The organism is Streptomyces sp. NPDC090022, assembly GCF_044748145.1.
In the GTDB taxonomy this organism is placed as follows: Bacteria; Actinomycetota; Actinomycetes; order Streptomycetales; family Streptomycetaceae; genus Streptomyces.
This window is the reverse complement of the sequence record NZ_JBIVFN010000001.1, coordinates 284,670-341,418: the sequence shown is the minus strand read 5'-3', so window position 1 is coordinate 341,418 and position 56,749 is coordinate 284,670. Positions and strand designations below refer to the sequence as shown.

Annotated in this window: 47 protein-coding genes and 3 pseudogenes (1 of these 50 running past the window's edge); 21 read left to right on the top strand and 29 right to left on the bottom strand. The window is 71.2% G+C overall.

The window, feature by feature from the left end:
• The first annotated feature begins 111 nt into the window (after positions 1–111).
• Positions 112–1,125, top strand: a complete 1,014-nt coding sequence (locus ACIPXB_RS01525) for a GAF domain-containing protein (RefSeq protein ID WP_401443063.1) — start codon at positions 112–114, stop codon at positions 1,123–1,125.
• Between the two features lie 39 nt (positions 1,126–1,164).
• Here the strand turns inward: ACIPXB_RS01525 and ACIPXB_RS01520 are convergent, their stop codons facing one another.
• Positions 1,165–1,413 (bottom strand): hypothetical protein, encoded by a 249-nt coding sequence (locus ACIPXB_RS01520; RefSeq protein WP_401443061.1) that lies wholly within the window; start codon positions 1,411–1,413, stop codon positions 1,165–1,167.
• Positions 1,414–1,855: 442 nt separating this feature from the next.
• On the opposite strand from ACIPXB_RS01520, the gene ACIPXB_RS01515 reads away from it, so the two are divergent.
• Positions 1,856–2,056, top strand: a complete 201-nt coding sequence (locus ACIPXB_RS01515) for a DUF5988 family protein (protein ID WP_401443058.1) — start codon at positions 1,856–1,858, stop codon at positions 2,054–2,056.
• A gap of 135 nt (positions 2,057–2,191) precedes the next feature.
• Positions 2,192–3,307 carry a CapA family protein gene (locus tag ACIPXB_RS01510; RefSeq protein ID WP_401444377.1) on the top strand — a complete coding sequence of 372 codons (1,116 nt, stop codon included), beginning with the start codon at positions 2,192–2,194 and terminating at the stop codon, positions 3,305–3,307.
• 447 nt (positions 3,308–3,754) lie between these two features.
• On the opposite strand, the gene ACIPXB_RS01505 is transcribed toward ACIPXB_RS01510, so the two are convergent.
• Together ACIPXB_RS01505 and ACIPXB_RS01500 are read right to left on the bottom strand one after the other, a co-directional pair.
• Positions 3,755–4,222 carry an Hsp20/alpha crystallin family protein gene (locus ACIPXB_RS01505; protein ID WP_401443055.1) on the bottom strand — a complete coding sequence of 156 codons (468 nt, stop codon included), beginning with the start codon at positions 4,220–4,222 and terminating at the stop codon, positions 3,755–3,757.
• Positions 4,223–4,321: 99 nt separating this feature from the next.
• Positions 4,322–5,073, bottom strand: a pseudogene (locus ACIPXB_RS01500) (VOC family protein).
• A 305-nt stretch (positions 5,074–5,378) separates the two neighbouring features.
• Here ACIPXB_RS01500 and ACIPXB_RS01495 point away from each other — a divergent pair.
• Both ACIPXB_RS01495 and ACIPXB_RS01490 read left to right on the top strand, forming a co-directional pair.
• Positions 5,379–6,023 (top strand): annotated as a pseudogene (locus ACIPXB_RS01495) (nicotinate phosphoribosyltransferase); the annotation flags it as partial.
• Between the two features lie 295 nt (positions 6,024–6,318).
• Entirely contained in the window at positions 6,319–7,230 is a 912-nt protein-coding gene (locus tag ACIPXB_RS01490) for a universal stress protein (RefSeq protein WP_401443052.1), read from the top strand.
• Positions 7,231–7,379: 149 nt separating this feature from the next.
• Here the strand turns inward: ACIPXB_RS01490 and ACIPXB_RS01485 are convergent, their stop codons facing one another.
• Positions 7,380–7,628, bottom strand: a complete 249-nt coding sequence (locus ACIPXB_RS01485) for a hypothetical protein (RefSeq protein WP_401443050.1) — start codon at positions 7,626–7,628, stop codon at positions 7,380–7,382.
• Complete coding sequence (locus tag ACIPXB_RS01480; RefSeq protein WP_401443047.1) at positions 7,625–8,530, bottom strand: universal stress protein; 906 nt, start codon at positions 8,528–8,530, stop codon at positions 7,625–7,627. The genes ACIPXB_RS01485 and ACIPXB_RS01480 overlap by 4 nt, the downstream gene beginning before the upstream one ends.
• Before the next feature lie 269 nt (positions 8,531–8,799).
• Between ACIPXB_RS01480 and ACIPXB_RS01475 the strand changes: the two genes are divergently transcribed.
• A complete protein-coding gene (locus ACIPXB_RS01475) occupies positions 8,800–9,360 on the top strand; it encodes a 3-oxoacyl-[acyl-carrier-protein] synthase III C-terminal domain-containing protein (RefSeq protein ID WP_401443045.1) in 561 nt (186 codons plus the stop codon).
• A gap of 74 nt (positions 9,361–9,434) precedes the next feature.
• On the opposite strand, the gene pflA is transcribed toward ACIPXB_RS01475, so the two are convergent.
• From pflA to ACIPXB_RS01455, 4 genes are all read right to left on the bottom strand, one after another.
• The gene (gene pflA / locus ACIPXB_RS01470; RefSeq protein WP_401443042.1) at positions 9,435–10,163 is read right to left on the bottom strand and encodes a pyruvate formate-lyase-activating protein; all 729 of its coding nucleotides are present in this window, start codon (positions 10,161–10,163) and stop codon (positions 9,435–9,437) included.
• Positions 10,160–12,427 carry a formate C-acetyltransferase gene (gene pflB / locus ACIPXB_RS01465; protein ID WP_401443039.1) on the bottom strand — a complete coding sequence of 756 codons (2,268 nt, stop codon included), beginning with the start codon at positions 12,425–12,427 and terminating at the stop codon, positions 10,160–10,162. The genes pflA and pflB overlap by 4 nt, the downstream gene beginning before the upstream one ends.
• Before the next feature lie 276 nt (positions 12,428–12,703).
• Positions 12,704–15,406, bottom strand: coding sequence for a pyruvate, phosphate dikinase (gene ppdK / locus ACIPXB_RS01460; protein WP_401443037.1), 2,703 nt, complete (start codon positions 15,404–15,406; stop codon positions 12,704–12,706).
• A gap of 86 nt (positions 15,407–15,492) precedes the next feature.
• The gene (locus ACIPXB_RS01455; protein ID WP_401443035.1) at positions 15,493–16,365 is read right to left on the bottom strand and encodes a universal stress protein; all 873 of its coding nucleotides are present in this window, start codon (positions 16,363–16,365) and stop codon (positions 15,493–15,495) included.
• A gap of 280 nt (positions 16,366–16,645) precedes the next feature.
• Here ACIPXB_RS01455 and ACIPXB_RS01450 point away from each other — a divergent pair, with 280 nt between their 5' ends.
• Positions 16,646–17,518 (top strand): universal stress protein, encoded by an 873-nt coding sequence (locus tag ACIPXB_RS01450; protein ID WP_401443033.1) that lies wholly within the window; start codon positions 16,646–16,648, stop codon positions 17,516–17,518.
• A 149-nt stretch (positions 17,519–17,667) separates the two neighbouring features.
• On the opposite strand, the gene ACIPXB_RS01445 is transcribed toward ACIPXB_RS01450, so the two are convergent.
• The 3 genes from ACIPXB_RS01445 to gap form a co-directional block, all read right to left on the bottom strand.
• Entirely contained in the window at positions 17,668–18,378 is a 711-nt protein-coding gene (locus ACIPXB_RS01445; RefSeq protein WP_381621141.1) for a response regulator, read from the bottom strand.
• Positions 18,379–18,567: 189 nt separating this feature from the next.
• A complete protein-coding gene (gene adhE, locus ACIPXB_RS01440) occupies positions 18,568–21,225 on the bottom strand; it encodes a bifunctional acetaldehyde-CoA/alcohol dehydrogenase (protein ID WP_401443030.1) in 2,658 nt (885 codons plus the stop codon).
• Between the two features lie 232 nt (positions 21,226–21,457).
• A complete protein-coding gene (gene gap, locus ACIPXB_RS01435) occupies positions 21,458–22,486 on the bottom strand; it encodes a type I glyceraldehyde-3-phosphate dehydrogenase (protein WP_401443027.1) in 1,029 nt (342 codons plus the stop codon).
• A gap of 363 nt (positions 22,487–22,849) precedes the next feature.
• On the opposite strand from gap, the gene ACIPXB_RS01430 reads away from it, so the two are divergent.
• The 3 genes from ACIPXB_RS01430 to ACIPXB_RS01420 all read left to right on the top strand — a co-directional run bounded on the left by ACIPXB_RS01430 (position 22,850) and on the right by ACIPXB_RS01420 (position 25,660).
• A complete protein-coding gene (locus ACIPXB_RS01430) occupies positions 22,850–23,536 on the top strand; it encodes a CBS domain-containing protein (RefSeq protein ID WP_401443025.1) in 687 nt (228 codons plus the stop codon).
• A 307-nt stretch (positions 23,537–23,843) separates the two neighbouring features.
• Positions 23,844–24,641 carry a sigma 54 modulation/S30EA ribosomal C-terminal domain-containing protein gene (locus ACIPXB_RS01425; protein WP_401443023.1) on the top strand — a complete coding sequence of 266 codons (798 nt, stop codon included), beginning with the start codon at positions 23,844–23,846 and terminating at the stop codon, positions 24,639–24,641.
• An 86-nt stretch (positions 24,642–24,727) separates the two neighbouring features.
• Positions 24,728–25,660 carry a universal stress protein gene (locus ACIPXB_RS01420; RefSeq protein WP_401443020.1) on the top strand — a complete coding sequence of 311 codons (933 nt, stop codon included), beginning with the start codon at positions 24,728–24,730 and terminating at the stop codon, positions 25,658–25,660.
• Positions 25,661–26,332: 672 nt separating this feature from the next.
• Here the strand turns inward: ACIPXB_RS01420 and ACIPXB_RS01415 are convergent.
• From ACIPXB_RS01415 to ppk2, 7 genes and pseudogenes are all read right to left on the bottom strand, one after another.
• Positions 26,333–27,865 (bottom strand): YfcC family protein, encoded by a 1,533-nt coding sequence (locus tag ACIPXB_RS01415; RefSeq protein ID WP_401443018.1) that lies wholly within the window; start codon positions 27,863–27,865, stop codon positions 26,333–26,335.
• Positions 27,862–28,815: a carbamate kinase gene (gene arcC, locus ACIPXB_RS01410; RefSeq protein WP_401443016.1), complete on the bottom strand. Its 954-nt coding sequence runs from the start codon at positions 28,813–28,815 to the stop codon at positions 27,862–27,864. The genes ACIPXB_RS01415 and arcC overlap by 4 nt, the downstream gene beginning before the upstream one ends.
• Before the next feature lie 33 nt (positions 28,816–28,848).
• Complete coding sequence (argF, locus tag ACIPXB_RS01405) at positions 28,849–29,850, bottom strand: ornithine carbamoyltransferase (protein WP_401443014.1); 1,002 nt, start codon at positions 29,848–29,850, stop codon at positions 28,849–28,851.
• 71 nt (positions 29,851–29,921) lie between these two features.
• Positions 29,922–31,145, bottom strand: coding sequence for an arginine deiminase (locus tag ACIPXB_RS01400; protein ID WP_401443012.1), 1,224 nt, complete (start codon positions 31,143–31,145; stop codon positions 29,922–29,924).
• A 258-nt stretch (positions 31,146–31,403) separates the two neighbouring features.
• Positions 31,404–31,967, bottom strand: a complete 564-nt coding sequence (locus tag ACIPXB_RS01395) for a universal stress protein (protein ID WP_401444374.1) — start codon at positions 31,965–31,967, stop codon at positions 31,404–31,406.
• A 122-nt stretch (positions 31,968–32,089) separates the two neighbouring features.
• Positions 32,090–33,465: pseudogene (locus ACIPXB_RS01390) on the bottom strand (SulP family inorganic anion transporter).
• Positions 33,466–33,519: 54 nt separating this feature from the next.
• Positions 33,520–34,314 (bottom strand): polyphosphate kinase 2, encoded by a 795-nt coding sequence (ppk2, locus tag ACIPXB_RS01385; protein ID WP_401443010.1) that lies wholly within the window; start codon positions 34,312–34,314, stop codon positions 33,520–33,522.
• Positions 34,315–34,494: 180 nt separating this feature from the next.
• Between ppk2 and ACIPXB_RS01380 the strand changes: the two genes are divergently transcribed.
• Positions 34,495–36,177 carry a GAF domain-containing protein gene (locus ACIPXB_RS01380; RefSeq protein WP_401443008.1) on the top strand — a complete coding sequence of 561 codons (1,683 nt, stop codon included), beginning with the start codon at positions 34,495–34,497 and terminating at the stop codon, positions 36,175–36,177.
• A 16-nt stretch (positions 36,178–36,193) separates the two neighbouring features.
• Here ACIPXB_RS01380 and ACIPXB_RS01375 read toward each other — a convergent pair whose 3' ends face one another.
• Positions 36,194–36,688: a pyridoxamine 5'-phosphate oxidase family protein gene (locus tag ACIPXB_RS01375; RefSeq protein ID WP_401443006.1), complete on the bottom strand. Its 495-nt coding sequence runs from the start codon at positions 36,686–36,688 to the stop codon at positions 36,194–36,196.
• A gap of 554 nt (positions 36,689–37,242) precedes the next feature.
• Between ACIPXB_RS01375 and ACIPXB_RS01370 the strand changes: the two genes are divergently transcribed.
• The gene (locus tag ACIPXB_RS01370) at positions 37,243–37,968 is read left to right on the top strand and encodes a response regulator (protein ID WP_401443004.1); all 726 of its coding nucleotides are present in this window, start codon (positions 37,243–37,245) and stop codon (positions 37,966–37,968) included.
• Positions 37,969–38,017: 49 nt separating this feature from the next.
• On the opposite strand, the gene ACIPXB_RS01365 is transcribed toward ACIPXB_RS01370, so the two are convergent.
• The 3 genes from ACIPXB_RS01365 to ACIPXB_RS01355 all read right to left on the bottom strand — a co-directional run bounded on the left by ACIPXB_RS01365 (position 38,018) and on the right by ACIPXB_RS01355 (position 41,149).
• A complete protein-coding gene (locus ACIPXB_RS01365) occupies positions 38,018–38,344 on the bottom strand; it encodes a transposase (protein WP_401444373.1) in 327 nt (108 codons plus the stop codon).
• A 623-nt stretch (positions 38,345–38,967) separates the two neighbouring features.
• Entirely contained in the window at positions 38,968–40,086 is a 1,119-nt protein-coding gene (locus ACIPXB_RS01360) for a fatty acid desaturase family protein (RefSeq protein ID WP_401443001.1), read from the bottom strand.
• 7 nt (positions 40,087–40,093) lie between these two features.
• Positions 40,094–41,149 carry a ferredoxin reductase gene (locus ACIPXB_RS01355; protein WP_401442999.1) on the bottom strand — a complete coding sequence of 352 codons (1,056 nt, stop codon included), beginning with the start codon at positions 41,147–41,149 and terminating at the stop codon, positions 40,094–40,096.
• Between the two features lie 86 nt (positions 41,150–41,235).
• Here ACIPXB_RS01355 and ACIPXB_RS01350 point away from each other — a divergent pair, with 86 nt between their 5' ends.
• The gene (locus ACIPXB_RS01350; protein WP_401442997.1) at positions 41,236–42,375 is read left to right on the top strand and encodes a PucR family transcriptional regulator; all 1,140 of its coding nucleotides are present in this window, start codon (positions 41,236–41,238) and stop codon (positions 42,373–42,375) included.
• A gap of 256 nt (positions 42,376–42,631) precedes the next feature.
• Positions 42,632–43,570, top strand: coding sequence for an IS5 family transposase (locus tag ACIPXB_RS01345; RefSeq protein ID WP_401444371.1), 939 nt, complete (start codon positions 42,632–42,634; stop codon positions 43,568–43,570).
• On the opposite strand, the gene ACIPXB_RS01340 is transcribed toward ACIPXB_RS01345, so the two are convergent.
• Together ACIPXB_RS01340 and ACIPXB_RS01335 are read right to left on the bottom strand one after the other, a co-directional pair.
• A complete protein-coding gene (locus ACIPXB_RS01340) occupies positions 43,560–43,940 on the bottom strand; it encodes a hypothetical protein (protein ID WP_401442994.1) in 381 nt (126 codons plus the stop codon). The genes ACIPXB_RS01345 and ACIPXB_RS01340 overlap by 11 nt on opposite strands.
• Before the next feature lie 380 nt (positions 43,941–44,320).
• Positions 44,321–45,286, bottom strand: a complete 966-nt coding sequence (locus ACIPXB_RS01335; RefSeq protein ID WP_401442992.1) for a pirin family protein — start codon at positions 45,284–45,286, stop codon at positions 44,321–44,323.
• A 74-nt stretch (positions 45,287–45,360) separates the two neighbouring features.
• On the opposite strand from ACIPXB_RS01335, the gene ACIPXB_RS01330 reads away from it, so the two are divergent.
• Positions 45,361–45,714, top strand: coding sequence for a tetratricopeptide repeat protein (locus tag ACIPXB_RS01330; RefSeq protein WP_401442989.1), 354 nt, complete (start codon positions 45,361–45,363; stop codon positions 45,712–45,714).
• A gap of 66 nt (positions 45,715–45,780) precedes the next feature.
• The gene (locus tag ACIPXB_RS01325) at positions 45,781–47,043 is read left to right on the top strand and encodes a methyltransferase (RefSeq protein WP_401442986.1); all 1,263 of its coding nucleotides are present in this window, start codon (positions 45,781–45,783) and stop codon (positions 47,041–47,043) included.
• Here ACIPXB_RS01325 and ACIPXB_RS01320 read toward each other — a convergent pair.
• Genes ACIPXB_RS01320 through ACIPXB_RS01310 form a run of 3 tightly spaced genes read right to left on the bottom strand, consistent with a single transcriptional unit; the run spans position 46,992 to position 52,696 of the window.
• Complete coding sequence (locus ACIPXB_RS01320) at positions 46,992–49,520, bottom strand: bifunctional serine/threonine-protein kinase/ABC transporter substrate-binding protein (RefSeq protein WP_401442983.1); 2,529 nt, start codon at positions 49,518–49,520, stop codon at positions 46,992–46,994. The two genes, ACIPXB_RS01325 and ACIPXB_RS01320, sit on opposite strands and share 52 nt — an antisense overlap.
• A gap of 3 nt (positions 49,521–49,523) precedes the next feature.
• Positions 49,524–51,851 carry a bifunctional serine/threonine-protein kinase/ABC transporter substrate-binding protein gene (locus ACIPXB_RS01315; RefSeq protein ID WP_401442980.1) on the bottom strand — a complete coding sequence of 776 codons (2,328 nt, stop codon included), beginning with the start codon at positions 51,849–51,851 and terminating at the stop codon, positions 49,524–49,526.
• A complete protein-coding gene (locus tag ACIPXB_RS01310) occupies positions 51,851–52,696 on the bottom strand; it encodes a hypothetical protein (protein WP_401442977.1) in 846 nt (281 codons plus the stop codon). Before ACIPXB_RS01310 ends, ACIPXB_RS01315 begins: the two co-directional genes overlap by 1 nt.
• Before the next feature lie 133 nt (positions 52,697–52,829).
• Here ACIPXB_RS01310 and ACIPXB_RS01305 point away from each other — a divergent pair, with 133 nt between their 5' ends.
• From ACIPXB_RS01305 to ACIPXB_RS01290, 4 genes are all read left to right on the top strand, one after another.
• Positions 52,830–53,642 carry a MerR family transcriptional regulator gene (locus ACIPXB_RS01305; protein ID WP_401442975.1) on the top strand — a complete coding sequence of 271 codons (813 nt, stop codon included), beginning with the start codon at positions 52,830–52,832 and terminating at the stop codon, positions 53,640–53,642.
• Positions 53,643–53,772: 130 nt separating this feature from the next.
• Entirely contained in the window at positions 53,773–54,384 is a 612-nt protein-coding gene (locus ACIPXB_RS01300) for a DUF6230 family protein (RefSeq protein WP_401442972.1), read from the top strand.
• Entirely contained in the window at positions 54,375–54,902 is a 528-nt protein-coding gene (locus ACIPXB_RS01295; RefSeq protein ID WP_401442970.1) for a DUF6114 domain-containing protein, read from the top strand. The genes ACIPXB_RS01300 and ACIPXB_RS01295 overlap by 10 nt, the downstream gene beginning before the upstream one ends.
• The gene (locus tag ACIPXB_RS01290; RefSeq protein ID WP_401442967.1) at positions 54,899–55,579 is read left to right on the top strand and encodes a hypothetical protein; all 681 of its coding nucleotides are present in this window, start codon (positions 54,899–54,901) and stop codon (positions 55,577–55,579) included. The genes ACIPXB_RS01295 and ACIPXB_RS01290 overlap by 4 nt, the downstream gene beginning before the upstream one ends.
• 111 nt (positions 55,580–55,690) lie before the next feature.
• Here ACIPXB_RS01290 and ACIPXB_RS01285 read toward each other — a convergent pair whose 3' ends face one another.
• On the bottom strand, positions 55,691–56,467 hold the full coding sequence (locus ACIPXB_RS01285; RefSeq protein ID WP_401442964.1) for a metallophosphoesterase: 777 nt from the start codon (positions 56,465–56,467) through the stop codon (positions 55,691–55,693).
• A 104-nt stretch (positions 56,468–56,571) separates the two neighbouring features.
• Between ACIPXB_RS01285 and ACIPXB_RS01280 the strand changes: the two genes are divergently transcribed.
• On the top strand, positions 56,572–56,749 hold the beginning of the coding sequence (locus ACIPXB_RS01280) for a TetR/AcrR family transcriptional regulator (RefSeq protein ID WP_401442962.1). It continues 410 nt past the right edge of the window; the window shows 178 of its 588 coding nt (coding positions 1–178); its start codon is at positions 56,572–56,574; its stop codon lies beyond the right edge, outside the window.

Genomic DNA, 56,749 nt, shown 5'->3' with positions numbered 1-56,749 from the left:
TCACAAGTGGAGCGGGTTGCCGCAGCTCGCCTGGCCACTCTGCGGCGTGGCCCTGCCCCGATCACTCACCGCGCCGACGCGGCGCGGGTTGGGGTCTGTGGTGTCAGGCAGGTGAGCGTAGGCTGGTGGGGCAACTCCCCGGCGAAGGGGGCGGTCTTGATGCCAGTTCGTCTCTCCCAGAACCTCTCGGGGGCGCTGGAGCACGTTGCGGCGGCGTATCGCGCTGGGGAGCCGCCCCCTGCAGCGGCGGCTCCTCGGCAAGCGGTTCTGCTCTCCTCGCTCGTCGGTCTCGTCCTGGACGAACCCTCGGCGGTGGAGGACCTGCGGGAGGCATCGGCGCGGCTGATCGACCCCCCGGACCTGGAGGCCATGCTTCCCCGGATCACGGAACAAGCAATACAGCTGGTCGGCGCCGAATTCGGAAACGCCCAGCTCGTCGACCCCCGTGACAGCTCGCTGGTCCTGGTGACCGCGTCCGGCTTCGACGACGACTTCGTCGACTACTTCTCGGTCGTGCACGGGGGCGGTTCCGTCTGTGGCCGAGCGGGCCGACAGGGCTTCCAAGCGGTCGTGGACGATGTACGAGACGATGCGGCCCTCGCCCGGCACCAGGGCGTCTTCCGCGCCTCCGGCGTCCGCGCGGTCCAGTCCACACCGCTGGTCGACCACTCGGGGCGGATGGTCGGCATGGTCTCGACTCACATGTCCCAGCCCGGTCGGCCTGCCGCTCATGACCTGCGGATGCTGGAGCTCTACGCTCAGATCGCCGCAGAGGTCATAGCCAGGCGCCTGGGACCAGCCAGAGCCACGGGGGCAGCTTTTCTCCCGTCCGGTGTCGAGCTCGCCGATCGGGCTGACTACGACCCGCAGGCCGCTTCCCTCGCCGATCACCTCATGTCCGACACCGTTTACCGGATCTTCTCCGCAGGGCTGCGCCTGACCGGCGCCTTGCAGCTCATGGGCAACACGTCCGCCGCACAGCACGTGCAGGCCGGCATCGACGAACTCGACGAGACGATCCGCGCAATCCAGCGGGCGGCGTTGGCCACGGCCCGCAGCGGCCGGGATCCTCGGCGCCCACAGGCGTCGCGGGACCAGGCGCATCGCCCGCGCCGGACCGTATGAGCAGCTCCGGCCGAATCAGCGGCACCCCGCCGGGTGTGGTCACAGTTCCGGACCGGGTTCGATACGCCCGCGGTGGGTCCACAGGGGTTCGACGAGGGCCCATTCGCGCTCCCAGTCGCCCAGGGTGCGGGTCTCGGTACGCCGCAGGCGCAGACGAACCGCACCGGCGGCGGCCAGGGAGAGCGTCCCGGCGACGAGGGTGCCGCCGGCCACGGCGGCGAACTGCCCTTCGGCCGTACTGCGCGGGGCGCGGGTGGCCGCCCCGGCGTCATCGACCCAGATCCTCACCGTGGCGCCTTCTGCTGTACGGGGCTCGACGGCGACCTTGCCGGTGCGCGGTGTGCCGTCAGGGCCCGCCAGGAGGCATCGGCGAGCGCCGAGGTCGTGCCGGGGGTTTGGGCGGCTCACGCGGCGGACCGGGCTTCGCCGACCGCGACGCGTGCCGACCCGGGAGGCGGACCCGTGTGAGCAATGGAAGGCTCCTCGATCGAACCGAACCCTGCCCCGACGGGGGCCCGGCAGGTCGGGCCCTCACCGTGTCGGTTGCGACGAGGCGGCCGCAGTCGGTCGGGGCGTCGTGGCCGACCACCACGGAGCGCCGGGTTCAACGGTCACCTCCCATGCTCCGCTCCGGTGATCCGGACGGCGAGCCGATACGGATCCGGCCCCGCTGCTCCTGCCTTCGAGCTGTCAGCGGGCCCTCCGCCCCGAGGTGCGGAAGACTGGAACCATGGCGGCCAAAGCAGTGCTCGAGGGCGGCCCGGACGATCTGCCCGAGCGGATCGTTCCGATCTCCGACCCCGGAGCGGACCTGAAGATTCCACACCGCGGCGGGTACGAGCATTTCAAGATCACGTCGAGGCACCAGGACGGCCCGGAAGGGCAGCTGGCGGTCTACGAGTGGTGGGAACGGACAGAGATCGCCGAATGACACGGTCGTTCGACGGCTCCCGGGGGTCGGCCGGGTGACCACGGGAGGGCGCCGGGGTCCTGCTGCGGAGGAGTGTCAGTGAGCGGCAGCCCTGAGAGGAGCAGCGAGGTCACGCTCTGCTTCGCGGGTGACGTGATGCTCGGCCGGGGCATCGACCAGGTGCTGCCGCACCCGGGCGACCCGCGGCTCGCCGAGCCGTGGATCACCGACGCACGTGCCTACGTCGAGATGGCCGAGGCCGTGAACGGACCGGTGTCCAGGCCCACCGGCTACGACGGGCCCTGGGGCGACCTGCTGGAGGAGCTGCGGGCCACCGATCCGGACGCCTGGGTGCTGAACCTGGAAACCAGCGTGACCCGGGCGGCGGGCTTCGCCCCCGGGAAGAGCGTCCACTACCGCATGGATCCAGCGAACCTCCCGTGCCTGACCGCCGTCCGGCCCGACGTGTGCGTGCTGGCGAACAACCACGTCCTCGACTTCGGCCGCGACGGGCTGGCCGAGACCCTCGACAGCCTCCACGCCGCCGGGCTGCGTACCGCCGGTGCGGGCGGCGATGCCGCCGAGGCCTGGCGGCCCGCGCGGGTGGCGCTGCGGTCTCCGCCGTCCTGCGCGGGGTCCTCGTCCCGCCACGTGCCGCGCCTCCTCGTGTTCTCCGTCGGACTCCCCTCGAGTGGCATCCCGCTCGGCTGGGCGGCGACCCGGGACCGCAGCGGCATCGCCCTCGCCCCCGCTCCCAGCCCGGCCGCCGCAGCCGACCTGGTCTCCCGCATGCGGGCTGCCCGCCGGCCCGGCGACCTGGTGGCGGTCTCGATCCACTGGGGTTCCAACTGGGGCTACCGGGTCCCGCCCGAGCACGTCCGCTTCGCCCACGACCTCGTCGACGGCGGCGCCGACCTCGTCCACGGCCACTCTTCGCACCACCCCCGCCCCCTGGAGGTCTATCGCGGCCGGTTGATCCTCTACGGCTGCGGAGACCTGGTCGACGACTACGAAGGGATCACCGGTCACGAGCAGTACCGCGACGACCTCCGCCTCCTGTACACGGCCCGCCTCGACAACGCCACGGGGGCGCTGCGAGGACTGCGCCTGGTCCCCTTCCAGGCCCGGCGCCTCACGCTGCACCGGGCCCGCCTCCGCGACGCGGACTGGCTGCGCGACGCCCTGGCCCGGCACAGCGGCCCCTCCGCCCCGGCCTTCACAGTCGGCCGCGACGGCGCCCTCACCCTCGCCACGGTGGGACACGAGGGGTGAGGTGCTGCCATCGGGTCAGGGGACCGCACGGTCCGCAGAAGCCCGGACGGGGCGCCGCGACCATCAGCAGGGGTTCTCGCCAGGGAGACTTCCTTGAAGCGTGGTGAGGGATCATGCCTGCCGAGGGCGATCGACAGCACCACCTCGGCGGTCGGGGCGCGAAGGTACCGGCCCGGTGTCCACAAGTAGGCGAACCCGTGGCCGGTGGAGGCCATTGGCGCCCCACGAGGCACGCAGGATGGGAACCCGGACGGGGTGTTGCCGTTCGGATCGGCGTCCTTGAGCATGCGCTCCGGGACGCCCTCTCGGAGTTCCAGTTCGCCATCAGGGCTGATGAGGGCGTAGACGCCGGTCATGGCACTGCCGCAAGGTGCGGTTCGAGGCGATGAGAACCTGGGCGGACAGCCTCGAAAACCGTCCGCCCCGAACACGGATGGTGTCCGTATGTCAACTCACGGTGATATCGATGTGCCTCGGCTTGGTGGCCTCGGCCTTGGGAACGGTCACCGTCAGGACTCCGTCGGCCATGGTCGCCGTGACGTCCTCGGCCTTGACGTCGGCGGGCAGCAGCGCCCGGTACTCGAAGCGTCCCGTGCGCCGGGTCGTACGCCGCAGCACACCCTCGCGCTCGCGTTCCTTGTACTCCCCGGTGATGCACAGCTCCCGATCACCGATCTCGACGTCGATGTCCTCGTTCTTGACCCCGGGGATTTCCGCCTCGACCACGTAGGCGTCGTCCGTCTCGTGCATGTCTGCCAGGGGAGCCCAGGCCCCGGCGGGCGCGGCGGACGAGAGCAGCTGGTTCATCCGCTCGAAGAGTTCGTCGAACTCTGTGGCCATCGGTTCGCCCCAGCCCAGCGCGGGAAACGTTCTCTCCAGGAGCCGGCCGGGCCTGTGGAGTACAGGCAGCGTCATGACCGTTCACCTCCGTGGAACGGCAGGTTTGAGGGTCGGTTTCCATGGTGCGGCACCGTGATCCGTACGGAGTCTCCGACCTGAGCGGAGCACGGATCGTCAGGTGGCGGGCGGCGGAGCTGACTGGTCGAGGGTGAACAGGCCGCCGTCCGGGTCGCTCACCGTCACCCGCGGCTTCCCCTCACCCCACGGCGCCGCGTCGGGGACGATGCTGCCGCCGTTCTCGACGACCGCCGCCTGCGCCGCCTTCAGGTCCGGGACCCTGAAGTGGACCAGCCAGCGGGGCCGCAGCTGCGGGCTGGCGGCCGCCGCCTCGACCGGCCCGCTGTTCAGGCGCGCGACAGCCCGGCCGTCGCGCCGCAGGACGACCCGGTCCTCCTCGTAGGAGACCTCGCAGCACCCACTGTCTTCCTGCTCCGCCCACTCCAGGACCTCCCCGTAGAAGACGGCCGCGTCGAAGGCGTTCCCGGTGTGCAGCTCCAGCCACACCGGAGCCTCGCCGTCCCCGACGCGCCACTCGGACAGAACCTGCCCCTCCCAGATACCGAAGCCCGCGCCCTCGGGGTCGGTGGCGAGGGCGGCCCGGCCGCGCGGCGGATAGGAGACCGGACCCACCCCGACCGTGCCACCCGTTCCCGGATCCTGGCCACGATGACATCGGCGTCGTCGACCGAGAAATACACGGTCCACGCGACGGGCACGGCCAGCTGCCCGGCCATCGCCCCGATCCCCGCCACCGGTACACCGTCCAGCTCGGCCACCGAGAAAGCCCGCCCGAAACCACCCTTCCGAAACGTCCAGCCCAGCACCGCACCGTGGAAACGCTCCGCGGCCTGACGGTCGCGGGCCATCAGGCTCAGCCAGCACGGGGAGCCCAGCACATCCGCTGCTACGACCTCCACGACGCCGCCTCCCTTCGTCAGCCGGTCCGCTGCTCCCGGGACGACAGAGGCGGCCGCAGCCGCCCTGGGAGCGCGTACGCGTGGCCTCGCGCCGTTGAGGTTTGCCTCCGCCGCCTCGGCCGTGTACCGGACGGGCATGGGATCACCCGTTCCTGGCGGGCTGCCGGGCGGATTCCCGACTCGGGCGCCGACGGCGAGGCGGTCGTCCCCTGGCCCTTCCACCGTAGCCCGGCGCCTCCCGCGGCACGCAGAAAGCACTGCACCGGCGGCCGGACGAGCTCCAGCCGCTCCTCGGACTGCGGTTCGACGGGGAGGTGCGGGCGATACCGGAGGGACGGCTCGTCCTCGCCGGGGAACCCCTGCTGGAGGTGACCGCGCCATTGCCGCAGGCGCAACTGGCGGAGACGTACCTGCTCACGCTGGTCTGCCACCAGACCGCCGTCGCGTCGAAGGCGGCCCGGTGCGTCCTGGCCGCCGCCGAACACCCCGTGATCGACTTCTCGCTGCGCCGCAGCCACGGCCCCGAGGCAGGAAAGGCGTCGGCCCGGCTCAGCGCGATGGTGGGGTTCGCCGGAACCAGCAACGTCGACGCCGCCGTGCAGTACGGCCTCCCCGCCTCCGGCACGATGGCGCACTCGTACGTCGAGTCCTTCCCCACCGAACTCGACGCGTTCCGGGCCTTCGCCAGGGCCCACCCCGGTCCCGTCACCCTGCTCGTCGACACCTACGACACCGAGCACGGGGTCAAGGCCGCCGCGCAGGTCTTCCACGAACTGGACGACCCGGCCGGCTGCGCAGTCAGGCTCGACAGCGGGCATCTCGACGCCCTCGTCCGGGCCGGGGCACCGATCGACGTCCACGCGGTCGGTACGAAGATGGGCGTGTCCGCCGACGCCCCGGTACACCACTTCCCAGGACGCAACCGCCGCCGCAACCGGGAATCCCGGCTCGGTCCCCACACCGGAGGTGTGACCCGTGCGGTCCTGCACCACTGCCGGACGCCGGTGGCCGTCATCCCCCACGACTGACCATTCACAGCGCTCCCCATCGCCGTTGCCCGCGTTCCCGCTGTGAGGGACGTTCGGCCCGTTCCCCGGGTCTCCTGGACCATCCCTCCCCCACGGTACGGAAGGGAAGGGGGGGACACACACCGCCGACGACGGTATTCGCCCCATAGGCTCCGGAGGAGACACCATGTCACGTACGGTCATTGCGGGAATCGACGGATCCCCTGCATCTCTTGCCGCCGCCGAGTGGGCCGCCCGGGAGGCCCGGCGGCGCCGGCTCCCCCTCAAGCTGTTGCACGCCATGGAGGAGTGGATCCCGTCCTACGGATACGCGTCGCAGACCGAGGCCACCCCGTCACCCCAGTATTGGGGTGAGCGCATCCCCCGGGAGGTCGCGCTGCAGTTGACCGAGCGGCACCCCGGCCTGGAGATCACCACGGAGCAGGTGGACGGGCGGCCGCTGACCGTCCTGGTCGCTGCCGCGCAGGAGGCCGAGGTACTGGTACTCGGCTCGCGCGGGCTTGGGGCGATGACCGGATTCCTCGTCGGATCCGTCTCCCAGGCCGTGCTCGCCCACGCCGAGTGCCCGGTCGTGGTCGTGCGGCCGGGCGCCTGGCTGGACGCCGACTGCCTGCCCGTATCCGGCAGTGACAGGGCACGGAGAGAGGTCGACCGGTCGGTCGTGCTCGGGCTGGACCTCTCCCATCCGTCTGCCGAGCTCCTCGACCACGCCTTCGACGCGGCGGCCGTACGCCGGGCCCCACTGCGCGTGATCCACTGCTGGAGCATGCCGCCCGCCTTCGCGTTCGACCCGGCGCTGCTCGCGCCCGAGGTGCGGGACGGCATGGCGACCTCCACGGCGACGGCGCTCGCCGACGAACTGCGGCCCTGGCGCGACAAGTACCCCGAAGTCCGTGTCGAAGTGGACTGCTCGGTGGGGCAACCCGCCAACCAGCTCGTCGAAGCCTCGGCAGACGCCTCACTGGTCGTCGTCGGCCGGCGGATACGCCGCTCCGCCATCGGCACCCATCTCGGCCCGGTCGTCCACGCTGTCCTCCACCACGCCACAGCCCCGGTCGCGGTCGTACCGCACGCTTGAAGCGATCACGTGTGTTGGGTTGCCCTGACCGTCCGCGGCTGACCGCAGACCTGGGAGCAATCCATGCGCGCCGAGCCCGGCCGGGTGATGACCACCGGCCGGGCTCGGCGTGTGCCTGGCGCTACCGCGTTCCGCCTGTGTCTCGTTCTTCACGGCGGACGTCTTCCTCGCCCCCCCCGTTCCGCCTCTGAGGGGCACTGGCCGATAGTGGCACTTCGGCTCTCGGCGGCAGGGGGCAGATCTTGTTGAGGGGCTGTGGTGAGGACGAGGCGAAGCCCCAGCCCGCGCTTCTCGGCCTCGGCTGCTGCCCGGGCCAAGCTCACGTACCAGTTCTCCGCCGGGTCGATGCGGACGAGAATCTCGCCGGCTTCGGTGGTAGCCATCTCGGTGGTCGTCATGACGCCTCGCTCCTGTGCTCGTCGGCGTGCCGCGGGATCAGTTCGACGGGGCAGTGCGCATGGTGCAGCAGGCTGTGCGTCACGCGCCCCAGGGTGCGCCCGAGGTGGCCGGGCGAACGGCGCCCACCCATGACCAGCAGATCGGCATGGCGGGAGGCCTCCACCAGCACCCCGGCGACGGACACACTCCTCTCCGCGTCCGCCTGGACCGTCAGCGAGGGGCACTCGGCCCGGATCTGCTCGGCTACCGCCTTCAAGCTCTGCCCGTGGTGGCCGCCGGCCCTGTTCGGGCCATCGACGGCTCCGGCCGCAGAGCCGACGGACTGCAGGACGCCCTGTACGTACAGCAGCCGCAGCGAGGCCTTGCGCAGCTCTGCTTCGCGCGCGGCGTGACGGACGCAATCGAGATCGCGCTCGTCGCGCGCGGCGGCCAACACGACACCGTGCGCGGCCTCGTCCTCGCTCCCCCGCACGACGATCACGGGTGTACGAGCGTCCGCCGCGACCTTGAGGCCGACCGAGCCCAGGGTCAAGGAGCTGAATCCGCCCGGTCCCCGGTTGCCCACGACGAGGGTGCCACGGTCGCTCGCGGCCCGGCGCAGGCTCATCGCAGGCCCGCTACGGCTGAACTCCGTCGTGACCGAGAGCGCGGGATGCCGGGCCCGGACGGCCTCGGCCGTAACGTCCAGCAGTTCACGCCCTGCGACACGGACCCTCTCCATGTCGTCGTCCGAAAGCTCGAGGACCCGGCCGTCGACATCGGACCCGTACACAATGTGCAGGGGGCGACGGCGCCGCGCAGCCTCGTCCGACGCCCAGAGCGCCGCCCACCGGGCAGGCTCGGACCCATCGACACCGACGATGACCGATCCGAGGTCCGGACCTCTGCTGTTGCTTTCCATAGCTCCTCCTGGCCGACCGCTATTGGGGGCAGCTCCACGCTGACACCCCAGCGCCGGACAGAAGAGGGGCCCTCGGGTACCTCGACGGGGCCGAAGGTCCCCGCCCAGGTTTCTCGGTCAGCCCATTCGGAGGCGGTCTCGGTTGTTCAGGATCGAGGGTGGGGGTGCGGGAGCCGGTCAGAACGGTCCGTAGAGCCAGTTGCCCGGGGCGTTCGGGTCCTCGCTGGTGAAGAACTCCACGACGGCGGCGTCAATCTCGGCCGGATCCAGTGTCCCGTCCCCGCGACCGCGCCCAGCAGCGCCGGCTGCTGGGACGCCGCGTGGGCGTCATCGGTCTTTCGGTCGGCGGCAACGCCGCCCTGACCTTCGCGATGGAGGGCATCGGCGGATCGTTCAAGCTGGCCGACTTCGACCCCCTCAGCGTCTCGAACCTCAACCGGTTGCGTGCGGGTGTCCACCATCTTGGTCTGAACAAGTGCGTGCTCGCAGCCCGGCAGATGCTGGAGATCGACCCCTGGCTGGACATCGAGCTATACCAGGGTGGTCTGACCGATGCCGGACTGTCCGGTCTGCCCCTGAACGAGATCGACCTCGTCATTCCGCATCAAGCGAATCCCCGTAGGCTACGTGCCCTGAGTCTTGAACCGGGCATCTCCGCCGCACAACTCGCCTTCACTGCAGACACGTTCGGCAACACGGGCGCGGCCTCGATCCCCATGGCACTCCACGTGGCACGGGACCACGGCCGCCTCCACCCGGAGAGCACCGTTCTGCACGCCGCTGTCGGCGCCGGAATGAGCTGGGCCGGAACCGTACAACGCTGGTTGTGATACGTCCCAAGGCGGAACAGAAGCCCGCCCGCGGACAGGCCGACACTGTCTTGTGTGACGCGCATTCGGCTGGTTCACCGTGCCCGCAAGCCGTGTGACCGGAACTGGTCGCGAACGCGCTCGACCAGTGCGGCGTCCGGAACCGGATTGTCGCGGAGCGGGAAGGGGATGCCGAGCGAGTCGTACTTGTGGGTACCGAGTTTGTGGAAAGGCAGGACGTCGACGCGGTCGACGTTGTCCAGTTCCGCGAGGAAGCGGCCCAGACCGTCGATGGCAGCCGGATCGTCGGTCCAGCCGGGGACCAGGACGTAGCGGATCCAGGTTCGGACGCCGAGCCTGTTCAGCCGGGCGGCGAAGCTGAGGGTGGGTGTGAGGTTGCCGCCGGTCAGGCGCCGGTAGACGCCGGCGTCGAAGGACTTGATGTCGAGCAGGACCAGGTCGGTATCGGTCAGGAGCGCGTCGTCGGCGCGAGTGCCGAGGGCGCCGGAGGTGTCCAGTGCGGTGTGCAGGCCGAGCTCCTTGCAGCGTCGGAACACCTCGGCGGTGAAGGCGGACTGGAGCAGAGGCTCGCCTCCGGTCAGCGTCACGCCTCCACCGGCCAGGGTGGTGAACTGCCGGTACCGCTCGATGCGCCCCACCACTTCGTCCACGGTGACCTGCTGCCCCTCGCGCATGTGCCAGGTGTCGGGGTTGGCGCAGTACAGGCAGCGCAGCTGACAGCCACTGAGGAAGAGAACGAACCGGGTGCCGGGCCCGTCCACCCCGGTGGACAGGTCCCAGGAGTGGATGCGGCCCGTGGTCATCGCGCACCGTGGAACGTGCGGGTGATGACGTCGAGTTGCTGTTCGCGCGTGAGGCGGACGAAGTTGACGGCGTAGCCGGAGACGCGGATGGTCAGGTCGGGGTAGTTGTCCGGGTGTTCCATGGCGTCCTCGAGCGTGGCGCGGTCGAGGACGTTGACGTTCATGTGGAAACCGCCTGCGGCGGTGTAGGCGTCGAGGATCCCGACGAGGTGCCCCGCACGTTCGGCCGGATCGTGCCCCAGGCCCTCCGGGGTGATGGTGGACGTCAGGGAGATGCCGTCGCGGGCCTGGTCATACGGGATCTTCGCGACCGACAGCGCCGATGCCGCCATCCCGTGTCGGTCACGTCCGTTCATCGGGTTGGCGCCCGGGGCGAACGGCGTACCCGCACGGCGGCCGTCGGGGGTGTTGCCGGTGTGCTTGCCGTAGACGACGTTGGAGGTGATGGTGAGCACCGACTGTGTGTGCTCGGCACCCCGGTAGGCCGGGTGGCGGCGCACCTTGGCCATGAAGGAGCGGACCAGGTCGACCGCGATGCGGTCGGCGCGGTCGTCGTCGTTGCCGTAGGCCGGGTAGTCGCCTTCGACGTGGTAGTCGACGGCGAGCCCGGTGGCATCCCGAATGACCCTGACACGGGCGTGCTTGATGGCCGAGAGGCTGTCGGCCGCCACGGACAGCCCAGCGATGCCACAGGCCATCGTCCGATGCACCGGGTGGTCGTGCAGGGCCATCTCGATGCGCTCGTAGGCGTACTTGTCGTGCATGTAGTGGATCACGTTGAGCGCGTTGACGTAGGTCGCGGCGAGCCAGTCCAGCGTGCGGTCGTACGCGTCGGCCACATCGGCGTAGTCGAGCTGCTCGCCGGTCAGCGGGGCCGTCGCCGGGGCGACCTGCTCGCCGTTCATCTCATCGCGGCCGCCGTTGATGGCGTACAGCAGCGCCTTGGCCAGATTCACACGGGCACCGAAGAACTGCATCTGCTTGCCCACCGCCATCGCGGAGACGCAGCAGGCGATCGCGGTGTCGTCGCCGGTGCGGGGGCGAAGGAGGTCGTCGGACTCGTACTGGATGGAGCTGGTGTCGATGGATGTCTGGGCGCAGAACTGCTTGAAGCCCGCAGGCAGTCGGGGGGACCACAGCACGGTCAGGTTGGGCTCGGGGGCGGGGCCGAGGTTGTACAGGGTCTGGAGAAGGCGGAAGGACGTGCGGGTGACCAGGGAGCGGCTGTCCTCTCCGATGCCGCCGATGGACTCGGTGACCCAGGTGGGGTCGCCGGAGAACAGCGCGTCGTACTCCGGTGTGCGCAGGAACCGCACGATCCGCAGCTTGATCACGAAGTCGTCGATGAGTTCCTGGGCGCGGCTCTCGTCGATTTTTCCTTCGTCGAGGTCACGCTGAAGGTAGACGTCCAGGAAGGTGGAGGTGCGGCCCAGTGACATCGCCGCGCCGTTCTGCTCCTTCACGGCGGCGAGGAAGCCGAAGTAGAGCCATTGGATGGCCTCGTGCGCGGTGGCTGCGGGACGGGACACGTCGCAGCCGTAGGAGACGGCCATCCGTTCCAGCTCGCCCAGTGCCCTGATCTGCTCGGCCAGTTCCTCGCGGTCGCGGATCACGTCGGCCGTGGACGGTGTCTCGTCCAGCCGGGTCCGCTCGGCTCGCTTGGCCTCGATCAGCCGGGCGGTTCCGTACAGTGCGACGCGGCGGTAGTCGCCGATGATGCGGCCTCGCCCGTAGGCGTCCGGCAGGCCGGTGATGATGCCGGCCCTGCGGGCGCCCAGCATTTCGGGGGTGTAGGCGTCGAAGACACCGTCGTTGTGGGTCTTGCGGTACGTGCCGAAGACCTTGGTGACGAACGGATCCGGGTCGAAGCCGTATGCCCGCAGCGCGTTGTCCACCATCCGCAGCCCGCCGTTGGGCATGATCGCCCGCTTCAGCGGACCATCGGTCTGCAACCCGACGATCAGCTCCCGGTCGCGGTCGATGTAGCCGGGCGCGTGGGAGGTGATGGTGGACGGCGTGGCGGTGTCCACATCGAGCACACCCTTGCGGCGCTCCTCCGGGAAGAGCGCGGTGACGGTCTTCCACACGGTGCGGGTGCGCTCCGTGGGACCGGCGAGGAATGCGGCATCGCCCTCGTAGGGCGTGTAGTTGGCCTGGATGAAGGAACGGACGTCGATGCGTCGCCTCCACTCCTCGCCGATGAAGCCGCGCCACGGGGTGATGACGGGGCTGGCGTCGGCAGGGTGCTGGACGGTCACGGTCATGTCGTCATCTCCTGGGCCGGTACGGAGGCGAGGTGGGCGATCGCCCTTTCTCACTGCTGATGGTTCCCGTCGGCTGTGTCGCCGGCCAGGGTCGAAGAGGCGAGGCGGAGCCCGCTGACCGGCCCCGATGAGCCGGGCGGAGAGGGCCTGTGGTCCCGTCGAGGTGAGGGACCATGGGACCTCCCGCAGAGCGTCACGAGCCCTACCCGGCAGCCGCGGCGGGTACGGGTCCATGACGACGTGGCTTTCCACGCCCCCGGGCGGCACGGCGCGGGGCTATGCGCTCGCGTCGGTGCCGTTCGCTTCCAGGGCTGCCCGGCCGGCCTCGAGGCGGGCGACCGGGACGCGGAAGGGCGAGCAGGAGACGTAGTCCAGGCCGGCCTGGTGGAAGAAGTGGACCGAAGCGGGGTCCCCTCCGTGCTCCCCGCACACGCCGGTCTTCAGGTCCGGGTGGGCTGCCCGGCCCTCCTCGACCGCGATCCGCACCAGTCGGCCGACGCCTTCACGGTCGATCGTCTCGAACGGGGAGACGGGGAAGACGCCCTTGTCGAGGTACGCGGAGAAGAACGCGGCTTCGACGTCGTCGCGGGAGAAGCCCCAGGTGGTCTGTGTCAGGTCGTTCGTGCCGAAGGAGAAGAACGCCGCCTCCTTCGCGATCCGGCCGGCGGTGAGAGCCGCCCTGGGCAGTTCGATCATGGTTCCGACCGGGCAGGCGACGTCGACGCCGGTCTCTTGCGAAACCTGTGCCAGGACCCGGTCCACTTCCTCCCGTACGAGGTGGAGCTCCTCGACCGCGTCCAGCAGCGGGACCATGATCTCCGCCCGAGGGTCGCCGCCCGCACGCCTGCGCGCGACGACGGCCTCGGCGAGAGCCCGTACCTGCATGGCCACCAGCCCCGGCACCACCAGCCCCAGGCGCACGCCACGCAGGCCGAGCATCGGGTTCTCCTCGTGCATGCGCGTGACGGCCGCCAGGAGTTCGCTGTCGTGCGGATCGGCCGGTGTGCCGAGCGCTTCGCCGCGTGCGAGACGGACGGCGAGTTCCGTGCGGTCCGGCAGGAACTCGTGCAGCGGCGGGTCGAGCAGCCGGACGGTGACCGGCAGTCCGTCCATCGCTTCGAGGATGCCGGTGAAGTCCTGCCTCTGGAGCGGCAGCAGCGCCGCGAGTGCCGCCTCTCGTTCGGTGTCGCCGTGCGCGAGGATCATCGCCTCGACCAGGGGGCGCCGGTCGCCGAGGAACATGTGCTCGGTGCGGCACAGGCCGATTCCCTGGGCACCGAAGCGGCGGGCGCGGGCCGCGTCCTCGGGGGTGTCGGCGTTCGCCCGGACCTCCAGGCGCCGCACGGCGTCCGCCTGCCGCATGAGCCGGTGCACATCACGCACCGGCTGTCGGGCCGTGCCGTCGGCCGGCAGCACTCCGCCCTCCTCGAAGTACCGCATGACGTCGGAGTCGACCAGGGGTACGGAGCCGAGGCGCACCACGCCTTCCGCCCCGTCGACGGAGACGACCGTGCCTTCGGGGACCGTCACGCCACCGGCGCTGAAGCGCCGTTCCCGGGTGTCCACGACGATGTCCTCGGCCCCGCACACGCACACCTTGCCCATGCCGCGCGCGACGACCGCGGCGTGGCTGGTCTTCCCTCCCCGGCTGGTGAGCACCGCCTGGGCGGCGACCATGCCCGGCAGGTCGTCGGGCGTCGTCTCCTGACGTACGAGTACGACCTTCTCGCCGGCGGCCGCCCTGCGGACCGCTTCCGCGGAGTCGAACACGACGGCTCCCACGGCTGCTCCCGGTGAGGCGGGCACGCCCCGCGCGATGACCTCGCTCGAGTCCGTGGTGGCGAAGCGGGGGAACGTCAGCCGTGCGAGCGCCTCGCCGCCGACCCGGCCCAGCGCCTCCCGCTCGCTGAGCAGTCCTTCGTCGGCGAGCTGGGAGGCGATGGCGAACGCGGCCTGGGCCGTGCGCTTGCCGACGCGGGTCTGGAGCATCCACAGGGTGCCGCGTTCGATGGTGAATTCGATGTCGCACAGGTCTCGGTAGTGGGCCTCCAGCCGGTCCATGGAGCCGCGCAGCCGCGCGAACGACGCAGGGTCGAGACCGGCCAGGTCCTGGAGGGGCACGGTGTTGCGGATGCCGGCGACGACGTCTTCCCCCTGGGCGTTGGGCAGGTAGTCGCCGTAGACGCCCGGTCGGCCGGTTGCCGGATCCCGGGTGAAGGCGACGCCGCTGCCTGAGTCCGGGCCGAGATTGCCGAAGACCATGGTCTGAATGGTGACCGCGGTGCCCAGATCGTCCGGAATGTGCTCGCGCCGGCGGTACAGGCGTGCGCGCTCACCGTTCCAAGAGGTGAAGACGGCAAGGACCGCCCGCCGGAGTTGCTCGGCCGGATCCTGCGGGAATTCCTCCCCGGTCAGCTCGTGGATCAGGTCCTTGAAGGTCTCGACGATCCGAGTGAGGTCGCAGGTGTCCAACTGCGTGTCGTCGCCCCGGCTGTGTTGCTGCTTGACGGCGGCGAGCACCGCCTCGAAGTGGGAGCCGTCGACGCCCATGACCGTACTGCCGAACATCTGCACGAGGCGCCTATAGGAGTCCCAGGCGAAGCGTTCGCGCTCGGGGGTCTTGGCCAGGCCCAGGACCGAGAGATCGTTCAGCCCGATGTCGAGGATGGTCTCCATCATGCCCGGCATCGAGAACCTCGCCCCCGAGCGGACGGAGAGCAGGAGCGGGTCGTCCACCTGGCCGAGCCGCTTCCCGGCGGCTCGTTCCAGCGCCGCGAGATGCTCGGCGATCTGCCGGTCGAGGCCGTCCGGAGCCCGCCCCGTGGCGAGGAAGATCCGGCAGGCTTCGGTGGTGACGGTGAAGCCGGGCGGCACGGGCAGGCCCATGCGCGCCATCTCCGCGAGGTTCGCCCCCTTGCCTCCCAGGAGACCGGCCATGTCCCGGCCGCCCTCGGAGAAGTCGTACACATAGGTGGTCATGGCTGCTCGCCTGTCTCTTCGGTGGATGTCGGGTCCCGGGAAGCGGGGCGGCATGCCGCATTTTTGGTAGCGGCCGGTCCGGTCGGTCAGTCGTGCGGCACGACCGTGACGGGAGCCAGGGAGTGGTGGATGACGGCGTGGGTGACGGCCCCGATGTGCGTGCCGATCCGCGCACGCCGGTTCCGGCGACCCACCACGACCAGCCGGGCCCCTCGCGAGGCTTCCGCGAGGTCCTGCGCCGGCCGGCCCTGGCGGCATTCACGAACGACGGACACACGGGGGTACTTCTCCGTCCACGGGGCCAGCGCCTCGTCGAGCGCCCGGCGCGCGTCCTGCGCGACCTCCGCCCACATCAGGTGCAGGGCGGCGCCCATGTCGGCTCCGCAGAGCGCCGGAACGGCCCAGGTGTGCAGTACCCGCAGACCGCAGCCGTACCGGTCGGCCGCCGCGAAGCCGAAGGCGAGCACCTCGTCGCCGGGTGCGGACACGTCCAGGCCCACCACGACCTGTCCGGCCGGTCCGTCCTCCCCGGCAGCCGGGCGGTTGTGCGGGCGGACCAAGGCGAGGGGGCGCCGGATGCGGGCGAGCACGGCCAGCGACACGGACCCGGCGAGGAAGCCGGCCAGCCCGCCCAGGCCACGGGAGCCGAGCACCAACAGCTCCGCCTCATCCGCGGCGGCACACAGCTCCTCCACCGGGTCACCGCAGACCCATTGCGTCTCGGTCCGCAGACCCGGGTGGCGTCGGCGCAGCCGCCTCTCCGCCGTACCGAGCGCCCGCTCACCCCACCCCTGGGCGGTCGCCGGGGCCACCAGGCGCGTACGCGGATCGTCGTCCTTGTTCCAGACCTGGACAATCCGCAGCGGCGCCGCGCGGCGCACTGCCTCGCCGGCAGCCCAGTCCACGGCGGCGAGGCCTTCACGGGATCCGTCGAAGCCGACGGTGACGGTGCGGGACATGAACGGCTCCTCGGGAGAACGGGGAAGGGCCTTGCATCTCCACAGTGGCCTGCCCACGACCCGCCCGCCGAGGGGCCACAGGTCCCTGCTGCGGGTCCTGTAGGCCCCACAGGACCGCACACGGTCGGGCGGCGGACGGACATCGCGGCCGACCGGCGGGGAGGCAGGGCCGAGTGGCCCTCTGCCGGTGGTGCGCGCCTCGTCGACGCTGGGGAGGCGAAGAAGGGGGCGGCCTGGACGGCCCGGCCGTGCCCACCGAACCATAGGAAGGTAGTCCCCCATGACCCGCGCCATCACTGTCGGAGTGGACGGATCAGAGGCGAGCCTGGCAGCGGCCGACTGGGCGGCACGCGAGGCCGAGATCCGTGAGGTCCCGCTTCGCATCGTGCACGCCTGGCTGTGGCATCCGCTGGACGCACCCGTCGTCCAGGACGAGGAGACCCAGGCCGAGGTCGCCGACACGATGCTGCGTCAAGCCGAGACGCGGGTGGCCGGGCGGTACCCGGACCTGACCGTCACTGCTGAAGTGGTGCACGACACTACGGTCGCCGCACTGCTCGGTGAGGCGGAACGATCCGACATCCTGGTGCTCGGTTCGCGCGGGCACGGCGCCCTGATGGGCTTCCTGCTGGGCTCGTACGGACAGCAGGTGATCGCCTCCTCGACCCGGCCGGTGGTGTCCGTCCGGACTCGGGACGAGAGGTCGCTTCCCGCGGAAGGCGGCGAGATCGTCGTGGGCCAGCAGGGCACGCCCGAGGAGTGCGACGCGGTACTCGGGTTCGCCTTCGAGGCCGCAGCCGCACGCGGCGCCGCCGTGCGAGCGGTACGGGCCTGGAGTTTGCCACCCTTCTACGCCTACGGGGCGGGCTCGATGCGCCTGGTCGACGAAGCCGGAGGACTGGAGCCGTTCGCGAGGAAGGCTCTGGCGCAGGCGCTCGCTCCATGGCGCGCACGGTACCCCGATGTGCCGGTCGTCGAGCACGTCGAGATCGGCAGCGGCGGACAGGTGCTGTTGTCGGCCGCGTCGAACGCTCAGTTGCTCGTGGTCGGCCGCCGGGCACGCCACACGCCTGTCGGTACCCGCATCGGGTCGGTCGCCCACGCCGCGCTGCACCACGCCCGCTGCCCCGTAGCTGTCGTGCCGCACGCCTGACGGCCCGCCCCGCTTCGGGGACGGCCCCGGCCGGCCTCTCCGGCAGACGTGCGGAAGCGGCCCGGTCCGACGTCCGAGAAGGACGCCGGGCCGGGCCGCTCAGCCGTTTCGCGGGCGCGTGAACCTGCATTCGGGTCCTGGGACAGCCGTCACACCTTGCCGAGCCGCCCGCTCTGGTCTCCCTGGGCGGCCAGGGCCTGGGTGGCGATGACGGCGGCCTGCACTCGCCGTTCGACGCCCAGTTTGGCGAGCAGCCGGGAGATGTTGTTCTTGACCGTCTTCTCCGCCAGGTAGAGCCGCTGACCGATCTCACGGTTGGTCAGCCCTTCCCCGACCAGGGCGAGGATCTCCCGCTCGCGCTCCGTCAGGCCGGGCAGACCCTGTGGAAGCTCCTCCTGCGGAGGTCCGCCGCGCAGCCGGGCCATCACCCGCGCCGTGGCGCCGGGGTCCAGCATGGACTGGCCGGAGGCGACCGTCCGCACGGCGTTCACCAGGTCGGTTCCGGTGATCTGCTTGAGCACGTATCCGGACGCGCCGGCCATGATCGCGTCGAGCAGCGCCTCCTCGTCGTCGAATGACGTCAGCATCAGGCAGGCGAGGTCGGGCATGCGGGAGCGCAGCTCCCGGCAGACGCTCACGCCGTCCCCGTCCGGCAGGCGCACATCCAGGACGGCGACCTGCGGGCGTAGCGCGGGCACCCGGATGAGCGCCTGCTCGACCGTACCCGCCTCCCCGACCACAGTCAGGTCCGGCTCGGCGTCCAGCAGATCGTGCACACCACGGCGCACGACCTCGTGATCGTCGAGGAGAAAGACCCTGACCGGTTCCTTCCCGGTGAGGCCGCCGCTGCTGTCCGTCATCGCACACTCCGAGTTCGCCGATTCTTCCGCCCGCCGGCGGATCCACTGCATCGTGCCGTGCGAGCGGGACCTTCAGCCAGGGCCGGATGGCCCTCATACGCGGCCGCGTCCCAGATGGCTGCCCTGGACCACCGGGTCCCACACGGGCGCGGTGGCCCGGCCGCAGGGCGGCCGCCGCCCTACGCGCGGTCAGAAGGAGGGAAGGGGCCGGGGCCCGGCGTAGTAGGCCGTGCGCATGATGTCCTCCATGTCGTCCAGCACCGGCATGCGCGGGTTGGCCGGGGCGCACTGGTCCTCATAGGCGTTCAGTGCCTGCTGCGGCAGCGCGCCGATGAAGGCGGCCTCGTCAAGTCCCAGGGCGCGGAAGGACGGTTCGATGCCCACGGCGTCCCGCAGGCGTTCCACCGCGGCGGCGTACGAGGCCACGCCCTCGGCGGGGGTGGATGCGGGGAGCCCGAGGGCACGGGCGATGTCCTGGAACCTCTCGGGCGCGCGGTAGCTCTCGTACTTGGGCCATCCCGTCAGCTTGCCGGGAACGGAGCCGTTGTAGCGGATCACGTGCGGCAGGAGGATGGCGTTGGTCCGCCCGTGGGCGATGTGGAAGGTGGCGCCCAGGGTGTGGGACATGGCGTGGACGATGCCGAGGAAGGCGTTGCCGAAGGCCATGCCGGCGATGGTGCCCGCGTTGTGCATCTTCTCCCGTGCCACGCTCCGCCGTGCCGACTCGCCGGTGACCGCCGCCTCGAGGTGGTCGAATACCAGCCTGATGGCGTGCAGCGCCAGACCGTCGGTGAAGTCGTTGGCGTAGACGGAGACGTACGCCTCCGTGGCGTGGGTGAGGGCGTCGAAGCCGCTGTCGGCGGCGAGCGACGCCGGCAGGTCGTTGGTCAGGACGGGATCGATGATCGCGACGCTGGGGGTCAGGGCATAGTCGGCCAGCGGGTACTTCTTGCCGGTCACCGGGTCGGAGATCACGGCGAAGGGGGTGACCTCGGCACCGGTTCCCGAGGTGGTCGGGACGCAGACGAGGCGGGCCTGCTTGCCGAGCACGGGGAAGCGGAAGGCACGCTTACGGATGTCGGAGAACTTCTGCCGCATGTCGGCGAAGTCGACGTCCGGCTGTTCGTACAGCAGCCACATCACCTTCGCCGCGTCCATGGGGGATCCGCCACCCAGGGCGATGATGGTGTCCGGCCGGAAGTCGCGCATGAGGGCGGCGCCACGCTGTACGGAGTCGATGCTCGGCTCCGGTTCGACGTCGTCGATGACCTGGATGGTCACGGGCTGCTGCCGCTGTTGCAGGACACGGCTGACGCGCTCCACGTAACCGAGGCGGGTCATGGTCGCGTCGGTGACCACGGTGACGCGGTGGACCTCGGGCATCGCGGCGAGGTAGCGGATGGCCTGGGGCTCGAAGTAGATCTTCGGCGGCACCTTGAACCACTGCATGTTGTTCTGCCGGGTGGTGACGCGCTTGATGTTGAGCAGCTGAGCGGCCGAGACGTTGTCCGAGACCGAGGTACTGCCCCAGGAACCGCAGCCCAGGGTCAGGGACGGAACCAGACGGTTGTAGATGCCGCCGATCGCTCCCTGCGAGGAAGGCGAGTTGACGATGATCCGTACGGTCTTCATACGGCGGCCGTAGCGCTCGGCCAGGGCCGGATCACCGGTGTGGATCACCGCACTGTGTCCTTGCCCGTGGAAGTCGACCATGTCGGCCGCGAGGTCGAAGCCCTCCTCGGTGGATGCTGCCCGCAGCACGGTGAGGACGGGGCAGAGCTTCTCCCGCGTCAGCGGCTCGTCGGGCCCGACGTGGCTGGCCTCGGCCAGGATGAGCGAGGTGTCCGCGGGTACGGTGAAGCCAGCCTGCTCGGCGATCCGGTCGGGGCTCTGTCCGACGGCTGCCGGGTTGACGCGGCCCTGTCGGCCGGCCGGGTCGGGCGGAAAGAGGTAGGTCTCCAGCTTCCGCTTCTCCTCGGCCGTCGCGAGGTACGCGTGCAGGCGCCGGAATTCGGCGAGCGCCTCGTCGTACACGTCGGTGTCCAGGATGACCGCCTGCTCGGACGCGCAGATCATGCCGTTGTCGAAGGACTTGGACAAAACGAGGTCGTTGACCGCCCGGCGCACGTCCGCGCTGTGGTGCACGTAGGCGGGCACGTTGCCTGCGCCGACGCCGACGGCGGGCTTGCCGGCCGAGTAGGCGGCCTTGACCATGGCGTTGCCGCCCGTCGCCAGGATCAACGCGACGCCCGGGTGTCGCATGAGCAGGCTCGTCGCCTCGACCGAGGGAGCCTCGATCCACTGCACGCAGTGCTCGGGCGCTCCGGCGGCGACGGCGGCGTCCCGCACGATGCGCGCGGCCTCGGTGCTGCACACCTGCGCCGAGGGGTGGAAGGCGAATACGACGGGGTTGCGTGTCTTCAGCGCCAGCAGCGCCTTGAAGATGGTGGTGGACGTCGGGTTGGTGACGGGCGTGACCGCGCAGAGCACGCCGACGGGTTCGGCGATCTCGATGATGCCCTCGATGTCGTCGCGGCTTATGACGCCGACCGTCCTCGCCCGGGACATGCTGTGGGTGACGTGCTCGCAGGCGAACATGTTCTTCGCCGCCTTGTCCTCGAAGACACCCCGCCCGGTCTCCTCCACCGCCGAGCGCGCCAGGGCGGTGTGCTGATCCAGGGCGGCCACCGACGCCTTGGCGACGATGTGGTCGACCTGCTCCTGCGTGAAGGACTCGAAGTCGGCGAGCGCCTTGGAGGCGTTGTCGACCAAGAGGTTCACGGCGATGAGCGTGTCCGACGGGGTGCCGTCGATGGTGGTGCGGGGGTCGCTGGTCGCCTGTGTCATGGAAAGCTCCCTGGGTGTGGGTGGCACTGTGGCCACACGTGGCCGGCCACCGGGGTGGCCACCCGTTCCGTCCTGTCACCTACAGCCTTGCCCGGGACGCGTCCTCGGCTGAGGTCCCGAAGGTCCCTCGACGGGGCCCGATGGTCTCCGGCCGCTGTGGCAGCGCAGAGGCTTGCGCCACCATCCGGCCTTCCGTGCCTCTACGGCGTCCGCTGCCCGGGCTGCCGCCGGCTCACCGGGCGTCGAGCAGCGTGGCGACGTACTGGGTCAGGTCGACGAGACGGTTGGTGTAGCCCCACTCGTTGTCGTACCAGCCGAAGACCTTGACCAGGTCGCCGTTGGCCTGCGTCAGTGGGGCGTCCACGATGCACGAGGCGGGGTCGCCGACGATGTCGCGCGAGACGATAGGGGCATCGCTCACCCTCAGGACGCCCTTCAGCGGTCCCTCGGCAGCCTCCCGGAAAGCGTCGTTGACGTCCTGTGCGGACACCTGCCGTGCCAGCACCAGGCCGAGGTCGGTCAGCGAGCCGTCCTCGACCGGCACGCGCACGGCGATGCCGTCCAGGGTGCCCGCGAGTTCCGGGAGCACCAGGCCGACGGCGCGGGCGGCGCCGGTGCTGGTCGGGATGATGTTCACTGCGGCCGTGCGGCCGCGGCGCAGGTCCTTGTGCGGGCCGTCGAGCACGACTTGGTCGTTGGTGTAGCCGTGGATGGTGGTCATCAGTCCCTTGACGATGCCGAAGCGCTCGTTGAGTACCTTCACCATGGGGGCCACGCAGTTGGTGGTGCAGGACGCGTTGGAGATCACGTGGTCGACGTGCGGGTCGTACGCGGACTCGTTGACGCCCATGACGATGGTGGCGTCGACGCCCTTGCCGGGGACGGACAGCAGCACCTTGCGTGCTCCTGCCGTCAGGTGCCGGCCGGCTTCCTCCTTGGTGCGGAAGCGGCCGGTGGCCTCGATGACGACGTCCACGCCGAGCGCGTCCCACCGGAGGTCTGCGGGGTCGCGCCGGGACGTGACCGCGATGCGGTGACCGTCCACCGTAATGGATTCGCCGTCGTGCTCAACGGTGCGGTGGAGTCGGCCGTAGGTGGAGTCGTAGGTGAGCAGATGGGCCAGCGCAGCCGGGGAGGTGAGGTCGTTGACGGCCACCACCTCGATGGGGGTGCCGTTGCTCGTCTCCGCGCGTTCCATGACGCAGCGCAGGTAGTTCCGGCCGATGCGTCCGAAGCCGTTGATTCCGATGCGTACGGTCATCTCCGCCGCCCTTCCCTCAGGTGCCGATGCGAGTGGTGCCAGCCTCGGGGGCCTGTCGCTCCGGGGGCAGGGGTCGAACGGGGTGCACCCCAGGGCCGTTGGGCCCTCTCCCCCGGCGGGCCCCGCCCGGCACGGCCTGTCACGGCCTGTCACTTTCTGTCGCGGGCCGAACGGCCCGGCGTGCGGGTCCTGACCGGTTCTGTCCCCCGGCCGTCCTCCGCCCCACTCTGGAAGCAACGGCAAGCATGAGGAGCAGACGACCCCGGGGCTTCCCGGCCCCCCGGCGCGTTGAGCACAGCGGTCGGCGCAGTCAGAGGTCGGGGCGCCATCGGCGGTATCCGGAAACCTGCGAAACGAGTGGAGATGAGCACCGTGGTCGAAAAACGGACGGTGGGCCAAGTCATGACCAGCGAGGTGGTCCAGGCCCGCCCGGACACCTCCTTCGAAGAACTGGCTCGCATGCTCATCGCCCATCGGATCAGCGGGCTGCCGGTGGTGGATGACGACGACAAGGTCATGGGCGTCGTCTCCCGGAAAGACCTCGCCAGGCAACAGGGCTGTCTCGGCCGGCACGAATCCGGGAGGCAGCGGATGGCGCACACACTACGGCGACCGGCCGACGCCCACTCCGTCGCGGGACCCGCCCTGGCGGCAGGCGATCTGATGACCAGCCCGGCAGTAACCGTGCATCCCGAACAGCGCGTCGCCGACGCCGCGCGCATCATGGAACGCCGCCACGTCGACCGGTTGCCGGTGGTGGACGAGGAGGACCGTCTGATCGGCATCACCACGCGACGTGATCTGCTGCGCGTCTTCCTGAGGACGGACGAGGAGATCCTCGCGGACGTCGCCGATGCCGTCTCCGGCCGGGCGCCGGCCGCCCACCGCATCGACGGGCTCCGCATCGACGTTCGCGACGGGATGGTCACCATGGTGGGATCATCCGAACCTGCCCTCGATACAGCGGCGTTGATCAGGGTCACGTGGCGCGTGGACGGTGTGGTGGGTGTGGTGAACCGGCTGACAACCGGCCGCGAGAGCGATCACTGACAACAGGGCGGGACACCACGGGCTCTTCCGTCGGCCGAGCGGCGGCGGTCACCGCGCGGCCGGTCGCGGCGACCTGGAGCCGCCGACCCGAGCCGTGCTGTCCGTCCGGCACGTCACGCGATATCGGGCCGGGGCTCGTCGGCTTACCCGTCCCCGGGTCTGTAGGCCGAAGGGCCTTGCCCGGCCGACCGGAAGTCCCGGGTTCTCGGGTGGTGTCGATACCAGTGGCGCCGTGGCGGGGTCCGGACGGATCTGCCCGGGAGCGGCCGCCGGCAGACAGGCTGGAAGGGATCGAGGAGGAGTTCTCATGAGCGGTCTCAAGACCAGCCGGACAGCCGACGTTCAGGTCCGCAACCAAGGGCAGGTGCCCGATGGCGCCGACGTGTACGCCCGGGCAAAGATGCTCGCGGTGATCGGCCACGTGCGCGGACCCGTGCCGACCGTGCGGGTGAAGCTCACGCAAGCCGTCAACACTTCGGCAAACCGCCCGGCCACGGCTCAGGCCGTGGTGGACGTCAACGGCCGAATGGTACGCGCCCACGTGGCCGCGAACAGCATGTTCGAAGCGGTCGACGTCCTGCAGGAGCGCCTGGCTGCCCGGCTCACCCGGCCACGGCGGTATGCGGCGGGCGGCCCCCACCCGGGCGGCACGCACAGCCGGACATCGCGGTACGGCGCAGGGCACGACCACCGTCCGCACCGGCATCACGTTCCGGCCGAAGAGCGCCGGATCGTGCGGCACAAGTCCTTCAGCCTGGTCCACCAGACGCCTGAGGACGCCGTGATCGACCTGGAAGCCATGGACCACGACTTCTGGCTCTTCACGGACCTGGCCTCCGGGCGCGACAGCGTCGTCTACCGCGACGTCCGTACCGGGCGGCATCGCATGGCTTCGCTGGGACCTCTGGGTCAGGAACGGGAGGTCGACGGTCTGCTCGGCATGAGCACGGTTCCCGTGCCGACGAGCAGTGTGACCGAGGCCGTTTCACGGTTGCACCTCACCGGGCTGCCCTTCGTCTTCTTCAACGACACGGCCACCGACCGGGGCTGCGTCCTCTACCACCGCTACGACGGCCACTACGGGCTGATCACTCCGTCCCGGTAACACGTTCCGGGCGACGCCGCGCGCCCGGCCGCTGGTCCCCGGACCAGTGCCGCACACCACCTGAAGACCCCTCACCCGGAGGAATCATGTCACGTACCGTCATCGCCGCCGTGGACGGCTCGGCCGAGTCGCTGGCCGCCGCGGACTGGGCCGCCCACGAGGCACAGATGCGCCATCTGCCCCTGCACCTCCTGCACGTCTGGCAGGACTGGTCACGGGCCTTCGCCCACGCCCCGTTCACCGGCATGGACACCACGCCCTGTGAGGGGGCGACCGCCACACAGCACTACGCCGAGCAGGTCACCCACGACGCGTCCGACCGGCTGCGGGCGGCGCACCCCGGCCTGGAGATCACCGTCGAGCAGGTGCACGGCCGCCCCACGGAGGTGTTGCTCTGCGCCGCCGCGAAGGCGGAAGTCCTGGTCGTGGGTTCACGAGGGCTGGGTAGCGTGGCCGGATTCCTGACCGGATCGGTGTCCTTGCCCGTCATCGCGCACGCCGAGCGCCCGGTCGTCGCCGTACGGGCCGGGGAACGGGCCGGGTCTGAACCGCTCCCCGGGACGGGCGACCACGGGGACCGCAAGGGGCAGTGCCTCGACGTGGTGCTCGGCCTCGACCTCTCCAGGCCGTGCGACGAGCTGCTCGCATACGCATTCGAAGCCGCCGCTGCCCGAGCGGCCACCCTGCGGGTCGTGCACGGCTGGAGCGTACCGGTGGTCGAAGGGTACGACCCTGCGGCGGCCGACCCCGGCCACGGCGTCGCGCTGGGACTGCGCGAGGCAAGCGCACTGACCGATGTACTGCGGTCGTGGCGCGGCAAGTTCCCCCAGGTCGAGGTCAAGGAGCAGTGCATGGTGGGCCGCCCCGCGGGCCATCTTGTGGAAGCGTCGAAGGAGGCCTCGCTGATGGTCGTGGGACGGCGCATACGCCGGGCGGCGGTCGGAACACACATCGGCCCGGTCACCCACGCAGTGCTGCACCACTCCACGGCGCCCGTGGCGGTCGTCCCTCATCTCTGATCGTCGCGGGCCGCACCGAGGACGGATACGCCCCGGCTGCGGTCCCCCGACGGACGCCGTCGCCCCTTGACACCAGGAGCCCTCGTCGCGCAGCTGCGCGACGAGGGCTCCTGGTGTGCTGCGACCGCTGTGGTCGGTGCGCTGCTTGTCGTACCGGGTGGAAAAGACGGAAGCCACCGCGGCGAGGGACGCGATGGGGCGGTCGGTCCCGGTCCACAGGCCGGCCGGGAAGGACCGTTGCGGCAGTCCCCGCCCGTCCCCACCACCTCGACCACAGCGTCCGTGCAGGCCTTGCCCGCCCGCCTGCGCCGACGCAACTCTCAGGCCTGCCAACCCCGATGGGTGGCCGCCCGACGCCGCGAGCGTATCCGCATGGGCGAGCGCCCCACCAGTGGCCCGTCGGCGCTGTCGCACTGCCAGTCCACAGCGAGGACGGGAATCGCGCCCGTGCAGTCGCTCCGATGGCCAGCAGTCCGGGCATGAGGTCCCACCTCCTTGAGCGGCCACGGACACCGTGCCCCGCCGGAGCTCACGGTCGCGGCTCAGAGGAGCGCCCAGGGCCCTGTTGGCGCCGTCCGGCGGAGCCCACAGGTCCGCCTCGTGCTGGGCACACGACGGTGGCCGGCTGGTCGGTGTCCCGACCAGTCGGCCAGTTGCCTGCCCCGTAGCGATTCAGCGCACTGCCGCACCGAGTGCGAGGAATCCGGCGACGGCCACCAGCAGGGCGCCCATCAGTGGTGCCATGAAGCGCAGGTACCGGTCGTAGCGGATCTCGGCAAGGGCGAGACCTCCCATGACGACGGCCGAGGTGGGCGTAACGAGGTTCACCCATCCGGAAGCCGACTGGTACGCGGTCACCACCAAGGCCCGCCTCACTCCGGCGAAGTCGGCCAGGGGGGCGAGGATGGGCATGGCGAGTGCCGCGTGGCCGGACGAGGAGGGGACGAAGAAGGCCAGCGGGAGATTCACCAGGAACATCAGGACGGCGAACACTCCGGAGGACGTGTCGGCCACCGCACTCTGCAGGACGTCGAGGATGGTGTCGGTGACACTGGCGTTGTTCATGATCACCGTGACTCCGCGGGCCAGCATGACGATCAACGCCGCTCCGATGAAGTCCCCTGCGCCGGCGGTGACGGCGTTCACCGTGCCCTTCTCGCCCAAGCCGCCGACCAGCCCCACGGCGACCGCCGCGACGATGAACAGGGCAGCGAGTTCGGGGAAGTACCAGCCGAGGGTGGGCAGGAAGGTGACGTGCAGATCGGACCAGGGGACGACGGCGAAGATCATGAAGAGGAACGTGGCCGCGAAGAGGCACAGGACCGTGCGCTGGCGACTCGTGAGCTTCGCCGCTTCGCCGCCCTCGGCCTTGATGCGGAGGTCGTCCTCGGTGAGGGGTGTCAGCGACCGGGAGGGGTCCTCGGTGACGCGGCGGGCGTAGCGCACGACGTAAGCGGCGGCCAGCGCGGTCAGACAGGCCCACATCACCAGGCGCAGGACGATGCCGTCTCCCGTGCCGATGCCGGCACTGTCGGAGGCCACCCCGGTGGCAAAGGGGTTGACGGTCGAGGCGAGGGTGCCGACCCCGGCTCCCACCATGACGACCGTCGCGGCGACCATGCGGTCGTAGCCCAGGCCGAGCATCAGGGGGATCATCAGCCCGTAGAAGCCGAGGGTTTCCTCGGCCATGCCGTACGTGGTCCCGCCGAGGGAGAACACCGTCAGCAGGACCACGAGCAGCAGGGTCCTGCGGTGGTGCAGTCGCTGCGCGAGGCGCGCCACTCCCGCCGTGAGTGCCCCGGTGCGCATCGCGACGGTGATGAACGCGCCCACGGCCAGGATGAAGAGGAACACGCCGGCCGCGCCCGCGAAGGAGCCGGTCCCGCCGGGTGCGGTGAGGCCGGTCCCGGTATCGGTGACGCCGTACAGACCGTTGACCGGGGCGAGGAACAGGTCCTTGAGCCGCTCCCAGAATCCGGTGGTCAGTTCTACGGAGTGGTAGGTGCCCGGTACGGAGCTGCCGTCCTTGGTGTCGTAGCGGCCGGCGGGGATGACGAACGTCAGGGCCCAGACTGCGACAGTGACGGCGATCAGGACGGTGAACGCGGACGGGAACCGAAGCCGCCGCCGTGGGGCGTCGGTCGCGCCGGAGTCCGTTCTAGCTCTGGCCGGCTGTGGGGATGCGGGTGCGCTCTGCAGAGTCATGTCAGGTCCTGTGTTCCGTCGTAGCGGGCTTCGCGGTAGCTGCCGCTGGGTGTGACGACGGTGCCGGCAGCTCCGTCGAGGATGGCTCGGGCGTCTTCGAGAGCGCCGATGGCCGCCATACCGCCGGTGAGCTCGACGAACCGGCACACGGCGTCGACCTTGGGGCCCATGGATCCGGCGGGGAACTGCTGGGCTCTCAGGGCCGCGGGCGTGGTCCGTCCGATGGGCTCGGCAGCAGGAGTGCCGTAGCCGAGCGACACATGGGGAACGTCCGTGAGCAGCAGGAGCGCGTCGGCGTCGAGCGCCTTGGCCAGGAGGGCGGCGGTGAGGTCCTTGTCCACCACGGCTTCGACGCCGGTCAGCTGCCCCTGTTCGTCACGGATCACCGGTACGCCGCCGCCTCCGGCGCAGACGGCCACCGCTCCCGAGTTGAGCAGCAGCCGGATGAGCCGGGTCTCCACGACGCGTTGTGGACGGGGGGACGGTACGACGCGTCGCCAGTGGGCGCCGTCCTGCTTGACCGTCCAGCCGCGTTCGGCGGCCAGTCGCTCCGCTTCGGTCCGGTCGTAGACCGGGCCCACGAATTTGGCCGGGTCGGTGAAGGCGGGGTCGGCCGCGGAGACAAGGGTCTGGTTGAGCAGGGCGCAGACCTGCCGTTCGGGCAGGGCGTTCTGCAGGGACTGGAGCAGCCAGTAGCCGATCATGCCCTGGGTCTCCGCGCCGAGGACGTCGAAGGGGTAGGGGCTGCTCAGGGAGCGGTCGGCGGCGCTCTGGAGAGCGAGCACGCCGACCTGCGGTCCGTTGCCGTGGGTGATGACGAGTTCGTGCTCGTGCGCGAGGGGGGCGAGCGCGGACACAGCAGCGCGGATGTTGGCGAGCTGCACGGCGGCGTCCGGCCGCTCCTCGCGGCGGAGCAGGGCGTTGCCGCCCAATGCGACGACTACACGCATGACGTGTTCTCCGGAGGTCGAGGGGATGCCGGTTCAGTCGCCGAGGGTGGCGACGAGGACGGCCTTGATGGTGTGGAGCCGGTTCTCGGCCTGGTCGAACACGATGGAGTGCGAGGACTCGAACACCTCGTCGGTGACCTCCAGTGCGGTCATGCCGGTCCGTGCAGCGATCTCGGCGCCGACGGTGGTGTCGCTGTTGTGGAAGGCCGGAAGGCAGTGCATGAACTTGACCGCCGGGTTGCCCGTCGCCTCCAGGGTCTTCGCTGTCACCTGGTACGGCTTGAGCAGGGCTATGCGCTCGTCCCACATCGCCGGCGGCTCTCCCATGGAGAGCCATACGTCGGTGTAGACGAAGTCGACGCCGGCCACGCCTTCGGTCACGTCCTCGGTCAGGGTGATCCGCGCGCCGCTGACGGCCGCCGCCCGCCGCGCCTGGTCGACGACGTCGGAGGCGTTGTGCAGGGATCGCGGGCCGACCATGCGTACGTCCATGCCGAGCATCGCCGCGACGATCAGCAGGGAATTGCCGACGTTGTTCCTGGCGTCGCCCAGGTAGGCGAAGGACACCTGGTTCAGCGGTTTGTCGGTGTGCTCCCACATGGTGAGCACGTCGGCGAGCGACTGGGTGGGGTGCCACTGGTCCGTCAGGCCGTTCCAGACCGGAACACCGGCGTGCTGGGCCAGCTCCTCCACCAGTCGCTGGTCGCTGCCCCGGTATTCGATCCCGTCGTAATAGCGGCCGAGGACGCGTGCGGTGTCCTTGACGGACTCCTTGTGTCCGAGCTGGGAGCCGGCCGGATCGAGGTACGTCACGTGCGCGCCCTGCTGGTGCGCGGCCACTTCGAAGGCGCATCGGGTCCTCGTCGACGTCTTCTCGAAGATGACGGCGATGTTCTTTCCGCGCAGCCGCTGCTCCTCGCGTCCCTCGCGGCGGGCCGTCTTCATGGAGGCGGAGAGTTCCAGCAGGTGGCGGAACTCCTCCGGAGTGAAGTCGAGTTCCTTCACGAACGGGCGCTGGTGCAGGTCGTCGTGCATGGTGGGCTCCTTGACGTGTACGGGTGTGTGCGGCGGGCGGATGAGGGGATGCGCGGGCGCGGGCGGGGAGGTCAGACGGCCTCGCGCTCGATGGGACAGGTCATGCACCGCGGGCCACCACGGCCCCGGCCGAGTTCGCTGCCTCGCACGGTGATCACCTCGATCCCGCTCTTGCGCAGGTGGGTATTGGTGGTCACGTTGCGCTCGTATGCGACGACCACGCCGGGCTCCAAGGCCAGCACGTTGCAGCCGTCGTCCCACTGCTCCCGCTCGGCGGACCGCAGGTCCTGGCTCGGGGTGAGGACGTTGATGGACGGCAGACCCAGCGCGTCGGCGATGGCCCGGTCCATGTCCTCGGGGGCGTGGTCGGTGACCCTCAGCCCCTCCCCGCCGGCTCCCGGCTCGATCGTGGAGGAAGGCAGCATGCCGAGGCCGGCGTATCGGGTGAAGGTGTCACCGCTGACCATCGTCGTGACCGTGTCGAGGTGCATGAAGCTGCGGCTCTTCGGCAGGCTGACGGCCACGACCCGCTGGGCGGACCCCGCCGCGAACATGCGCAGGGCGAGGTTCTCCACGGCCTGAGGCGTGGTGCGCTCGCTCATGCCGACGAGCACCGCGCCGTTGCCGATGACCAGGACGTCGCCGCCCTCGATGGTGGCGGGATAGGCCGCCTGCCCGTCGGCCCACCGGTGGAACTCCCCCTTCGCGAAAAGGGGGTGATGCTGGTAGAGAGCTTCGAAATGAACCGTTTCACGGCGCCGCGCCCGCTTGTTCATCGGGTTGACGCTCACCCCGTCGTACACCCAGCACGAAGTGTCGCGGGTGAACAGATGGTTGGGCAGCGGCGCGAGGAGGAAGTCGTCGGGCGACATGGCGTGCAGTCGTACGCTCGGTATCGGGCCCGTGCGCTCGAGCAGTTCCGCCTTGGTGACGCCGCCGATGAGGCAGGCGGTCAGGGCGGCCGGCTCCAGGGAGTCGAAGTGCGTGCGGAGCCTGTCGGTGCCGAGGGCGCCGAACTCGCGTTCGTCGAAGACCCGGTCCAGCACGAGCTGCCGCGCCTCGATGCCGTCCAACGTCTCGGTGAGCAGGTCGGCGAGGAGGTGCACGCGCACTCCGCGGTCCCGCAGGACATCGGCGAACGCGTCGTGCTCGTCGCGGGCGCGTTTGGCCCACAGCACGTCATCGAAGAGGAGCTCGTCCTTGTTGGTGGGTGTGAGGCGTGTCAGTTCGCGGCCGGGGCGGTGCAGGATGACCTGCTTCAGCCGGCCGGTCTCGGAGTCGACGTGAAACGTCATGGGGTCCCCCGGAGGTGGGAAGGAAGGTGCGCTCGACGGGCGCCGTCATGCGATGTGCGCCCGGCCGGGCGTCCTCTGGGGGCGCCTCGGGGAGCACTTGAACTCTGTCACTCGTGCCCCCTCATGCCCGGCGGCAACAGTCCCTGGTGGCGGGCCGGTCGGCACTCTCCGGGAGGGCCCGTTCGGTCGCCCCGCAGGGCCCTCCTGCCCTGCGGGGCGACGGTCGGGAACCAGGCGCAACGGGGCAGGGCGCACCGGTCATGCGTGTGCGTGCGTGACGGCACCCAGGTACGCGCCGACCGGTGACCGGCGCGTACGGCGGCCGACCACGACCAGCCCCGCGTCCCGTGAGGCGGCGACCAGGTCATAGGCCGGACGTCCGAGGCCACACTGCGCGGCGACGGGGACCGCGGGGAACTTCCGCTGCCAGGGCTCGAGAACCTCGGCCATAGCGGCCTCCTTGGCGGTGGCCACCTCGGCGGTCAAGGCTTGCCCCGCCGGGGTCGACTCGGCTCCGTGAAAGGGCGGAGGGCTCCGGCTGTGGACGGCCCGCACCGAGCCGCCTTGCCGGCCGCCGTGGGCGAAGGCGAACGCCAGTACCGCGTCACTCCCGTCAGATTCGCCTGGGGATCGGGCAGGTCCTCGACTACACCCATCAGCTTCGACTCGGACGCACCGGCGATCGGGTACGCGCCCGGTCCTGGTACTGGGGAAGCGACCAACTGAACCGAGATGGATCTCGCTCACAGAAGCCGGCGGAACCCTGCTCACATGGGCTCCCGGCTTCGCCGGATGCTGAGCCAAAGGCTCCGCCCCTGCCATGCGCAGCTGCCCTCGGCGCAGGCGGCACACGCTATCGGAGAACGCCGAAACCACCCGGACTGCGCTCTTCGGCCCAGTCACCAACAGGCGCCATCCTGCCCTTTCGGGGCAGCAGGTCCTGCTCATTCCGCCTCGGGCCCTGCCCTGCGGCTCCATACCCGATAGGCATCCAGAACCGTGGGGAGGGTCGGGTAGATGCGGTCGGCGCCCACCGAGACGGTAAGGCCGTACGCGTCCAGGTCCTCGCGGAGTTCCTGTTTGACCCTGGCCAGGGCGAGGACGATGCCGCGGTCCTCGAGTTCCTGGCGGAGCGCCTCGTCGACCGCTGCCAGGGCGCGACGGCGGAAGTCCTGCGCGTTGGCAAAGAACAGCGGCGAGTCGTAGCGGTAGAGCACCAGCCCCGTCACCGTCCGCGCCGTCGGGTAGTCGTCCACGTCGTGCATGCCGGCAAGCCCGGGCACCATTCCTTCCACGGCGTCGTACGGGCGGGCCACACGGGACAGCAACTCGACCACGGACAGGGCCACGGCGACGAGAACGCCGTGCAGGATGCCGAGGGTCAGAACGCCCAGGAGGCATCCGAGTGCCAGAAGCAGTTCGCGTCGGCGGAAGGCCGCGAGACGCCGGAACTCGCCCACTTCGACGAGGCGGACGGCGGCGTAGACGACGATGGCGCCGAGCACGGCGCTCGGCGTGTGGGCCAGGAGCGGCCCCAGGAAGAGGAGGACCAGCAGTACCGCGAGTGCGGCGAACAGGGAGTAGGCCTGGCTCCGCGCCTTCGCCGACTGGGCCAACGCGGTACGGCTGGCGCTGCTGCTGACGGGGAACCCGTGCATGAAGCCCGCCCCCAGGTTCGCCGCCCCCAGGGCTGGCAGCTCACGATTGGGGTCCAGCGGGACCGGATCATCCCGGTCGGCGAAGGCCCGGGCGGTGAGGATCACGTCCGAGTAGCCGACGAGAAGGACGCCCAGCGCCGGGATCACCAGCTGCGGAAGGTCGCCGGGGACGGCAGCGCGGGCACCGGCAGCCCGGAGGGTACGGATCCGATCACGGCGATCCCGTACCGGTCGTCCAGCCCGAACGCCGCCACCACGGCTGTGGTGGCGACGAGGGCGAGCAGCGGGCGCGGAACCAGCCGCCAGTACCTCGGTGCCACCAGGCCGACGACCACGGCGAGGCCCGCCGCGAGCACCGCGTACCGGCCCGGGTCCCCTCCTGCGAGCGGCCCCACGGCGACGGCCGTCATCAGCGCGGTGGTCGACTCGGGTCCCACCGACAGCAGCCGCGAGGAACCGATCAAGGCGTAGAGCACCATGGCCGGCAGCACGGCCCAGAGCCCCACGACCGGTGGCAGCCCGGCCACCCCCGCATAGGCCATGACCTGCGGCACCAAATACGCGGCGACGGTGATTCCGGCCAAGGCGTCCCGGCCGAGCCACGCCCGGCGGTACCCCCGGAGGCCGGGAGGCAGCCGGGACGGCCTTCCTGGTGCGGACATCGCACTGCTCGCTGACGGTTCACTCGGCAACTCCGCGTCGGCATCAGCCCCGCTTCAGTGGTTCCCGAGCGTGGACGCATGGTCGGGGACGGCGTTCTGGAGGTCCTTGGGAGGTCGCTGGTATCCCGTAGAAGGAGGACGGGGCGGCAGGGTGAGCGAAGGCAGGGCGACGTCCGCGTAGGGAAGCGAGGACAGCAGGTGGGCGATCATGTTGAGTCTCGCGCTGCGCTTGTCGTCGCTCTCGACCACGTACCAGGGGGAGTCCGCGGTGTCGGTGTGCACGAGCATTTCGTCCTTGGCCCGGGAGTACGCCTCCCAGCGCGTGAGGGACTCCAGGTCCATCGGGGAGAGCTTCCAGCGCCGCAGCGGGTCCTCCGCCCGGGCGCGGAACCGCTCCTCCTGCACGGCGTCGCTGACGGAGAACCAGTACTTGCGGAGCAGGATCCCGTCTTCCACGAGCATGTGCTCGAAGACCGGGCACTGGCGCAGGAAGAGCCGGTGTTCCGCGGGTGTGCAGAAGCCCATGACATGCTCGACTCCGGCGCGGTTGTACCAGCTGCGGTCGAACAGGACGATCTCGCCGGCGGCGGGCAGGTGCTCGACATAGCGCTGGAAGTACCACTGGGTGCGTTCCCGTTCCGTCGGCGTGGGCAGGGCGGCGATGCGTGCTGCACGGGGGTGGAGGTGCTCCGCGACACGCTTGATCGTGCCGCCCTTGCCCGCGGCGTCGCGGCCCTCGAAGACGACGACGAGGCGGGCCCCCTCCGCACGCACCCACTCCTGAAGTTTGACCAGCTCCGTCTGCAGCCGCAGCAGCTCGTCCTCGTAGACCGTCTTCTTCAGACCCATGGCGTCTCCTCCCCGTCGTCGCCCGTCGCTTCGATCAAGTCAGTCACGGCGGGCATCCGCGCGCAACGATGCCCATCGGGCCCGGGCCTGTCGATACGCTGGCCGTGGATCGGGCAACCGAGCGAGCCGTCGGAGGGGAAGCACGTGGGTGTGAGGGATCCGTTGACACAGGTACCGCGGATGCGGCTGGACGAGCTGCTGGACGAACTCCAAGCGCGCATCGACGAGGTGCGCGGCACCCGGGACCGGGTACACAGCCTCCTGGAGGCCGTCGTGTCGGTCGGGCGGGAGCTGGATCTCGCCCAGGTCCTCCGCCGGATCGTGGAGGCGGCCGCACTGCTTGTCGACGCCGAATACGGCGCGCTGGGGGTGATCGGCCCCGACGGCCGGACTCTCTCACAGTTCCTGACCGTGGGACTCACCGATGAGGAGATCGCCGAAATCGGTCCCCTGCCGGCCGGCCACGGCCTGCTCGGGGAGGTCATCCACCACCCGGAACCGCTGCGCCTGACGGATCTCGGCGCGCACTCCTCTTCCTACGGTTTCCCGGCCCATCACCCGCCCATGCGCACCTTCCTCGGTGTGCCGATCCGGGTCCGCGACGAGGTGTTCGGCAACCTCTACCTGACCGACAAGCGCGGCGGGATCGACTTCGACACCGAGGACGAGACGGTGATCTCCACCCTCTCGGTGGCGGCGGGTGTCGCGATCGACAACGCGCGGCTCTACGAGGGCTCGCAGCGCCAGCAGCGCTGGCTCAAGGCCAATGCGGAGATCACCGAGAGCCTGCTGTCCGGCAGCTCCCGTCCGGCGGTGCTGGCGCTCATCGCCCGTCGCGCACAAGAGATCACCGCGGCACGCCTCGCTGACATCGCCATGCCCGTGGCCGGTATCGACGGCCTGGTCGTGGAGTTCGCGGCCGATGCGGACGGATCCGAGCGGCAAGGCCTCGTCATCCCCTTCGCGGGCACGCTCGCAGGAGCAGCGCACCTGGCCGGCAAGCCCGTCACAGCGGTGCAGGCCTGGGCCGACGAGCGCTATCCCGCGGAGTCCCAGGTGCAGGACGGGCTGGGGGCCGCCGTGGCGGTCCCGTTGGGCACCGCGGGCGGCGAAAGCAGAGGTGTCCTTCTGCTCGCGCGCCCGGTGGGAGAGCCGGCGTTCGGCGAGGGCGAGCTGGAGCCGCTCGTCGCCTTCGCAGGTCAGGCGGCGCTCGCGTTGGAGCTGGCGGAGCGGCGCAGGGACGCCGAGCAGATAGCGCTGTTGGAGGAGCGGGACCGGATCGCACGGGACCTGCACGACCTGGCGATCCAGCGGCTCTTCGCCACCGGCATGACCCTGCAGAGTGCTGCCCGGCTGGTCGAGCACGACGGGGCTGCCGAGCGGGTCGGCCGGGCGGTCGACGACCTGGACGAGACGATCAAGATCATCCGGTCGACGATCTTCGGTCTGCGCACCAAGGACCGCGAGAGCGGCCCTGGGCTGCGGGCGCGCGCTGCCCGTGCCGTCGGCGACGCGGCCTCCACCCTCGGTCACCCGCCACGTCTGAGCATGGAGGGTCTGCTCGACACCGACGTACCGCCGCAGGTCGCCGACCACGTCATGGCGGTGCTGGGCGAACTCCTCAGCAATGCCGCCCGCCACGCACAGGCGACCCGGGTCGGTGTGACCCTCAAGGCCGGCCGGGGCGAGGTCGTGCTGACCGTCTCGGACAACGGAAAGGGCATTCCGGCTCAAGGCCGCAGAAGCGGCCTGCTCAACCTCGACGAGCGGGCGCAGAGCCTGGGCGGGTCCTTCACTCACGAGACTCCGGATGACGGAGGCACACGGCTCGTCTGGCGGGCGCCCCTCCCCACCGGGAGCTGAGGACCGGGTCACGGCGTCAGGCCCGGGCCGAAGGCACGGGCAGCGTCGGGTCCGCCTCCAGCCGGAACCCGGTGACGAGATCCGGACGGATCCGCAGGGCGCTGGTCATCCGGTGCGCCACCCATGGACGCAGCGAGTGCGCGTACCGGTCCACCTCGTCGGCATCGGACACCGCTCTCGCGTAGCCGGTGACGACGACGCTCCAGCCGAGGTGCGTGACGGGATCAATCACGTCCGCTTCATAGGCCACCACCACCGCGGAGACGTCGGCAGGTGCCGTCAGGGAGGCCAGTGCCCCGCCCCCGTGGATCCGGACGATGATGTCCTCGCCCTCGACGAGATGGTTCACCGGACGAACGGCGGGCAGCGCGTGCTGTGTGAAGACGATGCGTCCCAGGGACACCGTCGAAAGCAGCCGCAGGGCCTCGGCCCTGTCCAGCTCCCGCATGCGGCGGCCGGCCACCGTGTCACCGACCTCCCGGGCCCGTGACGGGTTGCCTTCGTGATCCATGCTGCTTACCTTCGTTCGGCCCCGACGGGCCCTTGCGGCTTCCGCGTCCCAGCCTTCACCGCGATCCACGGGGGAACCAGGGCCGAACGGTCCCCTTCCGGGGGCCGGATTCGGACATCCGCTCGATCCAGCAGGGGCGGTACGTCACAGAGCAGGAGCCGCGTGCCCGCGCTACGGCAGCGCTGGTGGAGCCGGAGGAAGAGTTCGATGCCTGAGCTGTCTCCGGCCAGGGCGATCCTCAGGCCGCGGTGGTCGCGTGCCACGGTCCTCAGGTCGATCAAGGCGGTCGTCATGGTGTCCTCCGCGCTGCGTGCGGCTCCGTCGAGTCGCGCCGTTCCCCGTGCACCCGCAGTTCATCGGGTGCTGAGTGCACTCAGGAAGGCCCGGCAGGCCCTCGGGCAGGGCCGAAGGTCCCTCCTCCTCTGCCCTCATCGGCCCTGCCGCGCACAGCGAAAGGCCAATGCGGTCAGATCGGCCCTGTCCGTTCGGCGCGTACGGAAGGCAGGATGCCGGTGTTCGTGAGTTCAGGACGAACCAGGCGAAGGAGTTGCGTCATGACCGGCAGCGATGCCCCCTCCCACGCGACGAGCGCGAGCGGCGCGACCGATCCCATCAGCATCTTCCTGCTCGACGACCACGAGGTCGTGCGCCGAGGGGTCCACGACCTGCTGGACGCCGAGCCCGACCTGACCGTGATCGGTGAGGCGGGGACGGCGGAGCAGGCGCTGGTTCGCATCCCCGCACTGCGTCCCCGGGTCGCGATCTCGGACGTACGGCTCCAGGACGGCGACGGGGTGAGCGTGTGCCGGGAGTTGCGCTCGCGGATGCCCGAACTGGCCTGCCTGATGCTCACGTTGTTCGACGACGAGGAGGCACTCCTGGACGCCGTGATGGCCGGGGCCTCCGGCTACGTCCTGAAGCAGATCACCGGCACCGACCTCGTGACCGCCGTCCGGACGGTGGCCGCCGGCCAGTCGATGCTCGACCCCGGCGCCACCACGCGGCTGATGGCCCGCATGCGCGGCGACGTGCCCAAGGAGGAGCAGGCCCTGGGGCTTCCCGGCTTCACGGACCGGGAGAAGGCGATCCTCCTCATGGTCAGCGAGGGTCTCACCAACGGGGAGATCGGCCAGCGACTGTACCTCGCGGAGAAGACCGTCGAGAACATCATCTCGCGGCTCTTCATCAAGCTCGGTGTGGAGAGGCGCGTCCAGGCCGCGGTGATCGCCAGTCACGCGCTGACCCCGCCCGGCCGGCACCCGGCCCCCGCCGCGAAGTAGGGGCCGCCCACGGGAAGGGCGGGCACGCCGCACGACGGCGTGCCCGGCTTCACCGTTGCCTCGCCGTCAGTGGTGCGGGACGACGGCAACGGGGCAGGCTGCGTGGTGGAGCACGGCATGGGCCACCGAACCGATGCGCATACCCACCGCCGCCTCGGTGAGGGCCTCGGTGGGTCGTCGCCCATGCGGCTCTACGAACCCAGTCTGCGATCTGGACCGCTTGAGGCGCGGCTGCCCTGGCTGCCTCGGCATAGGCGGAGGCCCGGTCGCGGCAGGTGATCTCGACCTCCGGATGGCCTTCGAGCCACCGGGCGACCGTCGCGGCTTCCCGGCCGGGCAGGACGTCGATGGGCCGACGGGCTTCGAGGTCGACCAGCAGCGTCGCTTACAGTAGTTGTGCCCCTTGAGCAGGGCGAACTCGTCCACCCCCAGGACCCGCACGCCGCCGGGTTCCTCGAGGTCAGAAGCTCGAAGAAGCCGTAGCAAGGTGTCCCTCGCCACCAGCATCCCCATCCGTCGGGCCAGACGAACACCCGCCCGGCCGGCCGAAGACTCGGCGACCCGCGCCAGCAGCTGGCGAAGGACTGGGGTGTGTCGGGCATGAGGGCTGATCAGTCCCGCGTCGGCTCGGGCCCTCGTACGAAACGTGACCACACCGGCGTCCCGCAAGATCGACTCCACAAGCACACCCGACAGGTGCGGAAACAACCGCACCAACCCCCCAGAACCGCACACCCGGATACTGCCCAGCTCAACCGCCCAGCATCACAAGACCAGCGGCAGACCCCGTTCATCCGTACGTGGCTGGGCAAGTTCATGTGTACGCCGACAACGGGCCGCACGGAGGAGGGGGAGACCGACGCTCCGACGGTGATGACGCCAAGTCAGCCCCTCCGCAACCGTGCTCCCCCAAGGACCGTACGCAGGAGAGCTCGCGGGATGTCGCGCAACCCGGCGGTGCCGTCGGTACGGCCGAAGGGTCTGAACCAGTACCCGGAATCAGACCGCGGCGAGTTCCTGCTCGCGGTCCGGCGTCGTGACCTTGGGCTTCCTGTTCGGCAGCGAGAGCCGGAAGACCTTGTGCCACGCGGAGTACACCTGCTTGGGCAGCGGCCCGGTGACGTACTCCAGCTCGTACTTCTCGAACAAGGCGCGCACCTTCACCGCGACCTCGGCGTACCGGTTGCTCGGCAGGTCCGGGAACAGGTGGTGCTCGATCTGGTGCGACAGGTTGCCGGTCATGAAGTGCATGGCCTTGCTGCCGCTGATGTTCGCCGAGCCCATCATCTGGCGCAGGTACCACTGGCCGCGCGTCTCGCCCTTGATCGACCGGCGCTCGAAGACCTGCACCCCCTCGGGGAAGTGCCCGCACATGATCACCGAGTGGGACCAGAGGTTGCGGACCAGGTTCGCGGTGAACGTGGCGGCGAGCGTGGTGAGGAACGACGGGCCCGAAAGGAGCGGGTGGATCACGTAGTCCTTCAGCACCTGCTTGCGGATCTTGCGGCCCACGGCCCTGGCCCGCGCGCGGAACTCCGGGTTCTTGCGGCGGCGCTTGTGCAGGTTCCTGCCGAGTTCCAGGTCGTAGGCGGCAATGCCGTACTCGAAGAAGCAGGCGTTGATGAAGTTCCACAGCGGCTGGCCGAGGTGGAACGGGTGCCACTTCTGGTCCTCGTCGACGCGCATGATGCCGTAGCCGAGATCGTTGTCCTTGCCGATCACGTTGGTGTACGTGTGGTGCAGCTCGTTGTGCGAGTGCTTCCACTGCTCGGCCGGCGAGACGTGATCCCAGTCCCAGGTGGTGGAGTGGATCTTCGGGTCCCGCATCCAGTCCCACTGGCCGTGCAGGACGTTGTGGCCGATCTCCATGTTCTCCATGATCTTCGCCACGGACAGGCCGACGGTGCCGATCAGCCACGCGGGCGGGAAGATCGAGAACAGCAGGACGCCCCTGCTGACCAGCTCGAGCTTGCGCTGCGCCGAGATGACCTTGCGGATGTAGGCAGCGTCCTTCTCGCCGCGGCTGGCGATCACCTCATCGCGGATCGCGTCCAGCTCGCGCCCGAGCTCCTCGATCTGCTCCGCGGTCAGGTGGGCGGTGGGGTCGATGGCGGTCAAGGTGCTCCTACCGTTCGATGTCGCAGGGGCCCGCCGCGGCGGACACGCAGGTCTGGATGAGGACGCCCGGCCCGGCCTCGGTGATCTCGCCGGTGCGCAGGTCGCGGACGGCGCCCGCCGTGAGCGGCGTGACGCAGCCGAAGCAGATGCCCATGCGGCACCCGGACGGCATGAGCACGCCGGCCTCCTCGCCGACGTCCAGCAACGGCGTGGCGCCGTCCGCGTCGACGGTCTTGTTGGTGCGCCCGAACGTGACCTCGCCACCGTCGCCGGTGACGACGACGCCGGGGCGGAAGCGTTCGGTGTGCAGGCGCTCCGGGACGCCGTGCTCGGTCCAGTGGTCCTCGGCGGCGTCGAGCATCCCCGCGGGCCCGCACGCCCAGGTCTCGCGCTCGGCCCAGTCGGGGACGAGTTCGCCCAGACGGGCGATGTCGAGCATGCCGTCCGTGTCGGTGTGCAGCTCGGTGAGACGCAGCTTCTTGTCCGCGACCAGGTCGTGCAGCTCGTTGCGGAAGATCACGTCGTGCGGCTGCGGTGCGGAGTGGACCATGACGACGTCATCGAACTCGATGTCGCGCAGCATGCCCATCACCGGCGTGATGCCGCTGCCGGCCGTCAGGTAGAGCACCTTGGCGGGCTTGGCCTGCGGCAGCACGAAGTCACCGGTCGCCTGGTCGAGCTGGATCAGCGTGCCCGGCTGCACCCTGCGGACCAGGTGGTTGCTGACCTTGCCGTCCGGGATCGCCTTCACGGTGATCGTGATCCGGCCGTCCCGGTGGTTCGTCGGCGAGGTGACCGAGTAGGCACGCCACAGGCGCACCCCGTCGACGTCGACCCCGATCCGCACGTACTGACCGGCTGTGTGGCCGCGCCAGCCCCGTCCCGGCCTGATCACGATGGTCGCGGCGTCACCCGTCTCAGGGTGCACGGCCTCGATGCGCCCCCGCAGGTCGCCGCCCGCACGCAGCGGGCTGACCAGGTCGAGGTAGTCCGACGGCAGCAGCGGCGTCGTGACCATCTCCAGCAGTTTCCACGCCCTACTGCGGAGGGCTGCACTCGTCATGACCCCAGCTTGATGTGCTTCAGGGGGTAAAGTCCTGTCCGTAGGACGTGAATCTGATCGGTTGAATTGTTCGCAGGGAACAAAAATTGAGCCATGCAGTCCGGAAGGCCGGCGAACTGGTCCTGGATGAGACGACGGTCACCGCGCTTCGGGCCGCGCTGAGGACCACCGCCGACGAGGTTGTCCAGGCAATCATCGACGAGGTCCCGCCCTACGCCAACGCCCTTTCGGGCCGCATGGGCGTCACCATCCGCCGAGCCGTCCGCACCGCCCTGGGCCTCTACCTCGACCTCGCGAGCGGGAACGCCACGGGCGGCGACGCCGGCGACGCGGCCTACGAGCTGGGCCGCGGCGAGGCCCGGGACGGCCGTTCGATGGACGCCCTGCTCAGCGCCTACCGGGTCGGCGCCCGCGTGGCCTGGCGAGGCCTGGCCGCAGGTGCCGTACCCGCAGGTCTGCCCGCCGCCCAGGTCGCCAAGTTCGCCGAGCTGACCTTCGCCTACATCGACGAGCTCTCCGCCGCGAGCGCCGCGGGCCACGCCGACGAACTGGCCGCGCGGGGCCGGGCCCACGAGCGCCACCTGGAACAGCTGGCCCGCGATCTCCTCTCCGGCGCGAGCCCGGACGTGCTCCTTGCCGCTGCTGGGCGGGCCGGGTGGCAGCCGCCGGTTTCACTGACCGCAGTCCTGCTGCCCGCCGCCCAGGCCCGGCCGGCCTACCGCGCGCTCGACCCGGGCACCCTTGTCCTCGACGATCTGCCGGACGCCTCCGGTGTTCTACTCGTCCCGGATGCCGACCGAGCGCATCTCCTGAGGCAGCTGCCCGACCGCACCGCCGTGGTCGGCCCGGCCCGGCCATGGACGCGTGCGTCCGCCTCGTACGCACGAGCCGTACGCGCGCGCTCCCTCTCCTGCGACATCCGCGACACCGAGGACCACCTGCCCGAGCTGGTACTGAGCGCCGACGCGGACGCGTTCGCCGACCTGCGTGCCCGAGCCCTCGCACCGTTGCGGACCTTGCCGGCCACGACCGCGCGGCGGCTCGAGGAGACGTTGCGGGCGTGGCTGCTGCACCAGGGCAGGCGGGACGAGGTGGCGGCGGCGCTGTTCGTCCACCCCCAGACCGTCCGGTACCGGATGTCGCAGCTGCGGGAACTGTTTCCGGATCTCGGGTCGCCGCACCAGGTTCTCGCACTGACGCTGGCGGTCGGTCTCCGGGTGGGCTGACTGACGGCCAGTCCAGAGCCGATCACTCCCGGAACGTCCCCTCCCTATCCCCCCTTCCCCGCCCGGGCCAAGATCCGGACCATTTCCGGACCAGCTCTCGCCAACGGTCCGCACCAGCTTCCCTTTTCCCAGGTCAGAGTGCGTGCAGCTGCTGTACCACCAGGAGACGAAGAATCTGCCGGCACCCACGGATCTTCCACAGCATCCGTCGGGCGGCATCCGGCTTCTCAAGGCCCGCTCAGACCGCGTTTGAGATCTGCCGTGCCGTGAGGCTAGCGGGGGCGTTGAGCTGTGTGTGAGTGGTTCTGGGGGTGGGTATCCGTCGGATCTGACGGATGGGCAGTGGGCGCTGGTGGAGCCGTTGCTGCCGCCGGCGCGGGTGGGGCCGAAGGGTGGTCGGCGGGAGAAGCATCCGCGGCGGCGGATCGTGGACGCGATCTTCTATGTGGTCCGGACCGGGTGTGCCTGGCGGCAACTGCCGAAGGACTTCGCGCCCTGGCCGACGGTGTACTGGTACTTCACCTGGTGGCACGACGACGGCGCGGTCGAGCGGATCCATGACGCTCTGCGCGGCAAGGTGCGTGAAGCCGACGGCCGCGACGCGGAGCCGAGTGCGGGCCTGATCGACTCGCAGTCCGTTCGCACCGCCGACACCGTTCCCGCCGCCACCCGGGGCTTCGACGCGGGCAAGAAGGTGAAGGGCCGCAAGCGGTTCATCGTGACCGACACCCTCGGCCTGCTCCTGGCCGTCCACGTCGTCGCGGCGAATGTTCAGGACCGCGACGGCGCGAAGCGGCCGCTGCTGTGGACCAGGCTCGATCACCCCGGCGTCAAGAAGGTCTGGGCCGACCAGGGCTTCGCCGGCCGCCTGGTCGAGTGGACCGCCCAGATCCTCGGCCGCGACTTGGAGATCGTTCGCAAGGATCCTGGCCAGCGTGGCTTCCAGGTCCAGCCCAAGCGGTGGGCGGTGGAACGCACCTTCTCGTGGCTCACCGCCCACCGGCGCCTCGCGCGGGACTACGAGACCAGTCCGGCCCATTCTGAGACGATGATCCGCTGGGCGATGATCGGCACCATGGTCCGCCGCCCTACCCGAGGCCGACCGGCAACCCGACCAGGCCCACGATCGCTCTCTCGCACTGCGGCCCACGGGCTCAACCGCAGTGCGGCCGAAGGCTTTCCGCTCACTTCATGAACGCAATCACCAGCGGGTCCGACTCTGGCGCGATGTAGTCGTATGTCGGGGAGTCGACGTGGCAATGACCGCTTGCATCCGCCTCGGAGGCGAAGCCCTCGATGTTGTCGGCGAGGAGGTCGAGAGCTTCCCGCGCTCCCTGGATCCTCAGGATCTGGGCTTCCGTGACGATCGAAACAGTGGCCCGCTCCGGATCCTCCTGGAACGCGATCTCGGACAGCGACCTCTCGCAGGGAAAGGGGCGCCGGTTCTCCGAGAGGTCACAGAATCCGGCCTTCCCCCGCAACAGCTGCCCGAACGCCAGCAGCCCTTGACGCGTCCCAGAGAGCTCGAGCTCTCTGGTTCCCCCGCTGTACAGAACCTGCAACATCACATCCCCTCCAACCTGCCGATCGTACCGATCACCAAGACGGGATCGTCCCGCCGGCCCTTCGGCCTCGATCGGGTCTACGGCTCTACCACAGATCTCAAACGCGGTCTTAGGAGCCGGCGGCGCAGCGGCGGCCACCGCTGCCCTTCGCGACCAAGCGGCCTCGATGCGACCAGCGACCAGATCTAACTACTCGTCAGTAAAGTCGGCAAAAGGTCAGTAATCGTCCGACCAAACCTGGTTACAGCCTGCAACACATGAGACTCGACCGTCGGCGTCAAGGGCTCTCAGACCGCGCCCGGCGGCCTCCCCTGCGAAACCAGAATCGGAGGGCCAGGCGTGAGCACGACACCCAGCCCTCGTCCACAGAAACCAGCAGGTCAACGCACTCTTCCCCTGGGTTTCAGGTGCGTCGGCGGGAGCTCCGGGGCCGGAATCGGAGGGCCGTCGTAGCCCTTCACGTCGCCGAAGCGCGACCCGTTCATCCAGTCTTCGCGGGCCTGCGCGATATCATCGTGTGACCGTCCGATCCAGTTCCAGAACATGACGATCTCCTCCTCGAACGGCTCGCCGCCCAGGAGCATCAGGCCCGCGTCCGAGGTCGCGCGCAGGGGGAGTTCGGTGCGGCCGCAGCCCAGGTAGAGCATCGAGCCCGGCAGGACCGGGACGCCGTCCACGTGGGCCTCGCCGGACATGGACAGGACCGCGTACTCGAAGTCCGGGTCCAGGGGGATACGGGTTTCCGCGCCCGCCGCCAGGGCCAGGTCCGCGCCGACGATCGGGGTGTACGCCGTACCGGGGGACGTCGCCGTGTCCAGGGTGCCCAGGATGACCGTGGCCGTCAGGCCCGGGGCCGTGACCTGCGGGAGCTCCGCATGGTGCTGGAAGTGCGGGGCGACGTCGCGGTGGGCGTCGGGCAGGGCCACCCACAGCTGCGCGCCGTGCAGGAAGCGGGCGTGCGGCCGCGGGCTCTCCTCGGAGTGGCTGATGCCGCGGCCGGAGGTCATCAGGCCCAGCTCGCGCGGGCGGATCGTCTGGAGGCTGCCGACGCTGTCGCGGTGCAGGACCTCGCCTTCGTGCAGCCAGCTCACCGTCTGCAGGCCCTGGTGGGGGTGGGGAGCGACCTGCATGCCGGGCTCGTCGGCGATGTCGTCCGGGCCGTAGTGGTCGACGAAGCACCAGGCGCCGACCATACGGCGGCCCAGGTTCGGCAGCAGCCTGCGGACCTCGGTGGCCTCGCCGAGCTTGACCTGACGGGGGCTGAGGAGTTCACGGACCGGTTCCGCGACGACGAAGCCGCGTCCGCCGCACGTGGACAGCGCGGGCTGGCGATCGAGATTGCTCATGCGGACAAGTTAGCCCGCCGGAGGGGGGCTCGTTCGGCGGAATGTTTGCGCGGGGGCGGCGTGTTGCAGCGACCATGAACACCCCGACCGCCTATTACGACCACGGAACACCCGCCGAGCGCTGGTCGCGCGCCCAGCTCTTCTTCGACGCGAAGGAGTACGCCCCGGCCGCGCGCATCCTGGACGGCCTGACCGTCGAGGCACCCGAGCAGCTGGCGCCCCGGCTGCTGCTGGCCCGCGCCTACTACCACTCCGCGCAGCTCGGGCGCGCCGAGCGGGAGCTGCGGGCCATCCTGGAGCGCTGGCCCGTCGAGGACTACGCGCAGCTGCTGCTCGGACGCACGCTGGAGCGGCAGAACCGGCAGGCCGAGGCCGCCCCGTACCTGCGGATCGCCGCCGCGATGGCCGGCGAGTTCCCCGAGGGGTAGCAGGGCGGGGCGGGAGGAGCGGGAGGGCGCGGGGGCGGCGGTGTCACGGGTTAGCCTGGGGGCACGATGAACCGTCTGACCACGCCCTTCGGCTCGTACGAGCTCACCCGCTTCCCCGAGGACCCCCGCGACCGGCTGCGTGCCTGGGACGCCGCCGACGAGTACCTGCTGCGGCACCTGGCCGCCGGTACCGGCGAGCGGGGGCCGGTGGAGCTCGCGGACCGGCAGGTCACGGTGGTCGGGGACCGCTGGGGTGCGCTGGTGACGGCCCTGGCCGCGCACCGGCCCGCGCAGATCACCGACTCCCACCTCGCGCACGAGGCCAGCGCCGCGAACCTGGCGCGGGCCGGGGTGGCGCCGTCGGACGTACGGCTGCTGACCACGCAGGACGCCCCGCCGGAGCGGATCGACGTCCTGCTGGTACGGGTGCCCAAGAGCCTGGCGCTGCTGGAGGACCAGCTGCACCGGCTGGCGCCGCACGTGCGCGCGGACACGGTGGTCGTGGGCACCGGCATGGTCAAGGAGATCCACACCTCCACGCTGAACCTCTTCGAGAAGGTCCTCGGGCCGACCCGGACCTCGCTCGCCGAGCGGAAGGCGCGGCTGATCTTCTGTACGCCCCGGGGGTCCGAGGGCGCCGCCCCCGGCGCCAATCCGTGGCCGCTGACGTACACGCTGGGGCCGGACGCCGGCGCGGGGGCCGCCGAAGGGCTGACCGTCGTCAACCACGCCGGGGTCTTCTGCGCCGACCGCCTCGACATCGGCACCCGGTTCCTGCTGGGGCACCTGCCCACGGGCACCGGCGCCGCCCGCATCGCCGACCTGGGCTGCGGCAACGGCGTCGTCGGTACGGCGGCCGCGCGCGCGAACCCGGGCGCCGAGGTGATCTTCGCCGACGAGTCGTACCAGGCCGTGGCCTCGGCCGAGGCCACCTTCCGTGCCAATGCCGGGGCGCTGGACGCCACGGCGCGCTTCCTCGTCGGGGACGGGCTGGCCGCGCTGACGCCCGGCTCGGTGGACCTCGTCCTGAACAACCCGCCTTTCCACTCGCACCAGGCGACGACCGACACGACCGCGCTGCGCATGTTCGCCCAGGCCCGCCGGGCGCTGCGGCCGGGCGGCGAACTGTGGGTCGTCGGCAACCGCCACCTCGGCTACCACGTACGGCTGCGCTGGCTGTTCGGGAACTGCCAACTGGTCGCCGGTGACCCGAAGTTCGTCATCCTGCGGGCCGTCAAGCAGGGCGGCGGCGACGGCGGTGGCGCGGCGCCCCGGCGTCAGACGGCGCCGGGGGAATCCGCGCGCACGTCCGGGTACAGGCCCAGGTAGCGGTAGGCCCCGGACAGCACCCGGTAGAGGTGGGCGGTGCGGGGACCGGACAGGACATGGTCCTCCCCGAAGGCCAGCGGCTTGGCGATGCCCTCGTGGGCGGTACGGAAGATCCGCAGGGCCAGCGCCGGCCGGTCGGTGGCGTGCCCCGCGAGGGCGGTGAGGGCGGTGGCGAGCAGGCCCGTCGCGTCGTACGCCTCCATCGCCCAGGGCGCCGGGTCCTCGCCGTACTCGGCACGGTGGGCGGCGGTGAACGCGGCCGCCGCGGGTACGACGCGGGCGTCGGCGACGTACGAGGCGAAGACCCAGCCCTCGGCCGCGGCCCCGGCGGCGGTCAGGAACTCGGCGGTCATGGCCGGCTGGACGCCGATGCGCGGGCCGGTGAACGAGGCGGCCGCCAGTGCCCGCGCCAGCTGCGCGGCGCGCGCCGGTGAGGTGCCGGTGAACACGCAGCCCTCGGCCCCGGCCGCCATCAGCTCCCGTACCGTGGCGGCGAAGTCGGCGCCGTCGGCGGGGATCCGGTGGACGGTCGCCTTCCCCTGCGACGGGGGCGTCTCGCGCAGGGCGCGGGTGAGCTGCCAGCTCCCCTCGCCGCCCGCGCCGTCCTCCACCAGGGCGGTACGGCTCACCGGCCGCACCCCGGAGAGGTAGTGCAGTACGGGCGGGGCGTACCCGTCCTCGCCGGCGCGGGTGACGCACAGCGTGCGCCAGTCCACCTGGGCGCTGGTCGCGCCGGCCACGTTCACGGTCACCTGCGTGAGGTTGGCCGCGGCGCAGGCGGCGGCCACCGCGGGCAGTGCTCCTTGGGTGGTGGGGCCGGTCACCGCGAGGACCGCCGGATCGGCGATCAGCGTCTTGACGACCTCGGTCGCGCGGGTCGTGTCCCCGCCGTCGTCGGCGACGCGCAGGGCCAGCCGGAACGCGGCGTCGGGCCGGGCGTTGTGCCGGGCCACGGCCAGCCGCATGCCCCGTTCGTGGGCCTGACCGACCGCGCGGCCGGGTCCGGTGAGGTCGGCCTGGAGGGCCAGGGTACGGGTGGGCAGGTCGCCGGGGGGCGCGGCGGGCGGTGCGGCGCGTTTCCCGGTGCCGCGGGTGGTGTACCAGGCGACGGGCCCGCCCACGGCGAGCAGCGCGGCTGCGGTGCCGAGTAGTAGCTGCCTGCGTCTGACGGGCCGGCCCCCGGCCACGGCGCCGCCGGCGGCGGTGGTGCCTGCGGCGGCGTCGGCCGTATCGGCCTGGGCGGCGGCACGGTCCGGGGCGGTGTGCTCCGGGGCCGTGTGCGCGGCGGTGGTGAGGTCCAGGGCGCGGGTGGAGCGTACGGCGATCAGCCGGCGCAGCGGGGGCGGCAGCCAGGCGCCGCCGCCACCCTCGCCCGCGCCGGCTCCGGCTCCGGCTCCGGCTCCGTCCTCGGCTCCGTCTCCCCGATCACGGACCCCACCGCCGTGGCCGCCGTCTCCCCCGTCACTGATCCCAACGCCGTGGCGGCCGTCGCCCCCGTCCGGGCCGCCGGAGCCGCGGGCGACCGCGACGCGCGGGTCGATGCCGCGCGGGTCCACGCCGCGCGGGCCGCCGTCCGGCGTTGCGGCGCCCCCGGGCCCGCTGCCCCGCCACGCGGCCCCGCCGGGACCGCCGTCCCGCGGACCGGTGCCGCCGGGGCCGCCGTCGCCGGGACCGGTTCCCAGCAGCCCCCGTACCGCTTCGGCCGACGGGCGGGCGGTCGGGTCCTTGGCCAGGCACGCCGTGACCGTCTCCAGCAGCTCCGGTGGCAGGCCCGTCAGTTCGGGTTCGTCGTGGACCGCGCGGAAGACCACCGCGGCCGCGTGACCGCCGCCGAACGGTCCCTGGCCCGTCGCCGCGTACGCCAGCACGCAGCCCAGCGAGAACACGTCGCTCGCCGGGCCCGGTTCGGGGCCGCCGGCCCGCGCCTGTTCCGGCGCGAGGTAGCCGGGGGTGCCGACGATCGCTCCGACGGCCGTCAGGGTCGTGGCGCCCGAGGGGCGGGCGATACCGAAGTCGATCAGCCGGGGGCCGTCGAGGGCGAGCAGGATGTTGCCGGGCTTGACGTCCCGGTGGATCAGCCCGGCGGCGTGCACCTCGGTGAGCGCCTCGGCCAGGCGCGCGCCCAGCACCCGTACCGTCGCCGTGGGCAGCGGACCGTACAGCCGCACCGCCTCCGCCAGCGAGGGACCGGGGACGAACGGCGAGGCCAGCCAGGGTTCGCGGGCCTCGGGGTCGGCGGCGACCACCGGGACCACCCAGCGCCCGGAGAGCCGGCCGGCCGCCTGCGCCTCGCGCCGGAAGCGGGCGCGGAAGGCCGGCTCGGCGGTGTGGTCCGCCCGGATCACCTTGACGGCCAGCAGCGCGCCCGCCGGGGAGCGGCCCAGGTACACCGTGCCCATGCCACCGGAGCCCAGGCGTCCCAGCAGCCGGTGGCCGCCGATCGTGGCCGGGTCGGCGGGGGTCAGGGGCCGTACCACGGGCTAGCCGACGGGCCGTTGCGGCGCCGGCCCGGCGTACTGGATCCGGCCGCCCTGGACCTGGTGCACGAAGGAGGTGATGCCCTTGACGCGGCGCGCGTCGTCGAAGGTGTACTCCTTCACCAGGCCGCGGTAGGTGCCCTGGCCGAGCGCGGTGAGCAGGTCGGCGCGGGCGGGCCGACGGCCGCCGGACGACGCGGCGACGAGCCGTTCGATGACGAGCCGTGTCACGTCGTAGGCCTCCGCCGTCCAGACGGCGGGCGCCGCGCCGTACGCCGCCCGGTGCGCGCGGGCCACTTCCGCGACCTCGGCCGCGTCCGGCCCGGTGTAGGGCGCGAGGAACAGCCAGCCCTCGGCGGCGGCCCCGGCCCGGTCGACGAACTCCGGGCCCGCGAGGGCGTAGTCGGCCGCACGCGGACCCCGGAATCCGGCGGTGGCCAGCGCCGCGGCGGCCTGGGCCGCGCCCTGCGCGGTGCCGGTGTAGAAGAAGCTGTCGATGCCCGCGCGCAGCATGTCGGCGACGACCGGGGTGAGGTCGTGGTCGCCGCGCGGTACGACGCGCGCGTAGGCGGTCGCCTGACGTACGTAGGTGGCGATGGTCCGGTTCGCGAGGTACGCCGTCTGCCAGCCGTCGGTGTCCCCGTCGCGGTCGCACAGGATGCCGAGCCGGCGCGCGCCCTGCTTGTGGATGAACTGGAGGTTGAGGGGGTCGGCCTGGGCGGCGGTGACGGGGCAGGTCTGGAAGAAGCTGCGCCGGTCGCCGACGCCGTAGACGCTCGCCGCGGCCGACACGGTGAGGAAGGCCAGCGATGCCTCGCCGTAGAGCTCCAGGCACGGTGCGACGGAGGCGTCGGTGGTGGGGCCGATCACGGCGAGTACGTCGGGGTTGCCGATGAGGCCGGTGGCCGCCTGCGCGGCGCGGTCGGCGCGGCCCGCGTCGTCGGCGGTGGCCACGGTCAGGGTGAAGGGCTTGTCCGTCCGCGCGTTGAAGGCGTCGACGGCCAGGCGTACGCCGCGTTCCTGGGCGGTTCCGGCGTCCTTGCGGGCCCCGGTGAGGTCGCCGTGGACGCCGATCGTCCAGGCGCCGGGGGTCGTGGCGGCCGGGCTTCCCTGCCCTGCGGCGCCCTTGCCGTCGCCGCCGTCACCGCCGTCGGAGCGGTCGCGCAGGGCGAGCCAGGCCGCGCCGCCGCCCGCCGCGAGCACGGCCGCGCCGGAGGCGAGGGCGAGGAGACGACGGCGGGAGGGGCCGGCGCCGGCGGGGGCCACGGCGGGCGTGTCGGCGCCGGCCGGCCCATCCGGAGAGCCGCCGGCGCCATCCGGAGAGCCGTCGGCGCCATCCGGGGAGTCCGCAGCGCCATCCGGGGAGTCCGCAGCGCCATCCGGGGAGCCCGCGACGCCGGCCGCCTGGTCGCCGGGTTCGGCGAGGGTCTCCTCGATGGCGGGCAGGGCCAGCAGTTCGGCGGCGCGCGCGGCGATCGTGGCGACGACCGGATCGGGCAGCCAGTCGGTGCCGTCGCCCGGTGCCTCCTCGGCCAGTTCCTCGTCCAGGTCCCGGGCGGTGGGCCTCAGGTCGGGGTGTTTGGCCAGGCAGGCCCGCAGCGTCGCGGTCAGTGCGGGGTCCTCCTGGAGGCGCTCCCCGAGCACGGGCTCGTCGTGGACGGTGCGGTAGAGCAGGGCGTCGACCGAGCCGGTGCCGAAGGGCGGTTCGCCGGTGGCGGCGTACGCGAGCAGGCAGCCGAGCGAGAAGATGTCGGCGGCGGGCCCGGCCGGGCGGCCCTGGGCCTGTTCGGGCGAGAGGAACCCCGGGGAGCCGATGACGAGGTCGGTCGAGGTCAGGGAGGTGTCCTCGGTGCCCCGGGCGATACCGAAGTCGATCAGCCGGGGGCGGTCCATGCCGAGCAGGACGTTGCCCGGTTTGAGGTCGCGGTGCACCAGGCCCTGCTCGTGCATCACCGTCAGGGCCTTGGCCAGCGCCGCGCCGAGGACGCGGACGGAACGCAGCGGGAGCGGGCCGTGCGCCGACACGGCCTCCGCGAGGGAGGGGCCGGGGACGAAGGCGGTGGCCAGCCACGGTTCCGCCGCGTCCGGGTCGGATCCGGTGATCCGTACGGCCCAGGGGCTGTCGACGCGGGCGGCGATCTCCGCCTCGCGCCGGAACCGGGCACGGAAGTCGGACTCGCCCGCGTACTCGGCGCGGATGACCTTGACCGCGGCCAGCGCGCCGTCCTCCGTACGGCCGAGGTAGACCACGCCCATGCCGCCGGCGCCGAGCCGGCCGAGCAGCCGGTGGCCGCCGACCCTCGCCGGATCGGACTTCTGCAGCCGCTCCATCACCGCGCCTCCTTGCCGATCGCCTGCCCGGCGCGGATCATCATCCGGCTGGTGCCCTGGACGAGGAGGGCGTTGAGGGACTGCTGGGTGGCGCCGGCTCCCCCCTTGACCGTGACGGCCATGGTGACCGGGCCGAACTGCCCCTGGGACCAGGTGTAGTCGTACGGTCCGCCCTCGGCGGTGAGGATCTCGCCGTACTCGGCGAACGCCTCCTCGGTCCACATGTTGCCCTGCTCGCCCTGGAACAGGGCGGTGCCGATGAGTCCCTTGAGCTGTTCGCCGGCGTTCAGCCGCTGGTCGGGGCAGCGCATGACCTCCTCCATCGACCGGGCGGTCTCCCACCCCGATTCCGCGCGGTTGCGGTGGACGGTGACGGTGGTGCTGACGCGTACGGTGCCACGGCCGTCCTTGGGCGGGATGCGGAAGTAGCGGGTGCTGGTGGCCAGGACGTCCTCCGGGAGGCCGCTGGTCCGCCAGGCGCAGTCGGGGCCGAGGACGGGCCAGACGGCCGGGTCGCTCTCGTAGGGGGTGCCGCGCACGACGTCCGGGCCGAACACCTCCTGGTCGACCATGATCTGGCCGATCAGGGCGCGGGCCTGGGCGGCCGTCGTGGGCTGCTTGGCCTCGTCGAGTTCGGGGACGAGGGACCGGGCCGGGCTGCCGGAGGGCGCGGGTCCCGTGCCGGTGGGAGCGGGCGTGCCCGAAGCGCTCGCGCCCGCCGGGGACTTCGTCCCGTCCGCGGCCGGTGTGCCGCCGGACGAGCAGCCGGCGAGCAGCAGCAGGCCCGCCAGCGTGCGGCCGCAGGTGTGCGCGAAACTCCGCCTGTACGCGTCGTGTCCCCCCATGGCGCTGATCGTAACCCCTGCCGCCGCAGCGGCAACGGGGATGGTGGAAAAGGAAGTTGGCGATCACGGCGGATCGCGTCGCGAGCGTCTCACCAGGCCAGGTGACCAGCGAGTACGTCCTACACTCTGCCGCGTGAACAGCCAGGTGCAGCAGGACGCGAACAACGCCGACGACGCCGCCGACGACAAGGCCGGCACCGCCGACGGCGACGGCGGGCGCTACCGGCGGGAGGAACTGGCCCGTGCGGCGGGGGTGAAGGTGCGCAACCTGCGCTACTACCAGGAGCGCGGACTGCTGCCGCCGCCGCGCCGGGAGGGCCGGATCGCCTGGTACTCCGACGAGCACCTGGGCCGGCTGCGCCTGATCGACGACCTGCTGGGCCGGGGCTACACCGTCAACGGCATCGCCGAACTGCTCCAGGCCTGGGAGGAGGGTGGCGGACTGGCGCAACTGCTCGGCCTGGAACGGGAGATGACCCGGGACTGGGTGCAGGAGGAGCCGGTCACCATGACGATGGCCGAGCTGCGCGAGATGTTCGGGCCGGGCGGCACGGCCGAGGACACCCGGCGCGCGGCCGAGCTGGGGTACGTACGGGTGGACGGGGACACGGTCACGCACCGCAGCCGCCGGCTGCTGGCCGCGACGCTCACGCTGGTGCGGCAGGGGGTGCCGATGGCGGAGGTCCTGGACGCGGGGGCCTTCGTCCAGGCACAGGCGGCCGCGGTGGCGGACCGGTTCGTCGGGCTGTTCCGCACGTATGTGGTCGGGCCCGACGGGCTGGATCGGCTTTCGGCCACCCAGTTGCGGCAGATCACGGAAGCGGTGGCGGAGCTGAGGCCGGTGGCGGGCGAGGTCGTGACCGCGGAGTTCGCCCGTGCGATGGCCCGGCGGGTGGACGAGGAGGTCGCCTCGCTCCTGCACACGGAGCATCGTACGGAGCAGTAGGAGTCGGCCGAAAAGGGGCAGTCGCACAACCTTGCCAACCACCATTGGCACTCTTACATTCAACTCGTCGGTAACAACGGTGCACAGCCGAAATACAAGGGGAAAGTCCATGAAAGGTTCCCAGAACGGCGTGGAAGCAGACTTATCCGGCACCGGCCGGGTGCGGTGGCGGCGCTTCGCCGTCCTGACCCTTCCGGCCGTCGCCGTCACCGCGGGGCTGGGGGTGGCGCTCGCGCAGGGCGCGCTGGCCGCCTCGTTCGCCGTCTCGGGCCAGCAGTTCAAGGTCTCGGCCAAGAGCCTGCAGGGCGAGGGCTTCGCCCAGTACGGCAGTGTCGACGTCAACGCCCGCGAAGAGCTCATCCCGGTGGCCGTCACCGCCATCCGCGAGGCCAAGCTCAGCAGCCTCTGCCAGTCCGTGGTCACCACGCTCCCGGTGATCGGTGACATCTCGCTCAACCTCACCGCGGGCGGCAAGACCCCGGTCGAGGCGACCAACCTCTTCGTCGACGCGACCCAGTTGTCGGGCAACGCGGAGTTCAAGAACATCGAGATCGGACGCGACGCGTCCACCCTCGACAAGGGCCCGGCCGACGCCCAGGGCATGCAGGACCTCTTCGCCCAGCAGGCCGACTCCGTCTCCATCACCGATCTCCAGCAGACCGCGTGGGCGACGAACGCCGGCACCTTCAAGCTCTCCGGCCTGGACATGAAGATCAGCAAGGGCAAGAAGGAATGCTTCTAGTCGCCGGATTCCGGCGCTTCAGACGCAGCAGACCGTTCTGGGGCGGACTCTTCGCCATCCTCGCCGGGGCCGAGATCTGCGTCCTGCCGCTGGCGCCGCTCAAGATCATGCTCCAGCAGGGGATCGCGGGCCTCCCGTCGGTCCTGCTGGGTCTGGTGATGATCGTGCTCGGGCTCTCCGCCTGGTTCGCCCCGCACTACCGCACCCTCGCCGGAGTCCTCACCACGCTCATCGCCACCGCCGCCCTGGTCCTGTCGAACCTCGGCGGCTTCCTCGTCGGCACCCTGCTCGGGATCCTCGGCGGCGGCCTGATGTTCGCGTGGCAGCCGAACGCCGCATCGCGCGCCCCCGGGCCCGACGCCGGGCCGGACGCCGACCCGGTGCGTACGTCCGAAGCCGACCCGGAGCGCACGTCCGAAGCCGTCCCCGCGGCCGTCCCCCACACGGCCACCCCCGCCGTTCCCGACGGCGGCCCCTCCCCCACGCCGCACTCCGATCCCCAAGGAGCACCGTCATGAGCCGCACGCGCACCGCCTTCGCCCTCGGCCTCGCCGCCGCGGGCGCCCTCACCCTCGGTTCGGTCACCGCGACGGCCGCCACCGACGGCGCCACGGCCGCCGCCGGGGCCGCCTTACCGGCGGCCGGCTCGACCACCGTCACGCCGGCCGGCCACGGCTTCAAGGCCACCCTCACCGGCAAGGCCACCTTCAAGGCCGGTTCGGTGACCATCAGCTGCTCGGTGTCCGTGGCCACCGGCACCGTCCCGGCGGCCCCGGGCAACAGCAACCCGGCCGGTGCCGTCGCGTCCCCGATCTCGGCGCCGGCGTACAGCTCCTGCACCGCGAGCCTGCCGGGCGTGACGCCGACGGTCACCAGCAGCGGGGCCTGGCAGGTGTCGATGCAGAACGGCTCGCCGATCACCGCCACCATGACCGTCCCGACGGGCGGGCTGGTGGTCAAGACGTCCGGACTGGCCAGCTGTACGGTCACCTCCGCCCCGACGGCCGCGGCGAGCGTCCCGGGCACCTGGGCGAACGGCGCCCCGTCCACCCTGACGTTCACCAACGCCTCCGTCCCGGTCAAGGTCACCGGTGGCTTCGGCTGCCCCACGAGCGCGACCACGGCCGTCTTCAACGCGGTGTACACCGTGTCCGACACCACCGACCCGGCGCAGCAGATCACGGTCACGCCGTGAGCTGAGCGCACCGGACCCGACCGGCCCGGACCGACCGTACGCGTGGGGCGCTGATCCTGAGCCGGGCCCGGGATCAGCGCCCTCGTCGTGCGTACGGGGCGCGGACGCGGCTCAGCGCCGCGCGGGCGCCCGCGACGGGACGACCACGCGGTAGTGGGTCGTCAGCCGGCCGTCGTCGCCCAGGACGTGGAAGGCGAGGGCCGGCGGCTCGTCCAGGTGGACGTGGTGGCCGGGGTCGTCCTGGTGCTCCCAGGGCAGCCGGAGGGTGGAGACCACGCCCGGCGCCACGAGCAGCGGGCGCCCCGCGAAGGTGGTGGCGGCCGCCGTGTGGGCGTGGCCCGCGAGGAAGGCGGTCAGGTGCGGGTGCCGGGCGGCCAGTTCGGCGAGCCGCTCCTCGCCGAACTGCCGGATCTCGTCCACGTACGGCGTGTGCAGGCCGACCGGCGGGTGGTGGAAGGCCACGAGGACGGGCGTCCCGTGCGGGGTGTCGCCGAGCACCCCGTCCAGCCAGGCCAGGGTCTCGTCCGCCAGGAACCCCTCGTCCTTGCCGGGGACGGAGGAGTCGCACACCGCGAGCACGAAACCGTCCCCGCGCAGCACCCGGTCGACCGGGGCGAGGGAGTGCGGCTCGCCGAGCAGGCCCTCGCGGAAGGCCCCGCGGTCGTCGTGGTTGCCGGGGCAGACGACCAGCGGATGCCGTGACCGGAGCAGTTCCCGGGCCTGGACGTACTCCTCGGGCCGCGCATGGTCGGCGATGTCACCGCTGACCAGCACGGCGTCGAGGTCGTACGGGAGGGCGTCGAGGTAGTCCATGACGGCGCGGGTCCGGTCGGCCGCGCGCGGGGCGGTGTCGAGGTGCACGTCGCTGAGATGGGCGATGATGATCATGAACCCCATGGAACGACGGGCCCGGCCTCGCGCGCCATATCCACTTCGGCCTCATCGGCCTGGGGGTTGTTTACCAAACGGGTCGACCCGTATCGTAAATTGTCATGAGCTCCTCTCCGTCCCCCAGGGGACGTCCCAGGGATCCCCGCTCGCACGAGGCGATCGTCGGCGCGGCCACCGAGCTGGTGGCCGAGGTCGGTTACGCCGCGACGTCGATCGGGGCGGTGGCCGCCCGCGCCGGTGTCGGCAAGGACACGGTCTACCGGCGGTGGCGGGGCAAGC

Coding starts and splice junctions, on each gene's coding strand:
- argF (WP_401443014.1), bottom strand. CDS start 29,850: ATGCACGACGACCTGCACCAGCGCCCGTTCGTGAAGGAACTCGACTTC.
- ACIPXB_RS01370 (WP_401443004.1), top strand. CDS start 37,243: ATGACCGGCAGCGATGCCCCCTCCCACGCGACGAGCGCGAGCGGCGCG.
- ACIPXB_RS01450 (WP_401443033.1), top strand. CDS start 16,646: ATGACCCGCGCCATCACTGTCGGAGTGGACGGATCAGAGGCGAGCCTG.
- adhE (WP_401443030.1), bottom strand. CDS start 21,225: ATGACACAGGCGACCAGCGACCCCCGCACCACCATCGACGGCACCCCG.
- pflB (WP_401443039.1), bottom strand. CDS start 12,427: ATGACCGTGACCGTCCAGCACCCTGCCGACGCCAGCCCCGTCATCACC.
- ACIPXB_RS01285 (WP_401442964.1), bottom strand. CDS start 56,467: ATGATCATCATCGCCCATCTCAGCGACGTGCACCTCGACACCGCCCCG.
- ACIPXB_RS01480 (WP_401443047.1), bottom strand. CDS start 8,530: ATGGAAAGCAACAGCAGAGGTCCGGACCTCGGATCGGTCATCGTCGGT.
- ACIPXB_RS01425 (WP_401443023.1), top strand. CDS start 23,844: ATGAGCGGTCTCAAGACCAGCCGGACAGCCGACGTTCAGGTCCGCAAC.
- ACIPXB_RS01290 (WP_401442967.1), top strand. CDS start 54,899: ATGAGCCGCACGCGCACCGCCTTCGCCCTCGGCCTCGCCGCCGCGGGC.
- ACIPXB_RS01485 (WP_401443050.1), bottom strand. CDS start 7,628: ATGACGACCACCGAGATGGCTACCACCGAAGCCGGCGAGATTCTCGTC.
- ACIPXB_RS01325 (WP_401442986.1), top strand. CDS start 45,781: ATGAACCGTCTGACCACGCCCTTCGGCTCGTACGAGCTCACCCGCTTC.
- gap (WP_401443027.1), bottom strand. CDS start 22,486: ATGACCGTACGCATCGGAATCAACGGCTTCGGACGCATCGGCCGGAAC.
- ACIPXB_RS01315 (WP_401442980.1), bottom strand. CDS start 51,851: ATGGAGCGGCTGCAGAAGTCCGATCCGGCGAGGGTCGGCGGCCACCGG.
- ACIPXB_RS01310 (WP_401442977.1), bottom strand. CDS start 52,696: ATGGGGGGACACGACGCGTACAGGCGGAGTTTCGCGCACACCTGCGGC.
- ACIPXB_RS01380 (WP_401443008.1), top strand. CDS start 34,495: ATGCGGCTGGACGAGCTGCTGGACGAACTCCAAGCGCGCATCGACGAG.
- ACIPXB_RS01455 (WP_401443035.1), bottom strand. CDS start 16,365: ATGTCCCGCACCGTCACCGTCGGCTTCGACGGATCCCGTGAAGGCCTC.
- ACIPXB_RS01355 (WP_401442999.1), bottom strand. CDS start 41,149: ATGACGAGTGCAGCCCTCCGCAGTAGGGCGTGGAAACTGCTGGAGATG.
- ACIPXB_RS01375 (WP_401443006.1), bottom strand. CDS start 36,688: ATGGATCACGAAGGCAACCCGTCACGGGCCCGGGAGGTCGGTGACACG.
- ACIPXB_RS01415 (WP_401443018.1), bottom strand. CDS start 27,865: ATGACTCTGCAGAGCGCACCCGCATCCCCACAGCCGGCCAGAGCTAGA.
- ACIPXB_RS01420 (WP_401443020.1), top strand. CDS start 24,728: ATGTCACGTACCGTCATCGCCGCCGTGGACGGCTCGGCCGAGTCGCTG.
- pflA (WP_401443042.1), bottom strand. CDS start 10,163: ATGACCACGGGCCGCATCCACTCCTGGGACCTGTCCACCGGGGTGGAC.
- ACIPXB_RS01330 (WP_401442989.1), top strand. CDS start 45,361: ATGAACACCCCGACCGCCTATTACGACCACGGAACACCCGCCGAGCGC.
- ACIPXB_RS01490 (WP_401443052.1), top strand. CDS start 6,319: ATGTCACGTACGGTCATTGCGGGAATCGACGGATCCCCTGCATCTCTT.
- ACIPXB_RS01340 (WP_401442994.1), bottom strand. CDS start 43,940: ATGTTGCAGGTTCTGTACAGCGGGGGAACCAGAGAGCTCGAGCTCTCT.
- arcC (WP_401443016.1), bottom strand. CDS start 28,815: ATGCGTGTAGTCGTCGCATTGGGCGGCAACGCCCTGCTCCGCCGCGAG.
- ACIPXB_RS01335 (WP_401442992.1), bottom strand. CDS start 45,286: ATGAGCAATCTCGATCGCCAGCCCGCGCTGTCCACGTGCGGCGGACGC.
- ACIPXB_RS01505 (WP_401443055.1), bottom strand. CDS start 4,222: ATGACGCTGCCTGTACTCCACAGGCCCGGCCGGCTCCTGGAGAGAACG.
- ACIPXB_RS01445 (WP_381621141.1), bottom strand. CDS start 18,378: ATGACGGACAGCAGCGGCGGCCTCACCGGGAAGGAACCGGTCAGGGTC.
- ACIPXB_RS01430 (WP_401443025.1), top strand. CDS start 22,850: ATGAGCACCGTGGTCGAAAAACGGACGGTGGGCCAAGTCATGACCAGC.
- ACIPXB_RS01510 (WP_401444377.1), top strand. CDS start 2,192: ATGCTCGGCCGGGGCATCGACCAGGTGCTGCCGCACCCGGGCGACCCG.
- ACIPXB_RS01400 (WP_401443012.1), bottom strand. CDS start 31,145: ATGACGTTTCACGTCGACTCCGAGACCGGCCGGCTGAAGCAGGTCATC.
- ACIPXB_RS01395 (WP_401444374.1), bottom strand. CDS start 31,967: ATGGCAGGGGCGGAGCCTTTGGCTCAGCATCCGGCGAAGCCGGGAGCC.
- ppdK (WP_401443037.1), bottom strand. CDS start 15,406: ATGACCACCTATGTGTACGACTTCTCCGAGGGCGGCCGGGACATGGCC.
- ACIPXB_RS01295 (WP_401442970.1), top strand. CDS start 54,375: ATGCTTCTAGTCGCCGGATTCCGGCGCTTCAGACGCAGCAGACCGTTC.
- ACIPXB_RS01515 (WP_401443058.1), top strand. CDS start 1,856: ATGGCGGCCAAAGCAGTGCTCGAGGGCGGCCCGGACGATCTGCCCGAG.
- ppk2 (WP_401443010.1), bottom strand. CDS start 34,314: ATGGGTCTGAAGAAGACGGTCTACGAGGACGAGCTGCTGCGGCTGCAG.